Source organism: Streptomyces sp. NPDC031426 (genome assembly GCF_055581585.1).
In genome coordinates this window covers 55,115-110,871 of sequence record NZ_JBVIJE010000001.1, presented here as the reverse complement: position 1 = coordinate 110,871, position 55,757 = coordinate 55,115, and the positions used below count along the sequence as shown (strand labels likewise).

The following is a 55,757-nucleotide window of genomic DNA, read 5'->3' as shown; positions in this document are numbered from 1 at the left end:
GGCCTCATGCAGCACGACGAGATGATCGGAAAGGTGCAGGCGCTGGCCCAACTGCCGGACCGGGGTTCGGCGGAACGGGCCGCACACGCCGTCGTGAGCACGCTGTCGGAGCGGCTGCCGTCCGGGCTGGCCCGGCATGTGGCGGCACAGCTGCCGCCGGACATGGCGGCGGCGATGCGGGAGGCGGCCGACGCGTCGGCCGGGGCCGACTCCGGTGTGTCGGGCGAGCGGTTCGGGCTGACCGTCTTCGCCGGACGCGTCGCCGACCGGGCGGGCACCGACGAGGACACGGCACTGCGGGAGGCCGCCGCCGTGATGGAGGTGCTCGACGCCGCACTGGCCCCGGAGCTGACCGAGCGGATGGCGGGCGCCCTGCCCCGGGACATTCGTGACCTGCTGCCGGTGGGCCGGGCGGCCGAGGGCGCCGGCCGCACCGGCGAGGAAGGGTGAACGCGCGTCGGCAGGGCCGGGATCCGGCGCACCGGAGCGGCACAGCGGGGCCGGGCCGGTGCACGGCCGATCATGTCCTGCGGCACGGCCCGCGCGGAGTGACGGTGCCGCGGGCGGCTGGTTGAATTGGTGTGCAAGGGCCCGTCGAGGGCAGACGTGGCAATGACGCTTCCCACTCCGCAAAGGTGCTCCATGGCGTTCTTCGCTCTCTCCCGGCAGCGGCCGCTGGTTCTGCTCTCCTCGACCGAGCTCGCGGCGGAGAACGACCGGCTGGCGACCGAGAACGAGCAGTTGCAGCACGCGGTGTCCTCGCACGCGGTGATCGACCAGGCCATCGGAGCGGTGGTCGTCGTCGGGCAGATCGCCCCGGAAGAGGCCTGGCGGGCGCTGCGGGACGTCTCCCAGCGCACCAACACCAAACTGCGGACGGTCGCCGAGCACATCCTGGACTACGCCCAGGGCGGCACGCTCCCCGAACCGGAGCGGATCGAGCTGGGCAGGGCGATCGTCCGCTACCGGCGGTGCGCCGACCCGGACGAGGGCACGTCGACGGCCCGGTGAGAGCCGGCCCGCAGGAGATCAGCGAGGGCCCGCCTTCATACGGCGGTGCCGGTGGGGCCTGGTGCGGCGCGTCGTCGGGGGATGCAGGATCCACCGGTCCTCGACCTGGTCGAGACCGAAGAGCAGGAGGGTGAGGACGGGGAGCAGCAGTACGGCGATAGTGATCACTGGAGGATCCCCTCTGCCGACGACTCTCCCCGGGTGCCCCGCGCCGACCTGGCCACTCGCGGCGGTTGTGAAGGTCCTGTGAGCACCTCCGCCGAGCTCGCCCGGCTGGAGGCGGCCATTGCCGGCCGGCTCCCGTCACATCCGCCGGCCGGCTTCCGTCAGTACAGCGCAAGCGCGGAGCGGACCTCCTCCGTAACGGCCCGCACCGCCCGCCGGCTCGCCACCGCCTCGTACCGCCGCCGCGCGCTCACCCTCGGGCGGCAATCTCCAGCCGTGGCCCGTCCATGTGCTCACCGGTGCCCCGCCGGCCGAGCTGAAGAAGCGCACCGGCGAGCGTGCGGCGGCCGGTGACCCCGGCGACGAGCGGCAGTACCGGATGTATCCACCGGAGCCGAAGTCCCCCTACCGGGAGCGGCGGTCCGCGGCGGCCGCGCCGCGTCTCGGGGCGCTCGGATCCGGCCCGGGGACGCGGAGGCCCGCCGAGCGGCCGTCGCCGCGAACTGGCGCTGTTCGGAGCACCGTGCCTCCTGCTGTGCCACGTCGACCTGGACATGGGCGCGGCGCAGTGGGCCGGTCTCGGGACGCATCTGCAGACGGTGAGGAGCTGATCCTTTTCGCGGGTGTGTCGATCGGCTTCGCGGATCCGTCGGCGCCGTTCGCGCCGATCGGCGGGGCGCCGCCCGGGGAGACCGTCACGTTTCCCGGCGACGCGTAGGGCGACGCAGATCCGGCCGTCAAACGTCCCCGTCCGGGGGGAATGCGCGCGCGGACGCGTTGCGCGCGCCCCGCTCGCGAGTCGCGCTTACGGTTCTTCCAAGTGACCGACCGTCATCAGGGGTGACGGAGAGGAGCCGGTAGCGGTGGTGGGCGATGCGCGTCGGCGGGCGGCCGGGCCGGACGGCAGGCGCCGCAGGGGGCGGGTGCTGGGCAGCCGACCGGCGTACACCGTGCGGCTTCCGGCCGTCCCGCGCACCGAGCCGGTGCCGGCGGCCGAGCGGACGGTGCCGTGGCTGCGGGTCGGGGCGGCCTACGCCTGGCGGCTCATCCTCATCGGGGTCGTCGTCTACGGCGTCTTCAGCATCCTCGGCAGCTTCCAGCTCGTCGCCGTGGCCCTGTTCCTCGCGCTGGTCGTGACCTCCGTCCTGCGCCCGCTGACAGACCTGCTGAACCGGGCGCTGCCGCGGCCGCTGAGCGTCGCCGTGGCGCTGCTGGGCAGCAGCCTGCTGCTGCTGACTCTGCTCGCCCTGGTGGGCAACGCCGTGGCGGGTGAGTCGGCCAGGCTGACGGGTGAGTTCCGGGGCGGGGTGCACCGCATCGAGCAGTGGCTCCAGCGGCCGCCGTTCCGGCTGAGCCCGCGCCGGCTGTCCGAGCTGGAGAACCAGGTGACGCACTATCTGTCCGCCCACCGGTCCAGCCTGCTCAGCCGTGCCGTCAGCGGGCTGAGCCGGGTGGTGGAAGTGGTCACCGGGGGCGCGCTCGCGCTGTTCGCCTCGGTGTTCTTCATCCACTCCGGCGAACGTCTGTGGCGCTGGATGCGCGACCAGCTGCTGCCGATCGGCGCCCGCCCGGCGTGGGACCGGGCGGGCTGGGCCGCGTGGCGGGCCTTCGCCGGGTACACGCGCGGCATCATCATCGTGGCCGCGACCAACGCCGTGCTCGTCGGTGTCGCACTGCTCGTGCTGCGTGTGCCGCTCGCGCTGCCGCTGACGCTGCTGGAGTTCTTCGCCGCGTTCGTGCCGCTGGTGGGCTCACCGGTCGCGCTCGCCGTCGCGACCGTCGTCGCACTGGCCGGGCGGGGACCACTGACCGCTCTGGCCGTGCTGGCACTGATCGTCGTGATCGGCCAGCTGGAGGGACATGTGCTGCATCCGCTGGTGATGAGCTGGGCGGTACGGCTGCATCCGCTCGTCGTCGCGGTGTCGGTGATCGCCGGCAGCATCGTCGCAGGGGTGATCGGTGCCGTGGTGGCCGTGCCGCTGGTGTCGGTGGTCTGGGCGGTGCTGCGCGCCCTGCGAGCGGTGCCGCCGTGACCCCGGCCACCATCGACCACCGTGGACTCGGGGGACATCTCCGAGCACGGTTCCACCACCGACGCCGCCGTCCTCGTACCGCTCAGCGCAGGGCCGCGGTCACCAGGCCGCGGATCTCCTCCTCCGACACGCTCCCGCCGTTCACCAGCCGGTCGAAGACCAGGCCGTCCACGCAGGTCAGCAGCGTCACCGTCCGCTCCTCCGGGTCGGCCACGTCCTGCGCGGCGAGAAAGTCGCACAATACCTGCCGGGCCAGGTTCTCGCGCGGCACCAGGATCTCGCGCAGTTCGGGATGGCGCGCGCTCTCGACGGCGCACGCGTAGCGGGCCAGGGAGCGCCCGCGCCCGTCCCCGATGAGCCTCGCGGCCGTGAAGGCGGCGAGCCCCGCCACCACTTCCCCGGCGGTCCGCAACGGCGGCGTCCTCGCCCCGATCTCCTGCAGCTCGGCCTGGTCGAGCGCCACCAGGCGCCGCACCAGCGCGGTGAGCAGGGCCTGGCGGGTGCGGTAGTAGGCGGACGTGGTGCCGGGCGGCAGCTGTGCCGCCCGGTCCACCGCGCGATGGGTCAGCCCCCGCCGAATCTCGGCCAGGGCGCCGTCAGGCCCTGGAGGACGCGGCCACGCCGCGCTCGCCACGGAGCCCTCGGTCGCCTCGGCGCTGGCCCGCTACGACGCCGAGCGCCGCCCGCGCTCGCAGGCGGTGGCCCGCGCGGCCCGGCAGGCGGGCCGGATGGGCCAGCGGCTGTCCCATCCGCCGGCGGTGGCCCTGCGCAACACCGCTTTGCGGGTCGCCCCGTCCCGGGTGGCGATGCGGGCGATCCTCCGGCACGCCGACTGGCCGCCGCCCGGCCCGGGCTGACCTCGGCGCGGGGTGCGTGGTCCCTCGTCGGCCCTCGCGTTCCGCCGGCCGCACTGCGTAGGGGGTGGGCCCGTGGTCACCCGGAGAGGTATGCGATGCGGGCGGACGATGCGCGGCCGTGTCCGGGGTGGCACCCGCGGCATGCGAATGACGTGGCAGGCGCTGTGGTGCGATGCGGCGGCCGCGGTGCGCGGTGCGGCACGGGCCTGGGCCGGACCGTGCCGGGAGCGCGATCTGGCCGCCCAGGCGGTGAAGGCGGCGCTGGCCGCATGGCTGGCCTGGGCGGTGGCGGGCTGGTGGCTGCACGCTCCGATGGCGTTCGTCGCGCCGTGGGTGGCGGTGGTCCTGGTGGAGTCGACCGTGTGCCGGTCGATCGCGCACGGGCTGCAGCAGCTCGCGGCGATCGCGGCCGGCACCGTCGTGGCCACCGCGGTGGCGCTGGCGCTGCGCGACACGATGGCCGCGATGGCCGTCGTCCTGCCCCTCGCGATGCTGCTCGGCCAGTGGCGGCGCCTGGGCAGTCAGGGCATCTACGCGGCCACCGGCGCCCTCTTCGTCCTGACCGGCGGATCCGTCACCGTCGCCACCTCCGCGGCCCGGCTCGCCGAAACCCTGTTCGGGGCCGTGGTCGGCATCGCCGTCAACGCGCTGGTGCGGCCGCCGCTGTACCTGCGGGACAGCCGGGCCGTGCTGAAGGACGCCACCGAGGAGGCCCACGACATCCTGCTGGCCGTCGCCGAGGAGCTGGCGGAGGGACGCTGGGACGCCGAGGAGGCCGGCGCCCGGCACGAGCGGGCCCTGCGGCTGCACCGGCTCGTGGAACAGGCCCGCTCCTCGGTCGAGTGGGGCCGAGAGAGCCTGCGCGGCAACCTGCGCCGCCGCACCGGTCAGGGGCCGCCGCCCGGCAAGGGGTACGACGACGCCCTCCTGGTGCTGGACTACGCGGCCGTGCACACGGCGGGCGTGACCCGCACGGTGCTGGAGGCCGCCACCGAGGACCTCGCCGCACCCCGGCCGCACCACGAACTCGCGTACCGCTACGCACAGTTCCTGCGCCACACGGCACACGCGCTGCGGCTCTACAGCCACAGCCGGTTCGGCGACGAGTCCGACGAGCACGAGGACGAGCTGCACCCGGCCGTGGCGCGGTTGCGCGCGACGCTGGACGATCGGCGCCGGGACCTGGTCCGTGCCACGAGGGACGACCCGGACGAGGTCGCGACATACGGCGCCCTGCTCGCCCAGACCCACCGGCTGGCCGATCAGCTGGTCGTCTCGGGCACCTGACCTGGCCCCGGCACCAAGCTGCGGAACACCGGGCCGGGTGGGCGCGCGGGGGCGGTCACACCGTCTTGACCTGGCCGCCGTCGATGGTGAACTCGGCTCCCGTGATGTTGCCCGCCAGCGGGGAGGCGAGGAAGAGAGCCAGGTCGGCAACTTCGTGCGGTTCGGTGACCCGCCCGGTGGAGATGCCCATGCTCTGCGGCACGACGACATCGATGGCTTCCTGCGCGCTGGTGCCGGCCTCGGCCGCCGTGGCCTCGGCGAAGCCGCCCGGCGCGGTCCAGAACGGAGTGCGAACCGGCCCCGGGGCGATCGCGTTGACCCGGACGCCCCGCGGCGCGAACTCCTCGGACAGCGACTTGGTCAGGCTGGTCAGCGCGGCCTTCGCCGCCGAGTAGTCCACAACGGCGGGGAAGGGCAGGCGCGCGTTGATGGAGCTGATGTTGACGATGGCACCGCCGTCCGCGGCCAGTAGGTGGGGAAGCGCCTCGCGGCTGGTGCGGACCGCGCTGAACAGGGTCAGATCGAAGATCCGTTGCCATTCTGCGTCGTCGATGTCCAGGAAGCTCGGCCGGGGCGTCGCGGCGCCCAGGTTGTTGACCAGGATGTCGACCCTGCCGTACTGCTCCACCGCGAGCCGGACGAGTGTGTGGGGCCCGTCCGCGGTGGCCAGGTCGACCGGGACCGCGGTGGCGCCGTACTTCTCGTGCAGCCCTTCGAGTTCCGGGGTGACACTTCGGCTGCCGGCGACGACGTGTACGCCCTCACGGGCGAAGGCGTCGGCGATGGCGAGACCGATGCCCTTGCTCGCTCCCGTGACGACAGCGACCTTGTCCTTGAGCTGGAGGTCCATGGACTCACGGTAGGCGGTTCCGGCATCGCCGGCTCAGCGAGCGGGGCTGCCTGGGCGGGACCCCTCCTCGCGCACCCCGAACAGCGCCGGGCCCACGGTGAGGGTGCCGTCGGTCAACGGCCGGCAACGCACTCCCCCGCCACCACGCAGCGCGCGCTGCGCCCCGACGCCGAGGGTGGCGTCCATCCAGGCGCAGGGCCTGGCCGCGCTGTACACCGCGAGTTCCACGGGGCCCGTGCCGCAGTCGAGGAAGACGGTCGCGCCGATGCAGGCGTCGATGTCGACCCCGCGCAGCAGGACGTTGCGCCGGGTGCGCAGCAGGTCCGCCGGGTGGGGACCCGGCTGTGGAAGCCGTTCGACGGCCATGAGGGTGATCGAGGCGTTGCGGTGGGCGGGCCGGTTGAAGTACCGGTCGCCGACGAGCCCCAGCCCGGCGCGCACCTCGGCCGTCGTCACCAGTTCCGCGGAGGGCAGTTCGGGCACCCCGTCGCCCGGCCGGCCCGCGAGCCGGTGCACCGGGGAGACCAGCAGTTGAAGGATTTCGACCTGGAGCACACCGCGAGCCTACGACGGCGACGACGCGCGCCCGCGCTCAGCCGGCCCTCCGCATGGCCCCGCCCGACCCGGCGTCACCTTCCAGCACCGGGCGCGTGACGGGGTCTTGTGCCGCCGGCCGGGCTTGGTGAGGCCCTTCCTCATCGCCATGGTGCCGGGGCCGAGCACCGTCGTCATCCTGCGCCGGGCGGTGGTGAACGGCCGGAGGACCGGCATGGCCACCGTCATGGGGAACGAGTGCGGGGTCCTGCTGTGGGGCCTGGCCGCCGCCTTCGGCCTCTCGGCGCTGCTGCTCGCCTCGCGGGTCGCCTACGACGTGACGCGGCTGACCGGGGCCGTCGTGCTGGTGGTGATGGGAGCGCGCGCCCTCTGGCAGGCGCGGCGGGACCGCGCCGAGCACGAGCGGTCGGCGGAGTCGGCCGAGGTGTCGCTGCGGCGGGCGTACGGGCAGGGGCTGGTCGCCAACTTCGCCAATCCCAAGGCGGGTGTGTTCGCCGTGTCCTTCCTGCCGCAGTTCGTGCCGCCCGGCGCCCCCGTCCTGCCGGTGCTGCTCGCCTTCGCGGTGATCTGGGTGGTGGTCGACCTCGTCTGGTACGTGCCGCTGGTCTGGCTGGCCGGGCGCGTGGGCGGCGTTCTGCGGCGGCCGGCCGTCCGGCGCCGGATGGAGCAGATCTCCGGGGTCGTCCTGGTCGGGCTGGGGGTGCGGCTGGCCACGGAGTCCTGAGGCGGCACCGGGAGCCGCGTAGCCCGACATGTCAGTGTGATGTCAGCACCCGGTGGCACCGTAGTACTCGTGAACGGCACGGGAGACCGGAGCCGGACACGAGGAGAGGTGCCCGGAGTGGCTTATCGGGGACCAATGAGCGCGTCTCACGGTCGGGCCTCACGGCCCGCGCAGGTTCGAATCCTGCCCTCTCCGCCGGACCTTCCCCGTGCCGGGCACCTCCGGCACGGGGTCAGCCGGTCGCGAAGCTCTTGAGCCGGTCCGTCGAGCCGTTGAACCGGTCGTGGTCGCCGACGGTCTTGCCGGAAGAGGTGTACTGCCACATGGTGTACGACGACCAGCCCGACGGCAGCGTCCCGGCGCTCGAGGCATAGCGGGCGATCCACAGCGGGTTGTCGCCGAACCCGGAGTAGTCACCGGTGCACTCGGTCCACCAGTTGGTCGCCGTGTAGATGACGGCGTTCCGGCCGGTGCGGGACTTGTAGCGGTTCAGGAAGTTGCGGATCCAGCCGACCATCTGGCTCTTGGACTTGCCGTAGCAGTCGTCGCCGTACGGGTTCCACTCGATGTCGAGCGCGCCCGGCAGGGTCTTGCCGTCAGCGGACCAGCCGCCGCCGTGTGCCAGGAAGTAGTCGGCCTGCGTGGCGCCGCCGGACGAGTCCGGTGTGGCGAAGTGGTATGCCCCGCGGACCATGCCCACGCTGTACGGGCCGTCGTACTGCTGGGCGAAGTCGGGGTTGGTGTAGGACGACCCCTCGGTGGCCTTCGTGTACGCCCATGTGGTGCCGTCGCTCCACAGGGTCGGCCAGTCGACGGCACCCTCGTAGCTGGCGACGTCCACGCCTTCGGCCTGGCTCGCGCGGCTGCTGGTGGGCGGGGCGTCGGCGCCGAAGGCGCGTCCGTCGTGGGCGAGGACGCCCATGCCCATGTACGCGCTGCCGCGCGGGGGAATGCCCGGGGACGAGTCCGGCCGGGCCATGGGGTTGGACAGGGTGAGGAGGAGGCCGGTCAGGGCGCCCGTGACGACGAGGCGTGAGCGGCTGGGCTGCAGGGATATGGAGGTTCGCACGGAACCCATCTGACCCGGTGCCGGTCGGTATCGCACTCCGGATACCGCCCAACGAAGCCATCCTGGGCCGAGCTTGGGCCGTATGGGTGGCCCCCGGGTGGCGTACGGGCCGGTCGTGGGAGTCACCGGAGGGGCGTCCCACGACCGGCCCGCGCCCGGTCAGCCGTCGATGCGGTGCTGGGTCCAGAAGGAGGTGAGGTCGGAGCTGGTGGCTGCCTGGGCGGCGGCCTTGAACTCGGCCGTGGTCGACACGCCGTACCAGTGGGCGGTCGCGTAGTCCTTCAGCAGCTTGGCCATGGCGGAGTCACCGAGGACGCGCCGCAGGTCGTGCAGGGCGCACTTGCCATAGCCGTAGACGACGGTGGAATAGCGGGAGGAGTGCGCGTCCCAGTAGGCCATGGAGTTGGTGATCTTCTCGGCGCTGGAGGCCCAGGAGACGCTGTTCCAGCAGTTGGTGCCGGTCTTGCCGAGGGCGAGGTCGGTGGCGTAGTCGGTGAACGCCTCGTCCAGCCAGGGGCTGTTGTACTCGTCGTCGCCGACGATGCCGTACCACCACTGGTGGCCGATCTCGTGGGTGAGGGCGGTGGAGCTGACCACGTCCAGGACGAACCCCGGGTACTCCATTCCGCCGAACCAGTAGTTGTTGTCGAGCACGGCGTCCAGCTCGCCGTAGGGGTAGGCGCCGAAGCGGGCCGCATGCGCGTCCACGGCGCTCTTGGCGGTGCTGAGCATGGACTGGGCGCTGGAGGAGCTGATGCCGGACACGGAGTAGACGTTCACCGCGACGCCGGCCGCCGAGGTCCCGGAGATCTTGCTGAAGGGGCCGGCGGCCCAGGCGAAGTCACGGATCTTCGACGCCGTCGCCGTCGTCACCATACGGCCGCTGGAGCCGGGTGTGTCGGTGGAGGTGCCGGTGGCCGGGACCAGCAGGCCGCTGGGGTGGTCCAGGGTCACCTTGAAGTCGGCGGCCAGGGAGTAGAAGGACTCGCCGTTGTCCGTGTACGGGTCGAGGTGCCAGCCGGCGCCGTCCCGGACCGCGAGGACGGGCAGGGCGTTGCCGATGAAGCTGTAGGCGCCGTCGTGGCCGAACCGGTCGGCGCCGCTGGGCACGGTGATGCCGAGGTCGAAGCCGATGGTGGCGCTCTGGCCCTGGGCGAGCGGGGCCGGCAGGTCGATCCTGAGCGCGGTGCAGTCCACGGAGGGCGCGCCCGCGGTAGCGCCGGTCACGTTGGTGACGCGGATCGGCATGGCGTCACAGGTGCCGTGGTAGTTGTCCCACAGCCTCAGATAGACCTCGTTCAGGGCGGTGGCGGAGGCGTTGGCGAAGGTCACGCTCTCGTGCCCGGTCCAGACGCTGCCGCTCGTGTCGCTGCTGAGGTTCACCGTGTACGAGGGCGAGGCCGGGGTGCGCGTGGAGTCGCCCGGAGGTGGCGCGGAGCCGCCGGAGGTGTCGAGCGCAATGTCGTCGAGGACGAAGCTCGTCTGGAGGCTGGAGTCCTCGGTCCCGGTGAAGGAGAGAGTGACGGTCTGCCCGGCGTAGGCCGAGACGTCGATCGACTTCTGGACGTACCCGGTGTTCTCGTCGAGGTTCGAGTAGGTGGCCAGCGCCGTGTTGCCGATCTTGGCCGTGAGCTTGTCGTACGCGACGGAGGAGGTCGTCTCGTCCGTGTCGATGTGCAGCCAGAAGGTGAGGGTGGCCGCGTCACACCCGGAGGGGATGGTGACGCTCTGGCTGAGGGTGTCGGTATGGGTGCTGCCGACTCCGTCCAGCCAGGCGTAGGAACGGCCGCCGTGGGCGGTCTCGCCTGAGCGGCTGGTGATGACGGTGGAGGAGGACGTCGACCAGGGCGATGTCCCGCTCTCGAAGCCGCTGTTGCCGACGACCTGCGCCGGAGTGCAGGCGGCGGGTGCCGCGGCCGGCCGGGCCGCGGCGGGCGTGCCGGGGAGCACGAGGGCGGTCACCACGGCGACGGTGAGCGCACCGGCGCCGAGGACCTTGTGGGGGGTCGATCTCACACGCTACTCCTTTGCGGCGGCCGGGATTCCCGGCCTGCTCGATGGCCGCCGGCCGGCTGGGGTTCGCCGGGGCGGCCGCTGACGGGGCTTGCGCGATCGCTGCATCGAGAGGTGCGGCGCGCGCTCATGGGGTCAGGGCGCGGGATGCCGGACTTTCGAGAGAGTGCCAGATTTGACCGGACCATGCCAGATGGGGTGCGGTGCTCTGTGGGGAGGTTCGGTCAGTCGGTGCGCAGCGTCACGAAGACCGCGGTCAGTGCGGTGCCCTGCGGGTCCTGCCAGCCGCGCGCCACATGGCCGACCGCTCCCTCGGGGCACAGCGGCGGGTTCTCGGGGGTGGGGTGCAGGATCCGGTGAACGTGGAGGACCGTGTCGCGCGGCGCGGGAATGCGGGTGCCTGTCCGGTCGTCGGCCGGTTCGGGGGCGAAGCCGTCCAGCGCGAAGGGGGCGCCGGTGCAGGAGCGGATCACCTCGGGGTCGGGGGCGCCGTCGATGCTCTGGGCCTGCGCCTGGGCCCTGCCCTGGATCAGCGACAGCAACTCGGTGACCAGCACCGGGTCGTGGCAGCCGTCGTACACCCAGCGCGTGCCCAGCACACCGTGCTCCAATGTGCCCACCAGCCCGTGCTCCGCGCCTTCGAGCGGCGCGCCGCGATAGCTCAACGGGACGAGATAGGCGGTCGGTTCGGAGGTGGAGGTGTCGGTGGCCACCATGAACTCGATGCCGACCTCGCCCTCCGGGTCGTCCAGCCGGAAGCCGCCGGACTTGGTCAGCACCGGGGCATCCGGCCCACCGCGGTACCAGGGGCGCGAGGGCAGCCAGTCGGTGAGCAGCTCGAGCTTGGTGGGCTTGAGCGTGGTGTGGTGGATGACGGCCATACCGGCAGGGCTCCTCCGTGGTGCGGATGCTGACCCGCCCCAGCTTCGCACACCGTTCCCGCAGGTCACCCGCCCGCCGCTGTCAGCAGCGCCTCAACTCGGATGCGGAGACGCACCGTTCGCCACGGGCAGGCCCTCGACGGACGGTGCCGTGCGCCGGTCCAGGGGACGGGCCGGGCGCGCCGCGGGGCCGCCTCCTTCTCGCTCAACAGCGGGGCTGTGTCCGGGAGCCAACGCGTTCCGACCCCAGACTCCCGCTCGACGGGGGTGGGTTCGTCGAGACGGAGGGGTAGGCGCGGCAGTCACCGACCCGGTCCGTGCCGGCGCGGCCGAGGCCCGGAGTCGGTCGATACGACCGTGGGCGAGGGCCCAGCCGTCGACGGGGCCGGCGACGTAGACGCCCTCGCGGTAGGCGGCCGCGGTGCCCTCGGTCCAGCCGGCCTCGCGCCGACCGCCCAGTCGCAGCACGTCGGCGACCTCCGCCACCGTGGCGCCGCGCACCGCGAGCCAGGACGTCTTGTACCCGAAGCCCATGGCCTACTGCCCAACGGCGCCTGAACTCATTGCTTCCCGCTTCTGGTCCGCGAGACCTACCGGACGGTATACAGACCCAGTCGAACGCGCGAGGGCCGCTCTGCGGAGCCGGCACCGTGCGATGAACCGGCCTCAGGGGGAGGATCCATGGCGAACGGCACTGGCGCGGCGGGCGGGGCGAGAGGCCGGCGGGGAGCCGCCGTGGTGGGGGCGGCGCTGGGCGGTTGCGTCCTTGTCGCTGCCGCCACGGCACCGGCCTCCGCGCACTCCGCGGAACACGGTCGCGGCATCGACTACGTCGCCCTGGGCGACTCCTACACCTCGGGCCCCGGCATCCCGCAGCAGGTGGACGCCAACTGCGCCCGCTCCGACCACAATTACCCCTCGCTGGTGGCGGACCGGCGTCAGGTGAGCACCTTCAAGGACGTCAGCTGTGCCGGAGCGACGACCGCCGAGATGTGGCAGGCGCAGGGCACCAACGCACCCCAGCTCGACGCCGTGCGACGGGACACGGGCCTGGTGACGGTGCAGATCGGCGGCAACGACGTCGGCTTCGGCCCGATCATCAGCACCTGCGCCCACCTGGCCGCCCAGGACCCGACGGGCAACCCCTGCGAGCGCTCGTACGAGGCGTCCGGTTACGACCAGCTGGCCCTCGCGATCGTCCAGGCCGCCCCGAAGGTCGACCGGGTGCTGCGGGCCGTGCACGCGAGGGCGCCGCACGCGCGTGTGGTCGTCGTCGGCTACCCGGACCTGCTGCCCGACGACGGCAGCGGCTGCTTCCCGCAGGTGCCGTTCGCGCAGAAGGACTTCCCCTATCTCCGGGACACCGAGAAGCGGCTGAACCTGATGCTGCGCCTGGTGGCCGGGGTGAACCGCGCCGAGTACGTGGACACTTACGGCCCCACGGTCGGGCACGACATGTGCAAGGCACCCGCGGACCGCTGGATAGAGCCGCTCCAACCGGCCGCGCCCGCCGCCCCGGCACACCCCAACGCCAGGGGAGAGGAGGCCATGGCACAGGCGGTGCTGGACAGGCTGGAGGAGGGCCGCGCCCACGACTGATCCCCGGGGCAGGGCCGAACCCCGTGACCGGGCCGGCCCAGCCCCGCCGCCGAGGTTCCCTCAGCCGTCGAGCGCGCCCAGTACCACGGCCTGGGCCTCCTCCTGGACCCGGGCGAGGTGCTCGGGGCCGAGGAAGGACTCGGCGTAGACCTTGTACACGTCCTCGGTGCCCGAAGGGCGCGCAGCGAACCAGGCGTTCTCCGTGGTGACCTTCATACCGCCGATCGCGGCGCCGTTGCCGGGCGCCTCGGTGAGGACGCCCGTGACGGCCTCCCCGGCGAGCGTGTCGGCGGTGACCTGGGCCGGTGACAACTTGCCCAGCAGCGCCTTCTGTTCACGGGTCGCGGGAGCGTCGATGCGGGCGTAGGCGGGTTCCCCGAAGCGGGCGGTCAGGTCGGCGTAGTGCTCCGACGGGGTCCGGTCCGTGACAGCGGTGATCTCGGAGGCGAGGAGGGCAAGCAGGATGCCGTCCTTGTCGGTGGTCCACACCGAGCCGTCGCGGCGCAGGAAGGAGGCGCCGGCGGACTCCTCGCCGCCGAACCCGATGCCGCCGCCGGCCAGTCCGTCCACGAACCACTTGAACCCGACCGGAACCTCGACCAGTTGACGGCCGAGGTCGGCGGCGACCCGGTCGATCATCGTGGAGGAGACCAGCGTCTTGCCGATTCCCGCGCCGGCGGGCCACTGGTCGCGGTGCCGGTAGAGGTAGGAGATGGCGACCGCGAGGTAGTGGTTGGGGTTCATCAGGCCCGCGTCGGGGGTGACGATGCCGTGCCGGTCGGCGTCGGCGTCGTTGCCGGTGGCGATGCGGAACCGGTCGCGCTGCTCGATGAGGGAGGCCATGGCGTACGGCGAGGAGCAGTCCATGCGGATCTGGCCGTCCCAGTCCAGCGTCATGAACCGCCAGGTGGGATCGGTGTGCGGGTTGACCACCGTGAGGTCGATGCCGTGCTGTTCGGCGATGCGGCCCCAGTAGGCGACGGAGGCCCCGCCGAGCGGGTCGGCGCCGATGCGCACGCCGGATGCGCGGATCGCGTCCAGGTCCAGCACACTCGGCAGATCGCCGACATAGGCGCCGAGGAAGTCGTACCGCCCGGTCGTCTCCGCGGCGAGCGCCCGCGCGTACGGCACCCGGCGTACGTCCTTCAGGCCGCCGGTGATGATCTCGTTGGCCCGGTCCTGGATCCATGAGGTGGCGTCGGAGGCCGCGGGGCCGCCGCTCGGCGGGTTGTACTTGAAGCCGCCGTCGGCGGGCGGGTTGTGGGAGGGGGTGACGACCACGCCGTCGGCGAGGCCGGAGCTGCGGCCGCGGTTGTGGGTGAGGATCGCGAGCGACACGGCGGGGGTGGGCGTGTAGCCGTCGGCGCTGTCGATGAGCACGGTGACGCCATTGGCGGCGAACACCTCCAGCGCGGTGACCTTCGCGGGCTCGGACAGGGCGTGGGTGTCGGCGCCGAGGAACAGGGGACCGTCCGTTCCCTGGTCCGCGCGGTACTCGCAGATGGCCTGGCTGGTGGCGGCGATGTGGTCCTCGTTGAAGGCGGTTGCCAGGGACGAGCCCCGGTGCCCGGAGGTGCCGAACGCCACCCGCTGTACCGGGTCGGCCGGGTCCGGGTGCAGTGCGTAGTACGCCGTGACCAGCCGGGCCACGTCCACAAGGTCCTCGGGGCCGGCCGGCCGGCCGGCTCGCTCGTGCGGCATGAGTCCGTTCCTCCGAGTCGTCGGATCGATCGCTCACCGCCCATCTTTCCTCGTCAGGGCCCTGACATGCGAGTGGGCACCGCCCTATGATCCAGTGCTCCGATCTTCGTGCCGTGCTGCCGTCCGTGCAGGTCGCCTTCCACAGACAGGTCTTCAACCGTGACCGCATCCGCCGCCCAGGCTCCTTGGTTCCTCGCGCGTTGCACGCAGTTCGCCGTGGCAGCGGCGGCCGGCGGCGACCTGGTCCGGGCGCTGACGCTGCATGCTCATCTGCTGCATCCGGCGACGGCCACGGCCTCCGATTTCGGGCGGGTGTCGATGGTCTTCGTGAACGCGATGACGGCGGCGGTAGTGCTGTTCCTCGTCTGGTTCGCCCGCTGTTGGCGCTGCGCCGGGCTCCTCTCGCCCGGTGTGGTGCGCGGCTCTGTCGCGTGGGCCGTTGTCGCCTGGCTGATACCGGTGATGAATCTCTGGGCTCCGCGCGGGCTCGTGCTGGACGTACAGCGCGCGAGCGACCCCGGCGGTGCCGATGAGGGCCGCGGGAACGTCCTGGTGAACGTGTGGTGGGCGGCCTGGGTCGGGCACGCGGCGCTGTCCCTGGCCGCCATGATCCTGGGCGGCGGCACCTCGCTGCCGCTGCTGGTGGCGTCGGAAGGCCTCAACCTGCTGGCCGCCGTCCTGGCGATCGCCGTGATCCAGCGGATCACGGCGCGTCTGGCCGCCGGGCTGGGGTCCATGACTCCGGTACCCGCGCCCGCCGGCCTGTCGCACGCCTCCTAGACGGGCGCGTCACCCGATGTGGTAACTGTCCCCGTACACCTTCCAGTCGAGCGGGGTGTTCAGGTCGAGGTTGCCCTTGCGCAGGAAGACCCGCTGCTCGGTGTCGACACGGCTGGTGTCGCTGTGCGCCTCCTCCTGCTTCATGGCCCACACCCGGGCGTCGAGGAAGGCGTTGAGGTACGTCGTCTCGTTGCCGCCCTGCGCCGGCGGCTTGGCGCTGCGCAGGGCGCGCCTCCGGATGTTGCGGAAGCTGGTCGGGTCGTCGCCGTCGCCGTGCATGACGATGGCGTCGTAGTAGCAGAACTGGCCGAGGGTGCGCAGGCCGTCGGCCTTGCCCTGGGCGACCGCGGGGTTGAAGTAGACGCGGTCGCGCTCGTCGTTCTGGCACTGCTGGAACACGGTGTCCTGGGCGGCCTTGCGCCAGTCCCTGGGGTAGTTGGGGTCGAGGCCGTCATGGGAGTCGGAGCCGTTGACCTGGCGCAGGGCGGGCAGGTACTTGGCGAGGACGTTGCCGGGCTTGCGGTCGGCGTACAACTGGACCAGGTCGAGCATGTCGCCGGTGCCGGAACAGAAGCCGATGATGCCGGCGGTGTAGCCGCGGCCGTCGCCGATGTCCTCGATGTACTTGTACTGGGCCTTCCAGTCGAGCGAGGAGTTCTCCGCGCTCGACACCAGTTCCATGGCGATCTCCTTCTTCGCCGGGTCGTCGAGGCCCGATGCCGCCGCCGGGGCGGCGGTCGCGCGCTGGGACACGAGCAGGGCTCCGGAGGCCACGCCGGCGCCGAGCAGGGCGACGACGGTCCGGCGGGATATGCGGGCGGGGGGTGCGGTCTCGCGGTCTGCGTTCACCACTGGGCTCCAAGCGGGAGTGGGGGGTGGGTAGTTGGTCCGTGCTGATCCGCGTCCAACATTGGTAGGAAAGTTTCCTATCAAACGCGCGGCAGCTCGGTAAGCAGGCTCGCGAGAAGTTCGTACGATCGAACGAGGGCTGGATCGGACAGATGCGCCTCAGGTGCGCCGGGCCCCGTCCCGCTGCTGCACGAAGCTGTACAACTCGCGTGACACGGTGATCAGTTCACGCCGCTCCTCGCGCGAACCGACCATCGGCCGCGACCCCTTGAGCGGCACCTGTGCGGTCTCGGGCAGGAACTTCACCGTCAGCAGTCCGATGACCCCGGCCAGCATCAGGCAGTAGGCCGGCATCAGGTCGTCGCCGGTGGCCGTCGCGGACCTGGCGGGGCAGTCGCGCCACGGCTTGCGGCGTCCGCGACCGGGACCGGCCCCCCTGCCGCCCGTCCGACCTCGCACCGCTCACGAACGCCTCCTCGCCCCACCGCACCGGTCACCGCCTGCCCCCTTGGCCCGATTCAGAAACGGAGCCGCTCAGTCCCATCCGGTACGGCGGTTGGACTTGTGCGGCGCGCGGACGCAGGGTGGACGGGCCCGTCCGCACACGGAGGGGCGACCCCTAACGGCACCACCCGGAGAAGACCCGATGACCCACGCCGCGGACCCCGCACGCTACGCCGGCGCCATGCGCTACCGGCGCACCGGACGCTCGGGGCTGGACCTGCCCGTCCTGTCCCTGGGCTACTGGCACAACTTCGGCGACGACCGTCCCTTCGAGACCCAGCGCGAGATCGCCCTGCGCGCCTTCGACCTCGGGATCACCCACCACGACCTGGCCAACAACTACGGTCCGCCGTACGGAGCGGCCGAGCAGAACCTCGGCCGGCTGCTGAAGCGGGACCTCGCGCCGTACCGGGACGAGCTGGTGATCTCCACCAAGGCGGGCTGGGACATGTGGCCCGGCCCCTACGGGCAGGGCGGCGGCTCCCGGAAGTACGTGCTCGCCTCGCTGGACCAGTCGCTGCGCCGGATGGGCATGGACTACGTGGACATCTTCTACTCCCACCGGCTGGACGCCACCACGCCGCTGGAGGAGACGATGGGGGCGCTCGACACGGCCGTACGCCAGGGCAAGGCGCTGTACGTCGGCATCTCCTCCTACGACACGGAGCGCACCCGGCAGGCGGCGGCGATCCTGCGCGAGCTGGGCACCCCGCTGCTGATCCACCAGCCGTCGTACAGCATGCTCAACCGCTGGATCGAGACCGACGGTCTGCTGGACGCGGCGGAGGAGGAGGGCTTCGGCGTCATCGGCTTCACGGCGCTCGCCCAGGGCCTGCTGACCGGCCGCTACCTGGAGGGTGTGCCGCAGGACTCGCGGGCGGCGCGCGGCACGTCCTTCGACGCCTCCTGGCTGACGGACGACATGCGGCAGCGGCTGCGCGCACTGAACGACATCGCGGCACGGCGTGGTCAGACGCTGGCACAGATGGCGCTGGCCTGGGCCCTGCGCGACGAGCGGGTCACGTCGCTCGTCATCGGCGCCTCCCGCACCGAGCAGCTGGAGCAGAACGTCGCCGCGCTGGAGAACCTGCGGTTCGACCCGGAGGAGCTGGCCGAGATCGACAAGTACGCGACCGACGGCGGCGTGGACCTGTGGCGTGAGGCGCGGCTGGGCCAGCTGGGCTGACACCGGGCGGGTGGTCCCTGGGAATGAGGCAGGCTGTCTGTGACGTTCGTCACAGACAGTCGGAATAAAACCGACATAATGGACGTCATATGGACAGCGTTGTCAACGCGGACGACAGCGCCGTCAGATTCACTCGCGATGTCCAAGGAGCCGCTCCTCTCATGGCACACGGAGCCCACCGCAGCCCCCTTCTGCCTCCCCGCCCCGACCTGAACCTCGCCGACGACTGCGAGGTGTGCCTGGGCTGGGGCACGGTGGTCACCCGCGACGGGGACCACGAACTGTGCCACATGTGCCAAGGCCTCCCGGCCGACGACGAGGGCATCCTGCGCTCCGACTCGTAGTCCCCGCACCGGCCCGCCTCCACGAGGGAACCGGCACGCTGATCGCGGCGACGTACCGTGGAGGCATGGCCGCCCCTCCCCTGCCTGGTCCGCTGGCGCATCTCGCGCCGCTGCTCGGCCACTACGGTTACTGGGCCGTGGGGGCCGTCGTCCTGGTGGAGGACTTCGGAGTGCCCGCGCCGGGCGAGACGATCCTGCTGGCCGCCGGGGTGTACGCGGGCGCGGGACGGCTGAACATCGTGGCCGTGGCGGTCATCGCGTTCGCCGCGGCCGTCGTCGGGGACAACATCGGCTACGGCATCGGCCGGTGGGGCGGGCGGCCCTTCGTGCACCGGTGGGGAAGATACGTCTTCCTGCCGCCGCAGCGGTTCCAGGCGGCTGAGGAGTTCTTCCGCCGGCACGGCGGCAAGATCGTGACCGTGGCCCGGTTCATCGAGGGCCTGCGCCAGGCCAACGGCATCATCGCCGGCACCTCGGGCATGCACTGGCGCCGCTTCCTCACCTTCAACGCGCTGGGCGCCGCCCTCTGGGTCGGTCTGTGGACGACCCTGGCCTACCTGGTGGGCAGCCACATCACGACGGTGTACGACGAGGTCTCGCGGTACGAGGTCTACGTCCTCGTCGCCGTCGGCGTGCTGATCGCCGCCCTCGTCGTACGGCACTGCGTACGGCGGCGCCGCGAGGTCTGATCCGCCCCGCTCCAGGCAGGAGGGGACTGTCACGTGGCCCGCCCCCGTACCGACGGCCGCACACTGGAGAGAGGACCGCGGCCCGAGGTCGATGGTCAGGGGCTCCCCCGGTTCGGAGAAGTGCTGGGGGAGCTTCGCCGTGTCCGGCCCTCCGGTCGCCCACCTGCTCCGCCGTCTAGGGCGAGGTGCGCGTGGGCCGGGCCTTCTCCGTGTGGTCCGCAGCCCCCGCCTGCCGGGTGTCGTCGACGGCACGCGCGTGGCCGCCGCGCAGGGCGGAGGCGAGCGCGGAGACCAGGGCCATGCCCGCGGCCACGCCGAAGACGATGGTCAGGCCGTGGTGGAAGGGCCCGGAGACCAGCTCCGGGAAGAAGGTGTGGCCGGTCAGGGTGGCCCGCTGGGCGGCGGTCAGATGGTCCAGCGTGCCGCCGGCGCCGAGCAGATGGCCGATGGGATTGTCGCCGAGGAACGTGGCGAACAGGGTGCTGACGGGCGGCAGTGAGGCCACGTCGTGCGCGGCCGAGGCGGGCACGCCGTGCGCCTGGAGTCCGCTGCTCAGCGTCTTCGGCAGGGTGCCCGCGAGACCGGAGACCATCAGCGAGAAGAAGACGCCGATGGACAGGGCCGTACCCGAATTCTGGAAGGTGGAGCGCATCCCGGAGGCCACACCCCGATGGCGGGCGGGCACGCTGCCCATGATGGAGGAGGTGTTGGGCGACGAGAACATGCCCTGGCCGAGGCCGTTGAGCAGCAGCAGCGTCGCGAAGACGCCGTAGTCGAAGGTCACGGGGAGGGCCAGCAGGCCGAGAAAGGACCCGGCGACGACGACCAGTCCGGCGGTGGAGAAGAGGCGGGCGCCGAAGCGGTCGGACAGATAGCCGGAGAGCGGCCCGGCGACCAGGAAGCCCAGGGTGAGCGGCAGCATGAAGATGCCGGCCCACAGCGGGGTGTCCGCGAAGTCGTAGCCGCGCAGCGGCAGCCAGATGCCCTGCAGCCAGATGATCAGCATGAACTGCAGTCCGCCGCGGGCGATCGCGGTGAGCAGGGCGGCCAGGTTGCCGGCCGCGAAAGCCCGCACCCGGAACAGCGACAGCCGGCACATGGGCTCCGCGACCCGCGTCTCGACCAGGCAGAACACCAGCAGCAGGAACACGCCGCCGATCAGGCCCGTGAGCACCCAGGGGTTGGTCCAGCCGGTGGGGTGGCCGCCGTAGGGCTGGATGCCGTAAGTGATGCCCGCGAGGAGGATGCCCGCGCCCGAGGCGAAGGTGAGGTTGCCGAGCCAGTCGATCCGGCCGCGCCCGCCGGCCGAGGTCTCGCGCAGGCTCAGGTACGACCAGACGGTGCCGGTGACACTGACCGGGACGCTCACCCAGAACACCGCACGCCAGTCGACCGCGGCCAGCAGGCCGCCGGCGAGCAGGCCGAGGAACTGCCCGGCGAGCGCGGTGATCTGGTTGATGCCGAGGGCCATGCCGCGCTGCCGGTCCGGGAAGGCGTCGGTGAGGATGGCCGCCGAGTTGGCGGTGAGCATGGAGCCGCCGAAGGCCTGCACGATCCGCCACAGGATCAGCCACAGCGCGCCCGCGCCCGCCCGGAACGGATCGAGGGACAGGGCGACGGAGGCGCAGGCGAAGACCAGGAAGCCCAAGTTGTAGATGCGGACCCGGCCGAACATGTCGCCGAGCCGGCCGAGCACGACCACCAGCACGGCCGAGACCAGCAGATAGCCGAGGATCATCCACAGCAGATAGCCGATGTTGCCGACCGCGAGCGGGTCCAGGCCGATCCCCCGGAAGATCGCCGGCAGCGAGATGATCACGATGGAGGCGTCCATCGTGGCGATCAGGACACCGAGGGTCGTGTTGGAGAGCGCGACCCACTTGTAGCCGGGGCCGGGGGGCCTGTCCCTGAGGCGGGCCGATCGGGCGAGGAGGCGGCCGCGTATGCCACCGGCGGACGCGGGGCCGGTCACAGCCGCTCCGCCAGCCGGTCGAGCAGGGGCAGCACGTCGTACAGGGCCTGCCGTTCCCGCGGGGTGAACTCGTCCAGGGCGTGGGCGAGACGGCTCACGGACTCGGAGCGGCGCTGCTCCAGCATGGTCCGTCCCTCCTCGGTGATGGAGACGATGGCCCGGCGGCCGTCGGCCGTGTCGGGGGTACGGCTGACCAGTCCGCGTTGTTCGAGCCCGGCGAGGGTGCCGGCCATCGCCTGCGGCCGGACGCGTTCCAGTTCGGCGAGCGAGCCGGGCGAGTCCGGACCGGTACGGGCCAGGCGGGCCAGTACCGACACGCCGGACAACGTCACGTCGCCGACCGCGTGTGCCTGCCGCAGCCGGCGGACGATCCGGCCCATGGCCAGCCGCAGTGCGGCGGCGAGTGCAACGGTGTCCACGATTACTAACGATAGATTTATCAGTCTGGACTGTTCAACCAAGGGTAAGCAATCAGGCCCGCGCCGGGGAATATATCCACAATTTCCTGTTTGGGTGGCTGTACAAGGGCAAACCGACTGTGGACAGACCCCGCACAACGTTGGGATGTGACACCCGATGGCAGGCAGCCAGAAGGCAAAGGGCAAGAAGGAGCAGGCCAAGGGGAGGGCGAAGGAGGCCATAGGCCGCGCCGTCGGCAATGAGCGGATGGAGGCCGAGGGCCGTATGGAAGGCGCGCTCGGCGACGCCCGGCAGGCCAAGGAGAAGGGCAAGGACACCTTGAAGCACTGAGCCGCCTTCAAGCACCGAGCCGCGCCGGATCGACGGCTCGTCCGATTCCGAACGGGTCCGGGAGATCCAGCGGACCTCCCGGACCCGTTCCGCCATGCGCGCACCCGGCCCGCGGCCCTGCGACCAGGGCTTCAAGGGCAACCGGAGGATTCGCGGCGTACGTCCCCTTGACCGACGGTTCAGCGGGTATCCGCGCAGGGACGGGAGGATCCCGTCCGTACCGGAAGGGCCACTGGCACCGCACGAAAAGGGCAACGACGCATGGACATCCCGCTCGGGACGCACACCAGGACGCAGGCCCGCCCCGCGCCCCTGCGCCACAGCCGTACCTGGGACGACGCCGTGGCCGGCATCGGGGACGCCAGGGACGCCGTCGCCGCGCTGCTCGCGGGTGTGCGCCCCGCGCCCCCGCGGCGCTCGGTGCAGGACGCCCGGCTCGTCGCCAGCGAACTCGTCACCAACGTGGCCAAACACGCGCCCGGTCCGTGCACCCTGAGCCTGGAAGTGCTGCCCGAGGCCGGCGCCCTGCGCATCACGGTGTCGGACACCTCCACCGACCCGCCCCGGCGGCACCCTCCCGATCCCAGCCGAGTCGGCGGGCACGGGCTGCACCTCGTCGCGGTGCTCTCCCGCGCCCTCGAAGTGACCTGGCTGCCCCACGGCAAACGGATCACCGCCACCGTGCCGCTCACCGCCGAGGAGCCGTGAGCCGGCCGAGCAGGGCGGTGTGGTGTCCCCGTTCACCCGTACGGCCGGACGCATCCGGTGGGGCCAAGTACCCCGCGTCCACGAGGAGCGGCGGGTCCTACGCACGCGGCAGCGCGGGCGCCGTTTCGGGCGCGCGGAGCCGGGGCACCCGTGCCAGGCTCGAAGCAGAACACCGAGAGTGAGCGACCCGGCACGGACCGAAAGACGAGCCCGCCCGCCGTCAGCAGCACCCCGTATGACAGGACGTGTGAGGAGGTACGGCGATGAGGGACGGCGACGAGGCCCGCGGACATCTGTGGTACGGCCCCCAGCCGGACGTGGCCGGGGACTCCGGATACCCGGACGCCCCGCCGAGGATGGGCTTCTTCACCGACACCTCGGTGTGCATCGGCTGCAAGGCCTGCGAGGTGGCGTGCAAGGAGTGGAACGCCATCCCGGAGGACGGTCTGGTCCTGACCGGCATGTCGTACGACAACACACAGAGCCTCGGCGCGGACACCTGGCGGCACGTGGCCTTCATCGAGCAGCGGGGGCCGTTCGGCCGGCCGGAACCCGGGGTCGCGCACGAGGACGTCGACGTGTTCGCCGCCGCGGCCCGCCTCGGCACCGATGCCTCCTCCCCCGGCCCGGGAACCACCACTCCCCCGCCCGGGCAGGCCCCCGAGGGCGCGCCCGCCGGCCAGATCGCCCCCCTGTCCCCGGACGGCCGCACCGAGCTGCGCTGGCTGATGTCCTCCGACGTGTGCAAGCACTGCACGCACGCTGCTTGTCTGGACGTGTGCCCCACCGGCGCGCTGTTCCGCACCGAGTTCGGCACGGTCGTCGTCCAGGAGGACATCTGCAACGGCTGCGGCTACTGCGTGCCCGCCTGTCCCTACGGCGTCATCGACCAGCGTAAGGACGACGGCCGGGTGTGGAAGTGCACGCTGTGCTACGACCGGCTCGGCGTCGGCATGGAGCCCGCCTGCGCCAAGTCCTGTCCCACGGACTCCATCCAGTTCGGCCCGCTGGACGAGCTGCGGGAGCGGGCGCAGGCCCGGGTGGCACGGTTGCACGCGGCCGGCGTGACCGACGCACGGCTGTACGGCGAGAGTCCGGACGACGGGGTCGGCGGCGACGGCGCGTTCTTCCTGCTGCTGGACGAGCCGGAGGTCTACGGCCTCCCGCCGGATCCGGTGGTCACCACCCGCGATCTGCCCGACATGTGGCGGCACGCGGCACTGGCCGCCGGCACGCTGCTGGCCCTCGCCCTGGGCAGCTTCGCGAGGAGGCCGCGATGAGCGAGTCGGACGTCACCCGGCACGGCGTTCAGGGCGCACGGCCCGGCAGGGCGGCGCCCACGGGCCGAGGCGGACGGCGCCGCCGGCATCGTCGCGGGCGGGGCGAGCAGCCGATGGTTCCGGACGCCTCCTTCTCGTCGTACTACGGCAAACCGGTGGTGAAAAGGCCGACATGGAAACCCCTGGACATCGCCGGATACCTGTATCTCGGCGGTCTGGCCGGGGCGTCCTCGCTGCTCGCGGCCGGCGGCCAGGTCACCGGGCGGCCGGGGCTCGCGGCTCCCGCGAAGCTCGGGGCCGCCGGGGCCATCTCCCTGTCGCTGGCCGCGCTCGTCCATGACCTGGGCAGGCCGGCCCGGTTCCTGAACATGCTGCGCGTCCTGAAGCCCACTTCCCCCATGAGCGTGGGCTCCTGGCTGCTCGCGGGGTACGCGCCGCTGACGCTGACCGCCGCGGCGACTGAGGTGGCGGGCCGGTACCGGCTGCTGGGCACGGCCGCGACAGCGGCCGCCGCCGTCCTCGGCCCGGCCGTGGCCACGTACACGGCGGTACTGCTCTCGGACACGGCGGTGCCGTCCTGGCACGAGGGCTACCGCGAGCTGCCGTTCGTCTTCGCGGGCTCCGCCGCTGCCGCGGCCTCCGGCCTGGCCCTGGTCGCGGCCCCGACCGCCCAGACGGGGCCGGCCCGTCGGCTGGCCGTGCTCGGTGCCGCCCTGGAACTGGGCGCGTTCCAGACGATGAAGCGGCGCATGGGCCTGACCGCGGAGCCCTTCGAACAGGGCAGGCCACACCTGCTGCTGCGTGCGGCACGGTCGCTCACGGCGGGCGGCGCCGCCCTCGCCCTGTGCTGCGGGCGGGACCGGCGCCTGGCCCTGGTGGCGGGAGCGGCGCTGCTCACCGGCTCGGCGGCCCTGCGCTTCGGTGTGTTCCACGCCGGGGTCGCCTCCGCGGAGGATCCGAAGTACACCGTCGTACCGCAGCGGGAGCGGCTGGAGCGGCGCGACCGCTGACCGCGTGACCAACGGACGGGCGGTATGGACCGTGCCAGAGGTGCCGGTGTCGTGTGCGTCCTCGGCGTTGGCGGCCTGCCGACGGCACGGCGCGGTGTGTGCTCCGTGCCGCGTGGGGAACTTGGTCCGCCGCGGGCGGCGCCGGTGATCCGGGGCCGGGGGCGGCGAGAGGAGCCCATGTGACAGCGTCGGGGTCAGCGGCGGAGGGCCGGCACCCGGGCGCCCAGGAGGCCGGATACGAGCCGGATCCGCAACGGTGGCGGGCCCTGTGGGTCACCTTGGTGGCCGGCTTCATGAGCCTGCTGGACGTGACGATCGTGGCGGTCGCCCTGCCCACGATCCAGCGCGAGCTGCACGCCTCCCCCGCGCAGGTGCAGTGGGTGGTGTCCGGATACGCCCTCGCCTTCGCCCTGGCCCTCGTCACCGCCGGCCGCCTCGGCGACGCGCTGGACCGGCGCCGCATCTTCCTGCTGGCCCTGAGCGGTTTCGTGATCTTCAGCGCGGCCTGTGGAGCGTCGCCCGGCATCACGGCGCTGGTGGTGGCCCGGCTCGCCCAGGGGCTGGCGGCGGGCTTCATGGCCCCGCAGAACTCCGCGCTCATCCAGCAGATGTTCCGAGGCGCCGAACGCGGCCGCGCCTTCGGCTTCTTCGGCGCCACCGTCGGCATATCGTCCGCGACCGGCCCCATCACCGGCGGCGCCATCCTCGCGCTGGCCTCCGGCGCCCAGGGCTGGCGGTGGATCTTCTATGTCAACGTCCCCATCGGCATCCTGGCCGTCCTCCTCGCCCGCCGCCTGCTGCCCCGGACCCGGCGGTCCGGACGGGGACGCGTGGACCTGCCCGGCGTCCTGCTGCTCGGCCTCGGCGTCCTCGCGGTGATGTTCCCGCTGGTCCAGGCGGAGTCCGGCGGCATCGGTCGCGTGTGGTGGCTGTTCCTCGTCGGCGCGGCGATCCTCGCCGTCTTCGCCTGGTGGCAGCGCCGCCTCGTCGCGCGGGGCGCCGAGCCACTGCTCGACCCGCGCCTGTTCACCACCGTGCGCGGATACGCCGTCGGTGCCGGAGTCGGCACGCTGTACTTCATCGGGTTCAGCGGTGTGTGGCTGGTCTTCGCGCTCTTCTACCAGCACGGTCTGGGCTTCTCCCCGCTCCGGTCCGGGCTCGCCGTGACTCCCTTCGCCCTGGGCTCGGCGGGCGCGGCCGTGGTCGCCGGCCGGCTGGTGGACCGCTACGGCCGCCTGCTCACCGTGTGCGGCCTGACGGGTGTGATCGTCGGCCTCGGGGGCACCGCGCTGCTGCTCCGTCTCGCGCCCCTCGGCATCGCGCCCTGGCTCGCCGCCCCGGTGCTGTTCCTCGGCGGCGTCGGCAGCGGCTGCGTGGTCTCCCCCAACATCACCATGACGCTGCGGAACGTGCCCGTGCGCATGGCGGGTGCGGCGGGCGGCGCCCTGCAGACGGGGCAGCGGCTCGGTGCCGCGGTCGGTACCGCCGCCCTGCCCGGCTTCTTCTACCTGGTGCTGGGCAGGAGCCACGACTACCGCGCCGCGCTCGTCACCGCGCTGGGCGTCGCCCTCGTCGGCATGGCGGCGTCACTCTCCCTCGCGACATCCGACTGGCGACGCGACCGGCGCACCCGCCCCTCGCACCGGAAATGCCCGGACGAGGTCGCCAACAGCCCCATGCACGCCCGCCAGACCTGACCCAGCCCGGGCCCGACGACAGCGGCAACCCGAACCGGCCCGGCCCCAGGCCCGACACCGGCGGCAGCCGGACCGCACCTCCCCGCATCGGCGGCCACCGGGAGAAGCAGCCAACACCCATGGTCAGGCCCACAAGAGCGGCACCGCTCACCTGGCCCGAGCCAGGCCGCCCACAGCCCATCGACGCCCGCCACACCTGCCTGCCCAAGCCCCCAGGCCCGACAACGGCGGCAACCCGAACCGCACCTCCCCCATCGACGTCCGCCCGGCGGAATCAACTCCGGACGCGGCGCGGGCAGGGCGATTCCCTGCTGCTCCTGTTCTTCCCGATTCACCCAGGACCAGCCCGGGAGCCGCCGGGTCCGTTTGGCCCCGCCCGGCCGGGGTACTCCCCGCCGACGCAAGAAATGCCGTGACCGCGCGGATGCGGGAAGATCGAGGGACCGAGCGGGAGGAGTGGCTGTGGGCGTGCGCACCTGGATCGACTCCTGGCCGGTCTACCGGCAGTTGACGGGCACCGATCCGCTGGGCCGGGGTGCCGCGGCGAAGAGCGGGCACAGCGAGCGGCTGGAGCCCCGGGTGGCCACGGCCGACCGGGTGGTGAAATCCGTCTGCCCGTACTGCGCGGTGGGCTGCGGCCAGAACGTGTACGTCCAGGACGGGAAGGTCACCCAGATCGAGGGCGACCCGGACTCCCCGATCTCGCGCGGCCGGCTGTGCCCCAAGGGCGCGGCGAGCCTGCAGCTGACCACCGGGGACGCCCGCGAGCACCAGGTCCTCTACCGGCGTCCGCACGGCACCGAGTGGGAGTGCCTGGACCTCGACACGGCGATGGACATGATCGCCGACCGGGTGATCGAGGCGCGCCGGGCGGGCTGGCAGTGGGAGGTCGACGAGGCCCGCACCCGGCGCACCCTCGGCATCGCGAGCCTCGGCGGGGCCACGCTCGACAACGAAGAGAACTACCTGATCAAGAAGTTGTTCACGGCGCTCGGCGCGATCCAGATCGAGAACCAGGCGCGCGTTTGACACTCCTCCACCGTTCCCAGTCTGGGAACCTCGTTCGGACGCGGCGGCGCGACCACCTTCCAGCAGGATCTGCAGAACTCGGACTGCATCGTCATCGAGGGCTCGAACATGGCCGAGTGCCATCCGGTCGGGTTCCAGTGGGTGATGGAGGCCAAGGCGCGGGGCGCGAAGGTGATCCATGTCGATCCGCGGTTCACCCGCACCAGCGCGCTGGCCGACCTGCACGTACCGCTGCGCGCGGGCACGGACATCGCCTTCCTCGGCGGGATCATCAACTACGTGCTGGAGCACGAGAAGTACTTCCGCGACTACGTCGTGGCCTACAGCAACGCCCCGGTGATCGTCCGGGAGGACTTCGGGGACACCGAGGACCTGGCGGGTGTCTTCTCCGGCCTGGACGCCGTGAACCGTTCCTATGACAACGGAAGTTGGCAGTACGAGGGCACCGAGATCCAGGCGGCCTCCGGGGAGCGCGACCACGAGTACGAGAAGCGCACCGGCGGCGGCAGTTCGGTGACCGCGGCGGCACGGGGCGAGGCGCACGGGGCCGGCGGCGCGGTGATCCCCGAGGGTGAGCCGGAGCGCGACGAGACACTGGCTCATCCGCACTGTGTCTTCCAGGTACTCAAGCGGCACTACGCCCGCTACACACCGGAGATGGTCGAGGAGATCTGCGGAGTGCCGCGGGAGCTGTTCCGGCAGGTGTGCGAGCTGGTCACGGAGAACTCCGGCCGCGACCGGACGACGGCCTTCGCCTACGCGGTCGGCTGGACCCAGCACACGGTCGGCGTGCAGTACATCCGGGCGGCCTGTGTGCTGCAGACCCTGCTCGGCAACATCGGCCGGCCGGGCGGCGGCATTCTCGCGCTGCGCGGACACGCCTCCATCCAGGGCTCCACGGACATCCCGACCCTGTTCAACCTGCTGCCGGGCTACATCCCGATGCCGCACGCGCACCAGAACCAGGACCTGGACGCCTTCGTGCAGGCCGACGCGGCCCACAAGGGCTACTGGGGCAACATGCGCTCGTACCTCGTGAGCCTGCTCAAGGCCTACTGGGGTGACGCGGCGCGGGCCGACAACGACTTCTGCTTCGACTACCTGCCACGGCTGACCGGCAGCCACTCGACGTACGAGACGACGATGGCCCAGCTGGAGGGCACCTGCAAGGGCTACTTCCTGTACGGCGAGAACCCGGCCGTGGGCAACGCCAACTCCAAACTGATGCGGCTCGGCATGGCGAACCTGGACTGGCTGGTCGTCCGGGACTTCTCGCTGATCGAGTCGGCGACCTGGTGGCTGGACGGGCCCGAGATCGAGACCGGTGAGCTGCGCACCGAGGACATCCGCACCGAGGTGTTCTTCCTGCCGGCCGCCGCGCACACCGAGAAGGACGGCAGCTTCACCAACACCCAGCGGCTGCTGCAGTGGCACCACCAGGCGGTCGAACCGCCCGGCGAGTCGCGCAGCGACCTGTGGTTCACCTACCACCTGGGGCGGATCATCCGGGAGAAGCTCGCCGGGTCCGCCGACGAGATGGACCGGCCCGTGCTCGACCTGGCCTGGGACTATCCGACGCATGGCCGGCTCGCCGAACCGGACGCGGAGGCCGTCCTCGCCGAGATCAACGGCCACGACGCCGAGGGCAGTCCGCTGTCCTCCTACGAGGAGCTGAAACCGGACGGCTCGACGTCCTGCGGCTGCTGGATCTACTGCGGTGTCCGCGCCGACGGCGTCAACCAGGCCGCCCGCCGCAAGCCCGGCCGGGAGCAGGACTGGGTGGCCGCAGAGTGGGCCTGGGCCTGGCCCGCCAACCGGCGGATCCTCTACAACCGCGCCTCCGCCGACCCGCGGGGCAGGCCCTGGAGCGAGCGCAAGGCGCTGGTGTGGTGGGACCCGGACAAGGGCGAGTGGTCCGGGCACGACGTGCCCGACTTCAAGAAGGACAAGTCGCCCGATCACGTGCCGCCCGAGGACGCGACCGGTCCGGCAGCGCTGTCCGGCACGGACCCGTTCATCATGCAGGCCGACGGCAAGGCCTGGCTGTACGTGCCGTCCGGACTCACCGACGGCCCACTGCCGGCCCACTACGAGCCGCAGGACTCGCCCTTCCCGAACCTGCTCTACGACCAACAGCGCAACCCTGTGCGGCAGTTGATGCCCACGCTCCCCGACAACCGCTATCAGCCGAGCGGCGACGAGCCCGGCTCACAGGTGTTCCCGTACGTGGCCACCACCTACCGGCTCACCGAGCACCACACGGCGGGCGGCATGTCCCGCTGGCAGCCGTATCTGGCCGAGCTGCAACCGGAGTTCTTCTGTGAGGTCTCCCCGGAGCTCGCGGCCGAACGCGGCTTGGAACACACCGGCTGGGCCACGATCGTCAGCGCTCGCGCGGTGATCGAGGCACGGGTGCTGGTGACGGACCGGATGGCGCCGCTGACGGTGCACGGCCGCAGACTGCACCAGGTGGGGCTGCCGTACCACTGGGGTCCCAACGGCTACAGCACCGGGGACGCGGCCAATGAGCTGCTGCATCTGTCCCTGGACCCGAACACGCACATCCAGGAGTCGAAGGCGTTCGCCGTGGACATCCGGCCGGGCCGCCGGCCCCGGGGTCCGGCGTCGGTGGCGCTGGTGCGGGCCTACCGGGCCCGGGCGGGCATCGACGAGCACACGGGAACGGAGCCGTAGCCGCCCTACCGGAGGACGATCGAGTGGGATCCGCGCGGCACCAGCTCCCCCACCACCGGCGCCCCGGGCACCTCGCCTGCGACCAGCAGCCCGCCGGAGGTCTGGGCGTCGGCCAGGAGCAGCCGGGTGTCGGCGTCGGCGTCCCCGAAGTCGGTGTGCGGGGCGACCCATTCGAGGTTGCGCCGGGTGCCGCCGCTGACGTATCCGTCCCGGACGGCCTCCCGGGCCGCGTCCAGGTACGGGACGGCGGCGGTGTCGACCACGGCGGTCACGCCGGAGGCCCGTGCCAGCTTGTGCAGATGGCCGAGGAAGCCGAACCCGGTCACGTCGGTGGCACACCGGGCCCCGGCGGCGAGGGCGGCCTCGGCGGCGTCCCGGTTGAGCGCCGTCATGGTGGCGACGGCCTGCTCGAACCGCTCCCCGGTGACCTTGTGCCGGTTGTTCAGCACGCCCAGGCCGAGCGGCTTGGTCAGCGACAGCGGCAGTCCGGGCCGGCCGGCGTCGTTGCGCAGCAGCCGCTCGGGGTCGGCGAGACCGGTGACCGCCATGCCGTACTTGGGTTCCGGGTCGTCGACGCTGTGCCCGCCGCCGACATGGCAGCCGGCCTCGGTGGCGATGTCCAGGCCGCCGCGCAGCACCTCGCGGGCCAGGTCGAAGGGGAGCCGGTCGCGCGGCCAGGCCAGCAGGTTCACGGCGAGCACCGGCCGGCCGCCCATCGCGTACACGTCGGACAGCGCGTTGGCGGCGGCGATGCGCCCCCAGTCGTAGGGGTCGTCCACGACCGGGGTGAAGAAGTCGGCCGTGCAGACGACGGCGGTGCCCCGGTGGGTGACCACGGCGGCGTCGTCGCCGGTGGAGAGTCCGACGAGCAGCAGCGTGTCGCCCCCGGCGAGCTGAGGCACGGTCAGCCCGGCGACCACCTCCTCCAGCTCTCCGGGCGGGATCTTGCAGGCACAGCCGCCGCCGTGCGCGTACTGGGTGAGCCGGACGGGCGCCGGATGGATCGGCGGGGATGTCGATGTCATGGCGGCGGTCTCCTGGGGCAGTAGCCTGACGAGCGGTGGAGGCGTGTGGGTGCCTGGTGGCCCTCCCGGTCTTCAAAACCGAGGGGCCCGAGGATCTCGGGCCGGCGGGTTCGATTCCCGTCCGCCTCCGTTCACCGCGTCCGTACGGCAGCGCCGGCGCTGGTCGTCGACGCGCTCGGTGTGGCCCCGGGCGTCCAGGAACTCCAGCAGAGGTACGGCGACCCGCCGGGTGGTGTCCAGCGCGTGCCGGGCCTCGCTGAGCGTGAACGGCTGGGGCAGGGTGCGCAGTACGGCGGCGGCCTCGGCGTCGGCGCCGGGCAGCAGCACGACACCGTCGGCGATCCGCAGCAGCGCACCGGCCGTGACGGCGGCTGCCAGTGCCCTGCGGTCCAGGCCGAGTTCGGTGAGCCGTCCGGCCTCGGGGGCACGGAAGGGCGTACGGGCGAGGTCCTCGCGTACGGCGTCCACGGCGGCGCGGACGGGCGGGGGCAGGCCGGGGTGGTGGTCGCCGGAGGAGTACAGCCGTCCTTGCCCGCTGCGGAGACGGGGCGTGGCGTCGGCCAGGGCGTCGACGAGGCCCCGGTCGGGCAGGCCCAGCAGCCGGCGGGCCGCCTCGGCGGGCAGGCCCGGCTCCAGTGGGTGTTCCCTCGCGTACCGGTCGACCTCGCCGGCCAGCCGGTCCTTGAGGGCGGTCCAGTACGTGTCGTCCGCCAGCCAGTCGCCCGTGACGGGTTCGGCGGGGGCCGGGAAGCCCATCGCCAGCAGGTCGGCGCGTCGGATCAGCCCGCGGCGGCGCAGTTCGGCGGCGCCGTCGGGGCGGCCGGTCAGGGCGGCGAGTTCGGCGGCGCGGGCCCGGCCGGCGCCGCGCCGGGTCAGCCGGGGCGGTCGTACGTCGAGGACGGTGGCCCCGCAGGGCATGCGGCTGCCGCCCGGTTCGCGCAGCACCGCGCGGTCGCCGACCCGCAGGGGCAGGCCCCGGGCGAGGGTGAGCCGGGCGGTGTCCTCGCCGAGGGGACGGACGGTGACGGGCACGGCGGCGGTGCCGATGTGCAGGGTGACCGAGCGGGGCAGTTCATGGGCCGGCTCGCCGGTGAGCCGTACGTCGAGCACCGCGCTGCCCAGCCAGCGGTCGGGGGTCAGCAGCACCTGTCCCCGGCGCAGCCCGTCGGCGCCCCGGCCGTGCACATTGACCGCCACTCGGGCCACCCCGCTGACCGCCGTCCGCTGTTGGTGCAGGGTCTGCAGCCCGCGCACCCGGAGCACGGCCGAGCCGTCCCCGGTGACCAGCCGGTCGCCGACGCGCAGAGTGCCCGCACCGAGCGTGCCGGTCACCACCGTGCCGTGTCCGCGCACGGTGAAGGCCCGGTCGAGCCACAGCCGTACGTCGGCATCGGGGTCGGGATCGGTCAACTCACCTGCCAGCCGGGCCAGTTCACCGTGCAGCTCGTCCAGTCCCGCACCGGTGACCGCGCTCACGGCGACCGCGGGGACCTTGCCCAGTGAAGTCTGGGCCAGCCGGTCGACGGCGTCGGTGCGTACGGCCTCGGGGTCGGCGAGGTCGCTGCGGGTCACGGCGAGGACCGCGTGCCGGACGCCGAGGGCGTCGAGGACGGCGAGGTGCTCCTCGGACTGGGGCTGCCAGCCCTGGTCGGCGGCGACCACGAACAGCACGGCGGGCACCGGTCCGACCCCGGCCAGCATGGTCGGCACGAAGCGTTCGTGCCCGGGCACGTCGACGAAGGCGAGGTGGTCCGCGTCCGGGCCGAGCCGCGTCCATACGAAGCCCAGGTCCAGGGTGAGCCCGCGGCGCCGCTCCTCCTCGTGGCGGTCGGGCTCCATGCCGGTGAGGGCCCGTACCAGGGCGGACTTGCCGTGGTCGACATGGCCCGCGGTGGCGAGCACCCGCATCACGTCCCCCTCTCCCCTCCCGGCCGGGCGGACCGCACGGCATCGGCCAGCCGTGCGTCGTCCCGCTCGGGCACCGCGCGCAGATCCAGCAGGCAGCGGCCCGCCTCCAGCCGTCCGACGACGGGGGCCGGGGCGGTGCGCAGCGCGGCGGCGTACGGCTCGGGCAGGGAGAGCGCAGCGCTGGGCAGGGTGACGCCGGGAGCGCCTCCGCCGCCGACGGTGACGGTGGAGGCGACGGCCCGTACGTCGATGCCGTCGGCGGCGAGAGTGCCGGCGAGCCGGTCGGCACGGACTCGCAGGCCGGCCGGGTCGGCGGTGAGGGCGAGGGCGGTCGGGGTGGGCGGGCCGGTGAGGGTGGCCTCCAGGGCGGCCAGGGTCAGCTTGTCGACACGCAGGGCCCGGGCCAGCGGGTGCCGGGCGAGGGCGCGGACCAGGTCCTGCTCGCCCAGCAGCAGCCCGCACTGGGGGCCGCCGAGGAGTTTGTCGCCGCTCGCGGTGACGAGGGCGGCGCCCGCGCGGAGTTCGGTGTCGGCGTCGGGTTCCTCGGGCAGCGCCGGATGCGGGGCGAGCAGTCCGGAGCCGATGTCGACGACGACCGGGGCGCCGAGACCGGTGAGGTCCGCGGTCCCGGCGGACCTGGTGAAGCCGGTGATGCGGAAGTTGGACGGATGCACCTTGAGCACGAACCCGGTGTCCGGGCCGAGCGCGGCGGCATAGTCGGCCGCGGTCGTGCGGTTGGTGGTGCCGACCTCGCGGAGCCGGGCGCCGGTCGAGACGAGCAGGTCGGGCAGCCGGAAGCCGTCGCCGATCTCCACCATCTCGCCCCGGCTGACGACGATCTCCTTGCCGGCCGCGAGGGCGGTGGCGGCGAGCACCAGGGCGGCGGCGCCGTTGTTGACGACGTGCGCGGCCCCGGCGGACGGCACGCGCGCGTGCAGGGCGGCGAGGGCGGAGCGGCCGCGGCGGGCGCGTACCCCGGTCACCAGGTCCAGTTCGACGTCCGTGGGCCCGGCGGCCTCCTGGACGGCCCGCCGGGCGGCGCTGGACAGCGGGGCCCGGCCGAGGTTGGTGTGCAGCAGCACCCCGGTGGCGTTGATCACGGGGCGCAGTCCGCTCGCGGTACCGGGCAGCAGGGCCACGGCCGCCTCCGGCACCTGCTCGGGCAGGATGCCGCCCGCCCGGGCCCGCTCCTGCGCGGCGCGCACGGCGGCCTTCACCACACCGGCACCGAGCCGGTCCACCGCGGCCGACAGCCGGGGGTCGCCCAGCAGGTGGTCGGTGCGCGGGATACGCCGGCGGGAGTCGGTGCTCTCGGGTGACCGTGCGGCGTGGTCCGGTTGGCGTTCGGCGCGACCCGATGATCGTAGGGCGCGATCCGCCGGCCGTTCGACGTGGTCCGGTGGCCGTACGGCGCGATCGGGTTGGCGTTCGGCCCGATCCGGTGGCCGTTCGGCGCGATCCGCCGGCCGCTCGAGACGGTCCGATGGCCGGTCGACGTGAACCGGCGGCCGTTCGACGTGAGCCGCCGGCCGCTCGAGACGGTCCGATGGCCGGTCGACGTGAACCGGCGGCCGTCCGGCGCGATCCGCCGGCCGCTCGACACGGTCCGATGGCCGGTCGGCGTCATCCGGTGGCCGTTCCGCGTGAACCGCCGGCCGCTCGACACGGTCCGATGGTCGTGCGGTCGTGCCGTCGCGCGCTTCCGGGCGGGTGGCGTCGGGCCCGGCCGCTCCGGTGTGCCGGTCCGCCGCGTTCACCGTCCGCCGCTCCATCCGCGCCTGTCCCTCCGGTCCGGCCCGGGCCCGTCCGGCCCCACCCATCGTCCCCCAGTGCCCCGGACCGGCCGTTCGACACGCCGGAGGGTGTTGGCGGCGGCCACCGCCCGGGTACTCGGCGCGGCATGAAGGACAGGGACCGCACGCACGACAACGGCCGTTCGCACGGCGAGGACCGCGGCCGACAGGGCGAGAGCGCGACGGCCGCCGAGCGGGCCGCGCGCCGGCAGCGCGAGGCCGAGCGCGAGCGTGCCTCCGCCCAGCCGTTCGAGTACCCGTACCCGGAGCGCCGGGCCGGGATCAGGGCCAGGCGCCAGGTGAGCGAGGCCGAGGCCGCCGCGGACAGGCCGCCGGGTATCCCAGGCGGCTATGGCACGACCGGCGGCGGTCAGCCCGGTGCCGCCGGGGCCGCGCACCCGCCGACCCCCACTCCCCGGGACATCAGGTCACGTAAGTGCTCGGCGGAGCCGGGCAGCGACGACGAAGGGCCAGTGAACCGGTCCGACCGGTGACACGCACCACCGTTACGGTGGTGCGGTCGGCCAGGGCCGGCCGTCCGCGCCGTCGGCACCCCCGGCACCCCCGGCGCCCTCGGTGTCCCGCTGTGCCCGGGGCGGTGGGGCCTCGCCGGCGGTGAGGTGTTCCAGGACCTCGACCAGTTCCTGGCAGGCCTTCTCCACCGAGCGGCGGGTGTTGCGCTGCTCGGTGATCAGCGCGGACAGCAGGAGCGCGGTCAGGGCCATCGCGCCGTTGAACGTCTGGAGCTTCGCCATGATCTCGATCCGGCTCAGCCCGGCGAAGGCCCCGGCACGGTCGGTCGCCGCGACCGTGGCCACCACGGACATCAGCAGCGCACACAGCATGCTGCCCACGAGCTGGAAGCGCAGGGCGGCCCAGATGAGGAGCGGGTAGACGAGGTAGAGCGCGCTGATCGAGCTGTAGACGGCCAGGGGCACGAGCAGGAATGTCACGACGGCCAGCGCGGTCGCCTCCTTCCAGCGGCCGAGGGACGGCGGCCGGCGCGCGCCGTGGAGCGACAGCAGCAGCGGGGTGACGAGCAGCACGCCCATGGCGTCGCCCACCCACCAGGCCAGCCAGACGGGCCAGAAGCTCTCCATGTTCAGCTTGTCCATGAGGACGAGGAGGCCGACGCCGACGGTCGAGCTGATCAGCATGGCGGGCAGCGCGCCCAGGAACACCAGGGCGACGCCGTCCTTCAGCCGGCCGAGATCGGTGTGGAAGCGGGCCCGGCGCAGCAGGAGCGCCGCGCACACCGGCGCACAGGTCTGTCCGGCGAGCGTGCCGAGCACCTCGATACGCGGCGTGGTCAGGGACAGCACGGCGAACAGGGCGCCGATCGTGATGCCGGGCCAGCAGCGCAGGCCGAGGATCAGCAGGGCGGCGACGGCGACGCCGGTCGGAGGCCAGATGGGGGTGACGACGGCGCCCTCGACGGAGAGTTCGCGCAGGAGTCCGAGCCGTGCCGCGGCGTAGTAGCAGGCCGCGACGGCCAGTACCTGGACGGCGTAGTCGCCCGGCCGGCGCAGATCGTCGATACCCACCACAGCAGCCATCTCACACCGGCGGCCCCGGCTCGGCGAGGCGAGAGCCGGTTCGGTCCGGCCCTATGGCTGAATCACGGGAGCGGTGCCGACCGGCCCGCTCCGTCCTCCGGCACCCGTATCCACCGTGGTGGGGCCACACCCGTCACGGATGGTTTCCGGGGCCCTCCAGGCCCACGACGAGGACGGCCGCGTCGTCCTCGTGGCCGACGCTCTCGGCGCCCTTGATCACGGCGGCGGCCAGGGCGTGGGCCTCCAGGCCGGCGACGGCGGCGATGCCGGCGAGGCGGACCACCTGGTCGAGGCCGTCCTCCATGTTCAGCGAGGGGCCCTCCACCACGCCGTCGGTGAGCAGCACGAACACGCCGCCCGTGGTGAGCCGGTGCCTGCTCACCGGGAACTCCATGCCCTTGTCGATGCCGAGCGGCGGCCCGCCCTCGTCGTCGACGACGCCGGACTTGCCGTCCGCCGTGGCCCACACGAACGGGATGTGGCCGGCCCGTGCGCTCTCCAGCACTCCGCTGGCCAGGTCGAGGCGCATGAAGGTGCAGGTGGCGAACAGTTCACCGCCCAGCGCCAGCAGCAGGTCGTTGGTGCGGGCGAGGAGTTCGCCCGGCTCGCTGGTCATGGAGGCGAGGGCGCGGAGCCCGGCCCGCACCTGGCCCATGAACGCGGCGGCCTCGATGTTGTGCCCCTGGACGTCACCGATGGCCAGTCCGATCCGCCCGTCGGGCAGGGCGAACGCGTCGTACCAGTCGCCGCCCACGTTCAGGCCGAGGTTGGCCGGTGTGTAGCGGACGGCGAGGTGCAGGCCCGGTGCGGTGGGCAGGTCGCGGGGCAGCATGCCGCGCTGCAGGGCGATGGCCAGCTCCACCTGGGTGCGCTGGAGCTCCGCGCGCTCCCGTGCCTGGGCGGTGAGCGAGCCGAGTCTGGCCAGCAGCTCATCGCCTTCGTCCGTGGAGCGCTTGCGGGGCATCGATCACTTCCGGCGGGGCGGTGGCCGTCCCTGGCCCTCCGCCTGACTTTCGGCAAATGCCTAGATTTTACCTATATCGGATGATCTCGCTCTGCGAGCGGCCGCGGTACGGCTCGCCGTCAGCGCACCTCGGAGTCGATCCCGGTGATCACGGCAGGCCCGAGTGGCGCGCTCCGCTCGTCCAGCCCCGCGTCCCGGAGGGCGGAGCCGGCGAGCCGGCGGGCCTCCTGTTCGGCGTGCGGGCCGGTGTCCGCCTCGACTGTCAGACGGAGGGTGAAGGTGTTGTCCTCGTTGACTCGGAGCACGTCCAGGCCCTCGGCGCTGCCCATCCGGGTGCCGTGCGGATCCGCGGGGCTGAGCGCCCTGGCCAGGCGGGTCCGGGTGTCCGTCCCGATGTCCGCGGTGAAGGTGCCGGGGACGCTGATCACGTAGGTCGTCATGACGGTCCTTTCCTCGGGCGTCCCCCCGCCTACCCCGATTCACGGCCTTCGCACAACACTGCCCCTCCCCGGTACGGCCTACGTACCCGGGTCGGGGCCGGAGCCGCGCCGGTCCGAAGGGGCAGAGAGCCGGCGCCGCCCGACGCCGGTTTCCTGCCCGTCGGGCTGCTGTCCGGGCCACCACGGGCCGCGATCGCGCGGTCGGTGCCGGGCAGCCCGGGGGATCCGGGCAGCCCGGGGGAGCCGGACGGCCCGGGGGTGCCGTACGCGCCGAACCGCAGGTGCCGCGCCGGCACCGGCCGCTCGTGACGCTGTGCCTCACCTCGCTCGTGAACGGCGCCACTTTCCGTACCCTTACCCACCTCTCACCACTGGTCACGCCACGTGACCGGGCTCGGTGCCGGATGGGTGCCGCGCTGCTCACCGGCCGGCGGGAGCGGCAGCCCGCGTGAGGAGCAGGTGGTGGCTCACAGCGGGGAGTGGGCCACCACCGTCACGAAGGCGCCGAACAGCAGGGACGCGACGGTGAGGCCGGCGTAGACGACCACGGCGTGGGCCGGCCGGACCCGCCAGGTCCGGGTCAGCGCCCGGGCCATGGGGATGAGCAGCGGGAAGGCGGGCAGCAGGAACCTCGGCTTGGAGGAGAAGGAGCCGGAGCCGCCGACCACGAGCAGGACCAGGATCCCGGCGAAGACCACCAGGGCGAGAGGGGCGCGTTCCAGGCACAGCAGCGCGAACAGCAGCACGCCGGCCGCGACGATCACCAGGGCCGCCGGATAGACGGCATCGCCCCCGTGCAGCAGCAGGGCCTTCGTGAAGCGTGCCGAGCCGACACCGAAGTCGAACCGGGAGTCCCAGGCGCTCTGCACCTTGAAGTAGCCGCCGAGCAGGTCTCCCGTCTGGCTGCCCACCCACAGCACATAGCCGAGCCAGCCCAGCGGGGCCAGCACCGCACCGGCCCACACGCTCGCCGGGGCCCGGCCGCGCTGCCGCACGACCTCGTACGCGGCCGCGATGCAGACGGCCCCCGCCACCGCGAAACCGCTCGGCCGGGACAGACCCGCCAGCGCGGCCAGTGCACCGGCCCACAGCCAGCGGCCCTTGAGTACGCAGTACAGGGACCAGACGGCGAGGGCCGCGAACAGCGACTCGGTGTAGGCGATGGTCAGTTCGACGGAGTGCGGCATCACGGCCCACAGGGCGACCAGCGCGGTGGCGACCCCGCGCCCGTAGAGGTGGTGGCCGATGGCATACACGCCGTACGCCGCCACGCCGGCGGCGATCCAGGAGATGAGCAGCGCGGCCTGGCCGGGGGTGAACGGCAGGACCGTGGTCAGCGCCCGGATCAGCTCCGGGTACAGCGGGAAGAACGCCCAGTCGCTCTGGACTGCGCCCTGCGGGGTGATCCAGATCTTGTGGCCGTAACCCTGGGCGGCGATGTGCAGATACCAGCGGGAGTCCCAGGAGTGGGCGAGGCTCTTGACGAGCGGATGCCCCCGGACGGCGTTGGTGATGATCACCACGATGATCCCCGCGAGCCGGACGGCCGCGAACAGGGCGAGGGCCCGGAGCGCCCCCTCGGGAATTCCACGCCGGGTGATCCAGGGCAGGGTCGGAGGGCGCAGGGGCCGGGACGGGGACGGGGCGGCCGACTCGGGACGCGGTACTGAGGAGGTGCTCACTCTCTTGACCTTGGGCACGCCAGGTAAGACGAGCAATCCACGACTCGGGTTTCTTACGGACTTCCACCCTGATTCAGGAATCGGTCAAGGAATAGGTGCAAATCCCTTACTTCACCACCCCCGGAAGGAGCACTTGAGGGGTGTGGTTACCATATGAGCGCTCCCTAGCTCGAAAGATGGATCCGTGACTGTCAACGACGACTCGTTCACCAACTGGAAGATCCGCGAGGAGATCGCGGAGTCGATGATCCCGCTCATCGGGAAGCTGCACCGCGAGCGGGACGTGACCGTCCTGCTGCACAGCCGCTCCTTGGTGAACAAGTCGGTGGTCAGCATCCTCAAGACGCACCGCTTCGCCCGGCAGATCGACGGCGCGGAGCTGTCGGTCACCGAGACGATGCCGTTCCTGGAGGCCCTGACCGCCCTCGACCTCGGGCCCTCCCAGATCGACCTCGGCATGCTCGCCACGATGTACAAGGCCGACGAGCGTGGTGTGAGCGTCGAGCAGTTCACCGCCGAGGCCGTCGCCGGTGCCACCGGTGCCAACAAGATCGAGCGCCGTGAGCCGCGCGACGTCGTCCTGTACGGCTTCGGCCGCATCGGCCGGCTCGTCGCCCGCCTGCTGATCGAGAAGTCCGGCTCCGGCAACGGTCTGCGGCTGCGCGCCATCGTGGTGCGCGGCGGCGGCGCCCAGGACATCGTCAAGCGCGCCTCGCTGCTGCGCCGCGACTCCATCCACGGCCAGTTCCAGGGCACGATCACCGTCGACGAGGCCACCAGCACGATCGTGGCCAACGGCAACGAGATCAAGGTGATCTACGCCGACGACCCGTCGCACGTGGACTACACCGAGTACGGCATCCGGGACGCCATCCTCATCGACAACACCGGCAAGTGGCGCGACCGCGAGGGCCTGTCCAAGCACCTGCGCCCCGGCATCGAGAAGGTCGTGCTGACCGCGCCGGGCAAGGGCGACGTCCCGAACATCGTGCACGGCGTCAACCACGACACCATCAAGCCCGACGAGCAGATCCTGTCCTGCGCCTCCTGCACCACCAACGCGATCGTCCCGCCGCTGAAGGCGATGGACGACGAGTACGGCGTGCTGCGCGGTCACGTGGAGACCGTCCACTCGTTCACCAACGACCAGAACCTGCTGGACAACTACCACAAGTCCGAGCGCCGTGGCCGCTCCGCGCCGCTCAACATGGTGATCACCGAGACCGGTGCCGCCTCCGCCGTGGCCAAGGCGCTGCCGGACCTCAAGGCGAAGATCAGCGGCAGCTCGATCCGGGTCCCGGTGCCGGACGTTTCTATCGCGATCCTCAACTTGCAGCTGGCCCGCGAGACCACCCGCGAGGAGGTCCACGACTACCTGCGCGAGGTGTCGCTGACCTCGCCGCTCAAGCGCCAGATCGACTTCATCACGGCGCCCGACGCGGTCTCCAGCGACTTCATCGGCTCGCGCCACGCCTCGATCGTGGACGCCGGCGCCCTCAAGGTCGACGGCGACAACGCGATCCTCTACCTCTGGTACGACAACGAGTTCGGCTACTCCTGCCAGGTGGTCCGGGTCGTCCAGCACGTCTCGGGCGTGGAGTACCCGACGTACCCGGCTACGGCGGTCTGATCCGCTTCGTCGACAGTTGTACGGCCGCCGACCGGGGTTTCCGGTCGGCGGCCGCCCTGCTGGGGCGCGTGCGGTCAGGCCTTCGCCGGCCTGGCACAGGCGCCCGCGGCGCACGCGGTGAGCCACTGGTCGAAGTCGGCGTCGTAGCGGGTGCCGATGCCGTCGTGGTAGACGGCGTATCCGCCGGCGTAGTCACCGACGCGGAAGCGGGCGAGCATGCGCTGGAGGTCGTCCGGGTGGTTCTCGGCCATGTAGCGCACGGCGAGGTAGCCCCACGGGTAGGTGCGGATCACGTCGCTGTTGTCGTAGGTGCTCTGGAACAGGGTGCTCAGCTTGTACGTGTGCTTGGCGGCTTCCTGGATCGCCTGGTCGTCGGCGAGGCCGCGGTAGCTGTAGGACACGTACTCGGCCAGGCCCTCGATCCACCAGATGTCCGGCACCGAGATCTGCTGGTCGAAGGCGCCCTTCATGTCGTCGCGGCCGTCGAGGAAGTGCGTGTACTCGTGGTTGAGGTTCCAGATGCGGGCCGTGAAACCGTCGTCGTAGTTCTTCTGGTACATGATCGAGGTGACGTGGTTGGCCGGGTCGGACGGGTCGCCGTCCAGGGTCATGCCGCCGTTGTCGGTGCTGATGCCGTAGATCGGGCCGGCGTAGGTCTGGTAGTCGGTGCGGCCGGCGAAGACCACGAGCTGGATGGTGGACACGTACTGGCCGGGTATCGCTCCGTCGGCCTTCACCACGCCGCGGAAGTAGGCGCTCTGGTTGAGCACACTCGCGCAGGCGGCGTCGAGGTCGGCGGCGGTCAGCGACTGGGCGAGGATGCTGACGTTCGCGTCGCACTGGCGGCTGACCGGCAGGACGGCTCTGGTCAGCTTGCCGGGCAGGTCGCAGACGTCGTAGTAGGCGCAGTTGGCGCTGTCGTAGGCGTTCGCCTGCGTGGCCACGGCGACCCAGAGCCCGGCCGTGGGGCCGGTCATCGCGGTCTCGTCCAGCAGGTCCTTGGTCAACGGGCGGACCGTGTCCCGCAGTTCGGGGTGCTCGACATAACGGGCCAGGTTCATCCCGGCGTTGGAGTCCAGGAACGCCCGATCGGTACCGAGCAGGTCGGTGTTGGCGAGCGCGAAGTCGTCCAGAGTGCCGATGATGCCCGGGTCGGCCTCGACCGCCTTGACGTAGTCAGGGTTCCAGTTGCCGCGCCACAGCGGGGTGTAGACGTCGTTGACGGCCCTGACCATGCTGTCGACGGCGTCGTACGAGCTGTCGTAGTCGTTCAGCAGCCGCCGGTACACGGAGAGATAGCGGCCCTGCTGGTCGGCGCTGTCGGTGAGGATGACGGTCTCGCCGAGGATGTCGCCGTTGACCGCCGTGACATCACGCGAGTGCGACCGGGCGAAGAAGGCGTCCAGGCCGGCCGTGACGGCCGTGGTGAGGCGGGTGGTGTACGCGCCCACGTCCGCGGCATGGTTGAACTGCACGTAGTAACCGGCCCGCAGGAAGAGGACCAGCTGCTCCAGGCTGCCGGAGTCGTCGCCGCGGTACAGCTTGGCCGTGCGGGTGTACGCGGCCGCCACGCTGAGCATCTGGGCCTGGCGGAAGACGTCGTGGGCGTCCTTGCCGGTCACCGAGAACAGGGTGTTGACGCAGTCCGTGGACGAGGCCTTCACGAAGGACACGAGGGCGGAGCCGGTACGGCTGCCGAAGTCGGCCGGAGTGCAGGAGGCCGCCGCCTTGGCCGCCCTGCGGTCCGGGTGGGCCGAGAGGGGCTGCAGAGGCGGGAGTTCGGCCGGGCTGAGCCGCCGGGCCCGGCTCTCGGGACGCTCGGTGACGGGTGTGGTCGCACCTGTCGGCGACGGCGTTGACGCGTGCTTTCGGGGCGCGGTGACGGCAGCGGTGTGCTGCCGCGGGGCCGCCAGCGCGGGCGTGGACAGCAGTCCGGCCACGGTGACACAGACGACCGCGGCGCCGGTCGTGCGTGTGGCCGCACGACGGTGGCCGCGGCCGGGCATGCGTCTGGGCAGCGCGAAGCGATAGCGCATCTGGATTCCTCCACGAAGGGATGCGCCTCTGTGGGGTGTTGAGGCGTGTGAGGCACTGTCTCAGCGGGCCGCCCGCCCCAACAATGCCGTGTGACATAGCACATGACACTGCGCGCGCATAACATCGCGGTCCGTCTTTGACCTGCCGCTAGGCTCCGGTGACGCTCCAGGTGCGCGAGGCCCAGGCCCGCAGATGGGGTGCCTGGGCGACGAGGTCGCGGTAGGCGGCGGTCGCGGACTGGGACAGTGCCTCCACGGCCTCCTCGGTGACGGTGTCGGGCCGCCAGGCCAGCACATAACGGCACCACAGCGGGGAACCGGCCAACGGCTTGACCACGACGTGTGGGATCGGCCGCAGCGTCGGCTGTACGAGGGACACCCCGAGGCCGTCGGCGATCATGCTCTGCAGCTGGGTCTGGTCGCCGAGGAACTCATGCACGGTGACCGGGGTGAAACCGGCCGCCGCACAGGCGTCGTAGAACACCCCGGGCCAGCCGGCGCCGTCGTCCGGGGTCACGAACCACGCGTCCTCGGCCAGATCGGCGAGCTGGACCTGGGCGCACTGCCGCAGCCGGTGCCGGGAGGGCAGGGCGACGAACGTCGGCTCGGTGACGATCCCGCGGTGCCGGACCGCGCCGGAGTGGCGCAGTTCCATACCCGGATAGTCGGCGGCGATGGCCGCGTCCACCGCGCCCTCCTCCAGCAGCTCGACGATCCGCGAGGAGGCGTAGACGCTCGTGACGGCGAGGGACAGCTCCGGCAGCCGGGTACGGACGCGGGAGATCGTGCCGGACAGCATGGGTGAGTTGGTCGCCGCCACGCGCAGGGTACGGCGGGCCCGTGCGGCTGCCGGGCGGTGGCCGATGGCGTCGGCGCGGGTCAGCACGTCACGGGCCTGGGCGACGACCTCGGCGCCGTAGCGGGTGGGCCGCACTCCGCTCGTGCCGCGCTCGAAGAGCGGCTCGCCGAGGTGCCGCTCGATGCGCCGCAGCTGGGTGCTCACGGCGGGCTGCGAGTAGCCGAGCTGTGCCGCGGCGCGACCCACACTTCCCGCGTCGGCGATCGCGCACAGCACCCGCAGGTGCCGCAGCTCCAGCTCCATCGCCCCACTCCCCGTTTCGGTCCCCGGCCGGTCCCGTGCGCACAGCCATCGCCGGCCGTGGTCGCGACCGGCGGACCGAAGCGTCGCACTGCGCCGCGCCAGGCACAAGTCGCAGGTCCGCCGACCTGTGCCCACCGGGTTGCAGAGCCGGACCGGTCCCCGCGCGGCGCCTGAGCAACTCCGAGAAGGCCTACGCCCGTCCGGGCCGGGCGACCGCGCGGTGGGCTTCCGCACGGCTGGGCTCGCAGCGGTCGGGACGCGAAGGAGCCACTGAGCGGGGTGGTCGATGCGGGCGGGACGGCGTCGACCCCGAGTCGGAGCCTCGCGGCCGCGCCGACGACCTCTGTTCTCCTCGTCCAGCGCAAAGTGCGCCACCGTACGGGCGGCTCGGCGCGGCGACGGCCGGGGCCGGGGGGATGGCTCCGTGCCGGCCTTCCCCCGGATCCGACCCGTGCGGACCACCTCAGTGCCGCCCCCCTCCCGCGGGCCTCGACCGACCCCGTTCGCCTCGCTGCCGGCCCTCCCCGGCCCCCGGCCCCCAGACCGCCTCACTGCCGGCCCAGTACCTCCGCCACCCGGATGAAACCGTCCGTGCCGTGGCCGAGGCCGATGGTGCGGCGGGTCATGCCTTCCACCGCGCGCATCACGCCCGCGTCGATGCCGTGCGTCTCCGAGACGGCGACGACATGGGCCATGGTCGAGGCAGCCGAGGTGAGGGGGTTGATCGCCCCGGAATAGGAGCCGTCGTCGGCGTCCCGCGCGAACTCGGCGAAGAGCGGCGGCAGGATCGCGCCGATGCCCTGCGCGAAGGGTGCGAGCTCCCCGGCGGTGACGCCCTCGGCCCGGGCGATCGCCACGGCGTGGGCAAAGCCGGCCATCGCCGTCCAGAAGAGGTCGAGCAGCGCGATGTCGAAGGTGGCGGCGCGTCCGATCTCCTCGCCGAGATGGGTGTGCGTGCCGCCCAGTGCCTCCAGCACGGGCCGCTGCTCCTCGTACAGGGCCCGCGGTCCGCTGTGCAGGAAGACCGCCTCGGGTGTGCCGATGCTGGGCGCGGGGGTCATGATCGCGCCGTCCAGGTAGCGGATGCCGTGCGCGGCCGCCCAGCGCGCCGTCTCGCGGGCCCGGCCCGGGGTGTCGGCGGTCAGGTTCACGACGGTACGGTCCTTGAGCGACCGGGTGACCGGCTCGGGCCGCAAAAGGGCGTCGACCGCGTCGTAGTTGACCACGCAGATCACGGTCAGGTCCCCGGCCGCCACGGCCTCCTCGGCCGATCCGGCGCCGGCCGCCCCCTGCGCGATCAGCTCCCGGTCCTTGCCCGGTGTGCGGTTCCACACCGTGGTCCGCAGCCCCGCTCTCAGGAAGCTCCCGGCGAGCGAGCGGCCCATCGGGCCGAGACCGAGCACGGTGACGGAAGGAAGATTCGTGGACGTGGACATGTTTCAACTCCTGTATGTGCAAAGGAACGTGGCCTTACGGCCTGACGGGGAACAGAAGAGGACGCCGATGACTCGCAGCCGCGCTCAGGACCCCAACGTCTGTGGCGTGACCGCCGCGATCGCCGTGATCGACGGCAAGTGGAAGACGTCCCTGCTGTGGCTGCTGGAGTCCGGCCCGCACCGGCCCGCCGAACTACGGCGCCGGCTGCCGGGGTTGAGCGAGAAGGTGCTGACTCAGGCGCTGCGTGAGATGGAGGAGGACGGCCTGGTGCATCGGGAGGTGTACGACGTCCTGCCGCCGAAGACCGTGTACACGCTGACCGGCTTCGGCCGCGACCTGTCCGACGCCCTCGGCCCCGTGTCCGACTGGGGACACCGCCGGCTGGAACGACTCGGCGAACGCGGAACGGCGTCCTGACACACCACCGCCACCTCCTCTCGTACTGGCACCCTGTCCTCCGGCCTCGCGAAACAGCCTCTCCCGGCCGGGCACCGGCTGCCAAGTACGCACAAAAAGGTGGGTATGCGCGGACGCCGGCCGCCCGCGTCCCGACCGGGTGTGAGAGCGCAACTCCTCGACTGCGACGACCTGTTGCTCGGACTCGCAGCAGTCGGGCGCGGCTTGGCGGCCGCCCTGCTCACCTGACGGCAGATCCGGCCGCGCCGGTCAGTACGCCCGCGCCACCACCGCCACGTTCCCCGGCTGGTCCTCGCTCTCCGGCACCGAACCGTTCAGCCACGGTGCCCCCGACTCCCAGGAGTCCTGGACCCGGATCCTGGACGCCCTCGATAACCTGCTGCGCAACTGGCCCACCCCCTGACCCCTGGACACGCAGGCCGACACCATGCACACCACCCCGCTCACCCCCGACCTCGTGCGCGGCGCCCTCGATCTGGAACGCACCGCCCGGGGACTGCTGCCGCACCGGCTGCCGGCCCGCGCCCGGGCCCAGTGCGCCGACCCCCAGCTGGCCATGGCGGAGTCCCAGCCCTCCGGTGTACGGCTGGTCTTCCGCACCCGCGCGACCACCGTCGAGCTGGACACCCTGCCGACCAAGCGGGTCTACGTCGGCGCACCGCCGCGCCCGGACGGCGTGTACGACCTGCTCGTCGACGGACGTCCGGCCGGCAGCGGCCGGGTCGCCGGCGGCCACACGCTCACCATCGACATGACCACCGGTACGGCCGAGCACCGGCCGGGCCGGGTCGGCACCGTCCGCTTCTCCGGGCTGCCCGGCACCCTCAAGGTCGTGGAGATCTGGCTGCCGCACAACGAGACGACCGAACTCGTCGCCCTGCGCACCGACGCGCCCGTGGAAGCCGTACCGCACCAGGGCCGCAAGGTGTGGCTGCACCACGGCAGTTCCATCAGCCACGGCTCGGACGCCGCGAGCCCGACGACCACCTGGCCGGCGCTCGCCGCGTCCCTCGGCGGGGCGGAGCTGATCAATCTGGGGCTGGGCGGCAGTGCCCTGCTCGACCCGTTCACCGCTCGGGCGCTGCGCGACACCCCGGCCGACCTGATCAGCGTCAAACTCGGCATCAACGTGGTCAACACCGATCTGATGCGGCTGCGCGCGTTCGGTCCCGCCGTCCACGGTTTCCTCGACACCGTCCGCGACGGGCACCCCGACACACCGCTGCTCGTCGTCTCGCCGATCCTGTGCCCCATCCATGAGGACACGCCGGGCCCCAGCCTCCCGGACTACTCCGCGCTGAGCGAGGGCCGGCTGCGGTTCCGGGCCGCCGGGGACCCGGCGGAGAAGGCGGGCGGAAAGCTCACCCTGGAAGTCATCCGGGGGGAGCTGGCCCGGATCGTGCGCGAGCGCTCGGCCGAGGACCCGCGGCTGCACCACCTCGACGGCCGTGAGCTGTACGGCGAGGCGGACTTCGGCGAACTGCCGCTGCCCGACGGCCTCCACCCGGACGCCGCCGCGCACCGCCGGATGGGCGAGCGGTTCGCGGCGCTGGCGTTCGGGCCGGGCGGCCCCTTCGCGGACGGCGTCTCCTGACCCGTACGGGCCGCCTCACACCAGGTGGGCGAAGACCACGAGGTTGTCGGTGTAGTCCTTGGCCTTGTGGTCGTACGCCCCCGCGCAGGTGATCAGCCGCACCTCGGCGCGCCGGGCGTCGGCGTAGACCCGCTTGCTGGGGAAGTCGTCCTTGGCGAACGTCTCCTCGTCGTCCACGACGAATTCGGCGTCGCGTCCGTCGGCGCGCTCCACGGTGAAGTGGTCGCCGCGCTTCAGCTGTTCCAGGCGGGCGAAGACGGCCGCGGAGGTCTTCGTGTCGACGTGCCCGGCGATGATCGCGGTGCCCTTCTCACCGGGCGAGGCGCCCTTGGCGTACCAGCCGACGAGGTTGGTGTCGGCTGCCGGTGGCGGATTGAGCTGCCCCGAGGCGCCGAGGGTCAGGGTGGTGAAGGGGGCGTTGACGGAGATCTTCGGGATGAGCAGACGGGTCGGTGCGGACCTGGGCAGCTCCGGGCCGGCGGGCGGCGGATCGGCCTGACTCGGGTCGGCCTGACGCGGGTCGCCCTGACGCGGGTCGCCCTGCTGCGGGTCGGCCTGCTGCGGGTCGGCCTGTTGCGGGTCGCCCAGCTGCGGGTCGGCCGGCGCGGCGGCGCTCGCGCCCGCGCCATGGGACGCCTGCGGTGAGCCGTCCGACGTGTGGTGGCCGCCGAACACGCTGACGGCGAGGAGGACGATCGCCACGCCCATCAGCGTCAGCCGCCGCCCGCCATGGCCGGAACTCCGCCCGTCCGCCTGCGGTCCCGCGGGGGTCGGGGAGGAGGGATCTGCTGCCATCGGACACCACCTCACTCGGGCACGGCAGCACGGGGATCTGGACAAGGGCGCCGGAACGTTTCCCGGCGCGGAGGGAGGGACGTACAGGGGGGCCTGCGCTGGGGGACGGTGTGCACACAGACGTGGGGGAAGCCCTGCGGGTGCGGGCCGCCGACGCGGTGGGCTCGCCGGCGGCGGCCGCAGCCTTTGCGGGGAGTCGTTCCGTCAGGACGCCTGCTGGCCGCCCTTCTTGCGGCGCAGCAGGTACATACCGCCTGCGCCGGCGGCCAGTACGGCCAGGCCGCCCGCGGTGACGCCGGGAGTGGCGAGCGCGCCGCCGCCGGTGTGCATGCCACCGCGCGGCCCGCCGCCGTCACGACCGCCGTAGCCGCCGTCACCACCGCCGCCCCAGCCGCCGCCGTCCCCGCCGCCGTCACGACCGCCGCCGTCCCCGCCGCCGTCACGACCGCCGCCGCCGTAGCCGCCGCCGTAGCCGCCGCCGTCGCCACCCGAACCCCAGTCGTCGCCGTGCACCGCGGCGAGCGCACCGCCACCGGTGTGGACACCGCCATGCGGCTCGTGGTGTCCGCGGCCGTCGTCGTGGCCGCTCCGACCGTGGTCGTCACCGCGACCGTGGTCGTCATCGCTCCCATGTTCGTCGCCGCGGCCGTGGTCCTCGCCCCGACCATGGTCGTCATCGTCGCCGCGGTCGTCGCCGCGGTCGTCACCCCGCACAGCGGCCAGCGCCCCGCCACCTGTGTGGATCCCGCCGCGCGGCTCGTCGTGTCCGCGTCCCTTGTCGTCCTTGTCGCCGTGATCATTTTCGCGGCCGTGGTCGTCGTCGGAACCGCGGCCGTGGTCGTCGTCGGAACCGCGGCCGTGGTCGTCGTCGGAACCGCGGCCGTGGTCGTCGTCGGAACCGCGGTCGTGGTCCCGGCTGTAGGAGGAGTCGTCGCGGCCTCCGTCGTCACCCGCGGGAACGGCGAAGGCGGCACTGGGCGCGCCGAAGGTGAGTGCGGCGGTGGCTGCCGCCGTGGCCAGAAGCATGCGGGCAGAACGCATATCGATGTCCTTCCGTCGTGGCCGGGCAGCGGATCCCTCATCAGCTGGATGGACCCGGCCTCGACATGAACCACCGTCAGCGAACGTGCAGCCACCCACCATCCGAGCGACCCAGCCGGGTCACCGCGCCACCCGTCTGTCCCAGTGCTCCCGCGTCCGCGACCCTCCGTCCGGGCGAATCACCCGGCGTGTCGCGCGGCACTCACCGACGCACGCAGCACGGCCCGGCCCCAGGCAGCGAAGGGTCGTTCCGTCGACCGTGCCGTACGACCGGAAGAACCGGGGAGCCGCCCCCGAGGGCAACATCAGCCACACGGCCGAGAGATCGGTCGCCGGATCACCCGTACGGCCGTGTGGGCACGAGCCGGCCGCCGGGAAGGTCGGCCGGAGCACCACATCGCGACGGACTTGGCCTCTGCCCGGCTGAGATCCGGCCGGACCCAACGCGGGAGGCCCCGCCCCTCTTGTTATGACCGAAGTCATAACGGAGTCTGGTGCTGGCAGCACAACAGGTCGACGCGGTGGGAGGAAGCGGTGGCGGACGCGATGGCGCGGGCCCTGTGGGAGCGGTACGAACCGGTGCACGGTCTCGTGTACTTCGCACCGGAGGCGCACCGCGCGGCGGACGCGCTCGGGATGCGCGGATTCTGGATGGGGTACTTCGCGCTGCGGGCGGCGCCGCTCGGTGCGGTCCCGCCGTCCGTCGTGACGAGCTGTTTCTATGTGTTCCATCCCGCCCGGGTGGCCCGGGCCCTGCCGGACGCCTGGACGTACGCGACTCCCGCCGATGTGCTGGCCGCCCGCCAGGACGCCCTGGACGCGGCGATGACCGGTCTGTTCGGAGCGGACACCGTCGGCTCCGCCGAGTTCACCGAGGCTGCCGACCTGGCCTGGGAGGCCGCCGCGGCGGCGGACACCACGGGGCGGGTGCTGGCCGCGGCCAACCAGGCCCTGGACCGCCCGGAGCGCCCCACCGCGCGGCTGTGGCAGGGCCTGACCACCCTGCGGGAGCACCGGGGTGACGCGCATGTCGCGGTGCTGGTGAGTCAGGGACTCGGGCCGGTCGAGGCCATGGTGCTCAAGGCGGCCGCCGGCGAATCCGACGGGGCCTTTCTGCGGGAGACGCGCAAGTGGGAGCAGGCGGACTGGGATGCGGCCGGGGCGCGCCTGCGGGAGCAGGGCCTGCTCGAAGCCGACGGGTCGCTCACTCCGGCCGGCGCGGCCGTACGCGCGGAGGTGGAAGCGCTGACGGACGCGGCGGCCGAAGGCCCCTGGACCGCCCTCGGCACCGACCGCACCACACGCCTGGCGGACCTGCTGGATCCGCTGGCCCACATCGTCGAGACCTCGGGCCTGCTGCCACCGACCAACCCGGTGGGCCTGACCCGGGGCACCCACCCGGCCGCCCACTGACCAAGCCCCGGGCCGCCCGCCGGGAACGCCCAGGAAGCGCACACCCGCCCGCCCTCCGATCAAACCTGTCTGCGATGCCCCAGGGCGGAACCCCATCAAGTCGTCGACCGCGCCCTGGCCGGTCCGGGGTTGTGCCGTTGGGGAGGGTGGGTGGTGGTCCAGCGCAGCCCGCCGGATACCAGGTCCGGGGCCGGCCTCGCAGACCGCCGCCCGCCCTCCGGCCGGTCGAGGCCGCCGGAAACCAGTCCCAGGGCCGACCCCCACAGACCGCCACCCGCCCTCCGGTGGATCTCCCGACGCCCCCGCCCGGCCGCGTCGGGTCGGGTCGGGGGCGTCGTACGGACGGCCGGCGGCGTGATTTACCAGGTCACCGGTAGTCGCTCGGGGATTCGCTTCATGAAGCCCGTGCGCCAGACCAGTTGGGCGGGTGGTACGGCGAGCGCGAGGTCCGGCAGGCGGTGCAGGAGGACCTCCAGGGCGATCCGGGCGTGGGCGCGGCCGAGTGCGGTCGCGGGACAGTAGTGGGCGCCGCCGCCGAAGGAGAGGTGGTCGGCGATGTTGTCGCGGTGGACGTCGAAGCGGTGCGGGTCGGGGAACTTCTCCGGATCGAGGTTGGCGCCCTCCACCAGCACCAGGACGAGTTCGCCCTCGCGTATGACGACATCGCCCAGCCGGACGTCCTCCAGGGCGAGGCGGGGCAGGGCGTCCCCGATGGAGAGGTTGACCCGCAGCAACTCCTCCACGCCGGGGCCGATCAGGTCCGGGCGGTCCCTGAGGAGGTCGCGGGCGATGGGGTGGGTGAGCAGGTGGACCAGGGCCATCGCGAGGAAGCCGGACGTGGAGATCACACCCGCGCCGAACATGGTGACGCCCACGGTGGCCAGCATCTCGTCGGTGAGGTGGGCGTAGTCGGGGTCGTCGCGCAGGGCCGCCAGTTCGCCCATCAGACCGTGGGTCGCCGGGTCGTCGAGCAGGGCCGTCATCCGGGCGATGTCCCGGTCCCAGTTGATCTTGGCGCCGGTGACCGGGCACGCCGAATTCATGAAGGCGATGTCGAGGCTGCGCACAAAGCCCGGGGCCTCGCTCTGCGGGATGCCGAGGACGCGGCAGTGCATGCCCGCCGAGTACGGCTCGCAGAACCCTCCGCGCAGGTCGGCCGTCGGGCCGTCGGCCAGCAGCCGGTCCACCAGCCGGTGGGCCTCCCCGCGCAGCCACTCCATCAGGCCCGGCGACTTCGGGTTGAGCGCCTTCAGCACGGCCCGGCGCAGCCCGGCGCCGGTGATGTTGCCCATGTTGTTCACGACCTCGGGCGGGATCGTGAGCGCGTACTGCCTGGGCACCCCGGGGGCGGAGGTGTCCTTGAGGGAGAACCGGTCGTCCTTCAGGATCTGGGCGCACAGGTCGTACGACGACACCAGCCAGGCCTCGTCGCCGGCGATGGTCCGCACGCGCCGTACGGGGGTGGTGGCGCGCAGGTGCTCCACCTCGGCGGGAACCTGGGTGCCGTCCCAGGAGAACGGGAAGTCGAGCAGGGGCGGGTGGTCGGCGCGGGCGCCGGGGGCGGTGGTCATGCGGCGGTTCCTTCGAGGGCGGGGGTGACGATGGCGTGGCCCTGGTTGCGGGAGGCGCGCAGACCGGCGCCACGGGAGTACAACAGCTCGGCCATCGGCAGCAGTTGGTGGTAGCAGTTGAGCGAGGAGGGCACCTTGAGGATCGCGGGGGTGTCCAGGAACAGCGGCGCCTCGGCACAGACGTACTCCAGACACACGGCCCGCTGCCGCTGGGTGGGCGTCTCGCCACGCGCACTGAGGAAACGATTCACCAGGGCGTCGCAGACGGCCCGGAAGGCCCCGTCGGAGGCAAGGCGCGCCTGGAGCTCCCGATGGATGTCCTGGTAGGCGGGGTTGGTGCGGAACTCGGACATCGGATGCCAGTCCATCCGCAGACCCTCCGGATCGGCCGCCGACACCGCGTCACGGACCTTGGCGCGCACCCCGCGCAGGTTCTTCACGGCCTTGCGCCGGGCCTCGTCCGGTGGATAGCCGGACGCCTCGTACATCTCGGCGACGAACAGGTCGGTGTAGACGAAGTCGACCCTGTCGAAGTGGTCCAGTCCCCAGCGGGCGAGGTCGCGCAGGCGGCGGGCGGAGAAATAGCTGTTGCCCGGCGACACGCCGATCACGGCGTGTGCGCCCTCGTCCAGGATGACCTCGCAGTGAGAGGTGTACGGCTGGACTTCGAAGACGTCGGCCATCAGCACGGATGCTGTGGTCAAGGGGAAAGCCTCCGCCGCGCGCTAGTCCCGGCGGAGCCCAGTGCCCCTGGTGTGGCGACGCGGCGCCCTCACGCTAGCGGTACGGCATCAGCACGGGTAGTTACCGCCCCGGTTTGACCGAAAACAGTCGTAGCAATGGTCGAAGTCACCTGCGGCAGGCCCCTGTTGCGGGCCCTACGCTGAGGCTGTGGGCAACCGAGACGAGGATCGTGAGGATCCGGGACAGGTGGCGTCCCGGCTCACCGGACGCCCGGTCACCGACGCACGGGCGGCCTCCGGGCCGCCGGCCGAGGTGACGCTGGACGGCGGCACGACGGTGATGGTCAAGCGCGGTGAGGCGCCCGGGGCCGTACGCGCGGAGGTGGCGGGGCTGCGCTGGCTGGCCGAGGCGCACGCCGTCCGGGTGCCGGCCGTGCTCGGTCACGACCGACGCTGGATGGTGACGGAGTGGGTGCCGACCGGACGGCCCGACCCCGAGGCGGCGCATCATTTCGGCCAGGCCCTGGCCGCCCTGCACGCCGCGGGTGCTTCGGATTTCGGAGCTGCGCCGCCCGGCGGCCCCGAGGACGCGTTCATCGGCCTCGCCCCCATGCGCAACGCGCCGGGCGACGACTGGCCCGGCTGGTACGCCGAGCACCGTGTGCTGCCGTATGTGCGCGGCGCGGTCGACCGCGGCACGCTCCGCCCGGGCGAGGCGGCCGTGTTCGAGCGGGTCTGCGCGCGCCTGCCGGATCTGGCCGGGCCGGCCGAGCCGCCCGCGCGCCTGCACGGCGATCTGTGGAACGGGAACGTGCTGTGGGGCGCCGACGGCGAGGTCCGGCTCATCGACCCGGCCGCGCACGGCGGCCACCGGGAGACGGACCTCGCGATGCTCCAGCTCTTCGGCTGCCCCCATCTGGACCGGGTGCTCGCGGGGTACGAGGAGATGGCACCGCTCGCACCCGGCCGGCGCGACCGAGTGGGCGTGCACCAGCTGTTCCCACTGCTGGTCCACGCCGTGCTGTTCGGACGCGGATATGCGGAACGTGCTTTGACGGTGGCACAGCACGCCCTGTCGCTCGCGGAGTGACCGCCGCCTTTCCCTGGCGGAAGCGCAACGTCCTGGGCTTCACCGGCGTCATCGGCCATGCAGGCATGCCGTTCTGCGGTGCCCGTCGGCACCCCCTCCGACCCATGGTTACTCAGCGTGAGGAAACCAATCACCCGTTCGATTCGTATAAGGACGTGAAAGCCGAATCAGGGAGAGACCATGCAACCGTTCACGCTCAACTACGCGCGCCCCGCTGTGCAGTTGGACGTCACCACTCCGTATGCGTATGACTCCGGACTGCAGTTGAACGTCCTCCCGGACGGGCGGATCGCCGCCACCGACCACGCGACCCTGAGGGCACTGGGGACCACGACCTCGACGGCCGGTTCCAAGACGCACTTCGACGACTGAACGCGGGCCCTGGAAGATGACCGTGCTCATCCTGACCAGTGAAGAGGACGTGACGGCGGACATGGTGGTCCTCCGGCTGGGCGAGGCCGGTGTGCCCGTCGTCCGGCTCGACCCCGCCGATCTGACCAACGGGGTGGCGCTGTCGGGCGAGTACGTGCGGGGCGCCTGCCGTGGACATCTGTCCGTCGGCGGGCGCCTGGTGAGCATGGGCGGCCTGCGCTCCGTCTGGGTGCGCAGGCCCGGCGACGCCGCCGCCCGGGCCGCCCAGCCGTCCGCCTGGCTGACGGAGGAGTCGTCGCAGGCGCTGTACGGCATGCTGCGCACGACCGACGCGCGCTGGATGAACCATCCGGACGCGGCCCGCCGCGCCCGCCACAAGCCCTGGCAGCTGCATCTCGCCCAGGACAGCGGCCTCGCGGTGCCGGCCACGCTGATCACCACTTTCCCGCAGGCGGCCCGGGAGTTCGCGGAGCGCTTCCCGGATCTGGTGGTCAAGCCGGTGTCCGGCGCGCATCCACAGGAGCCGCCGCGTGCGGTGCCGACCAGCCGGGTCGCACCGGACACCGACTTCTCGGCGGTGGCCTTCGGTCCGACGCTGCTGCAGCGCCGGGTCCCCAAACGGGCCGACATCCGGCTCACCGTCGTCGGCGACACGCTGCTGGCCGCGCGCAAACCCGCCGACCCGGACGCCCACCCGGACGACGTGGACGTCCGTTTCGCCCAGTCGGTCTCTCCCTGGCTGCCCGCGGACGTGCCCCCGCGGGTCGCCGAGGGCGTACGGCGGTACATGAGGGGCGCGGAACTGGCTTACGGCGCATTCGACTTCGCCGAGGACGCCGACGGGATCTGGTGGTTCCTGGAGTGCAACCAGTCGGGTCAGTTCGGTTTCGTCGAGATGGACACAGGTCAGCCCATCGCCGCCACGATCGCCAACTGGCTTGCTGCGGACGGGGATCCGGGCGCCAGGTGTG

The 55,757-nt window shown here is 72.5% G+C and carries 51 protein-coding genes, 1 tRNA gene and 5 pseudogenes (1 of these 57 cut by a window edge); 29 read left to right on the top strand and 28 right to left on the bottom strand.

All coding sequences use genetic code 11. The features are described from left to right. The first annotated feature begins 6 nt into the window (after positions 1–6). Together ACZ5NH_RS00575 and ACZ5NH_RS00570 are read left to right on the top strand one after the other, a co-directional pair. Positions 7–450, top strand: a complete 444-nt coding sequence (locus ACZ5NH_RS00575) for a DUF2267 domain-containing protein (protein WP_388629553.1) — start codon at positions 7–9, stop codon at positions 448–450. Positions 451–642: 192 nt separating this feature from the next. After that, the gene (locus tag ACZ5NH_RS00570) at positions 643–1,011 is read left to right on the top strand and encodes an ANTAR domain-containing protein (RefSeq protein WP_468772105.1); all 369 of its coding nucleotides are present in this window, start codon (positions 643–645) and stop codon (positions 1,009–1,011) included. Positions 1,012–1,029: 18 nt separating this feature from the next. Here the strand turns inward: ACZ5NH_RS00570 and ACZ5NH_RS00565 are convergent, their stop codons facing one another. Further along, the gene (locus ACZ5NH_RS00565; protein WP_451557964.1) at positions 1,030–1,179 is read right to left on the bottom strand and encodes a hypothetical protein; all 150 of its coding nucleotides are present in this window, start codon (positions 1,177–1,179) and stop codon (positions 1,030–1,032) included. 860 nt (positions 1,180–2,039) lie between these two features. On the opposite strand from ACZ5NH_RS00565, the gene ACZ5NH_RS00560 reads away from it, so the two are divergent. Then, positions 2,040–3,209 carry an AI-2E family transporter gene (locus ACZ5NH_RS00560; RefSeq protein WP_468772103.1) on the top strand — a complete coding sequence of 390 codons (1,170 nt, stop codon included), beginning with the start codon at positions 2,040–2,042 and terminating at the stop codon, positions 3,207–3,209. 82 nt (positions 3,210–3,291) lie between these two features. Here the strand turns inward: ACZ5NH_RS00560 and ACZ5NH_RS00555 are convergent, their stop codons facing one another. Next, the gene (locus ACZ5NH_RS00555; protein ID WP_468772654.1) at positions 3,292–3,798 is read right to left on the bottom strand and encodes a TetR/AcrR family transcriptional regulator; all 507 of its coding nucleotides are present in this window, start codon (positions 3,796–3,798) and stop codon (positions 3,292–3,294) included. Here ACZ5NH_RS00555 and ACZ5NH_RS00550 point away from each other — a divergent pair. After that, positions 3,784–4,066, top strand: a pseudogene (locus ACZ5NH_RS00550) (FAD-dependent oxidoreductase); the annotation flags it as partial. The gene ACZ5NH_RS00555 and the pseudogene ACZ5NH_RS00550 sit on opposite strands and share 15 nt — an antisense overlap. 141 nt (positions 4,067–4,207) lie before the next feature. Beyond that, positions 4,208–5,353 carry an FUSC family protein gene (locus ACZ5NH_RS00545; RefSeq protein WP_468772101.1) on the top strand — a complete coding sequence of 382 codons (1,146 nt, stop codon included), beginning with the start codon at positions 4,208–4,210 and terminating at the stop codon, positions 5,351–5,353. A 55-nt stretch (positions 5,354–5,408) separates the two neighbouring features. Here the strand turns inward: ACZ5NH_RS00545 and ACZ5NH_RS00540 are convergent, their stop codons facing one another. Continuing rightward, positions 5,409–6,203: an SDR family NAD(P)-dependent oxidoreductase gene (locus ACZ5NH_RS00540; RefSeq protein WP_468772100.1), complete on the bottom strand. Its 795-nt coding sequence runs from the start codon at positions 6,201–6,203 to the stop codon at positions 5,409–5,411. 33 nt (positions 6,204–6,236) lie between these two features. After that, positions 6,237–6,758 carry a molybdenum cofactor biosysynthesis protein gene (locus tag ACZ5NH_RS00535; protein WP_468772098.1) on the bottom strand — a complete coding sequence of 174 codons (522 nt, stop codon included), beginning with the start codon at positions 6,756–6,758 and terminating at the stop codon, positions 6,237–6,239. Between the two features lie 148 nt (positions 6,759–6,906). On the opposite strand from ACZ5NH_RS00535, the gene ACZ5NH_RS00530 reads away from it, so the two are divergent. Beyond that, a complete protein-coding gene (locus ACZ5NH_RS00530; RefSeq protein WP_468772096.1) occupies positions 6,907–7,482 on the top strand; it encodes a LysE family translocator in 576 nt (191 codons plus the stop codon). 102 nt (positions 7,483–7,584) lie between these two features. Beyond that, a pseudogene (locus ACZ5NH_RS00525) lies at positions 7,585–7,677 on the top strand. 37 nt (positions 7,678–7,714) lie between these two features. On the opposite strand, the gene ACZ5NH_RS00520 reads toward ACZ5NH_RS00525, so the two are convergent. The 4 genes from ACZ5NH_RS00520 to ACZ5NH_RS00505 form a co-directional block, all read right to left on the bottom strand. Then, positions 7,715–8,560: a lysozyme gene (locus tag ACZ5NH_RS00520; RefSeq protein WP_468772094.1), complete on the bottom strand. Its 846-nt coding sequence runs from the start codon at positions 8,558–8,560 to the stop codon at positions 7,715–7,717. Between the two features lie 150 nt (positions 8,561–8,710). After that, positions 8,711–10,567, bottom strand: a complete 1,857-nt coding sequence (locus ACZ5NH_RS00515; protein WP_468772092.1) for a M1 family metallopeptidase — start codon at positions 10,565–10,567, stop codon at positions 8,711–8,713. Between the two features lie 221 nt (positions 10,568–10,788). Continuing rightward, positions 10,789–11,445, bottom strand: coding sequence for a maltokinase N-terminal cap-like domain-containing protein (locus tag ACZ5NH_RS00510; RefSeq protein WP_451554053.1), 657 nt, complete (start codon positions 11,443–11,445; stop codon positions 10,789–10,791). 93 nt (positions 11,446–11,538) lie between these two features. Beyond that, a complete protein-coding gene (locus ACZ5NH_RS00505; protein WP_468772091.1) occupies positions 11,539–11,979 on the bottom strand; it encodes a hypothetical protein in 441 nt (146 codons plus the stop codon). A gap of 147 nt (positions 11,980–12,126) precedes the next feature. Here ACZ5NH_RS00505 and ACZ5NH_RS00500 point away from each other — a divergent pair, with 147 nt between their 5' ends. After that, complete coding sequence (locus tag ACZ5NH_RS00500; RefSeq protein ID WP_468772089.1) at positions 12,127–13,044, top strand: SGNH/GDSL hydrolase family protein; 918 nt, start codon at positions 12,127–12,129, stop codon at positions 13,042–13,044. Between the two features lie 60 nt (positions 13,045–13,104). On the opposite strand, the gene pgm is transcribed toward ACZ5NH_RS00500, so the two are convergent. Then, positions 13,105–14,745, bottom strand: a complete 1,641-nt coding sequence (gene pgm / locus ACZ5NH_RS00495; RefSeq protein WP_468772087.1) for a phosphoglucomutase (alpha-D-glucose-1,6-bisphosphate-dependent) — start codon at positions 14,743–14,745, stop codon at positions 13,105–13,107. A gap of 159 nt (positions 14,746–14,904) precedes the next feature. Here pgm and ACZ5NH_RS00490 point away from each other — a divergent pair, with 159 nt between their 5' ends. Further along, positions 14,905–15,525: a DUF4328 domain-containing protein gene (locus tag ACZ5NH_RS00490; RefSeq protein WP_468772085.1), complete on the top strand. Its 621-nt coding sequence runs from the start codon at positions 14,905–14,907 to the stop codon at positions 15,523–15,525. A gap of 9 nt (positions 15,526–15,534) precedes the next feature. On the opposite strand, the gene ACZ5NH_RS00485 is transcribed toward ACZ5NH_RS00490, so the two are convergent. Continuing rightward, a complete protein-coding gene (locus ACZ5NH_RS00485; RefSeq protein ID WP_468772084.1) occupies positions 15,535–16,377 on the bottom strand; it encodes a chitosanase in 843 nt (280 codons plus the stop codon). Positions 16,378–16,533: 156 nt separating this feature from the next. Beyond that, a pseudogene (locus tag ACZ5NH_RS00480) lies at positions 16,534–16,743 on the bottom strand (MFS transporter); the annotation flags it as partial. Between the two features lie 277 nt (positions 16,744–17,020). Here ACZ5NH_RS00480 and mgrA point away from each other — a divergent pair. From mgrA to ACZ5NH_RS00465, 3 genes are all read left to right on the top strand, one after another. Next, positions 17,021–18,064 carry an L-glyceraldehyde 3-phosphate reductase gene (gene mgrA / locus ACZ5NH_RS00475; RefSeq protein WP_468772082.1) on the top strand — a complete coding sequence of 348 codons (1,044 nt, stop codon included), beginning with the start codon at positions 17,021–17,023 and terminating at the stop codon, positions 18,062–18,064. A 161-nt stretch (positions 18,065–18,225) separates the two neighbouring features. Next, the gene (locus ACZ5NH_RS00470) at positions 18,226–18,408 is read left to right on the top strand and encodes a hypothetical protein (RefSeq protein ID WP_468772081.1); all 183 of its coding nucleotides are present in this window, start codon (positions 18,226–18,228) and stop codon (positions 18,406–18,408) included. A gap of 65 nt (positions 18,409–18,473) precedes the next feature. Continuing rightward, entirely contained in the window at positions 18,474–19,097 is a 624-nt protein-coding gene (locus ACZ5NH_RS00465) for a DedA family protein (protein WP_468772079.1), read from the top strand. Between the two features lie 175 nt (positions 19,098–19,272). Here ACZ5NH_RS00465 and ACZ5NH_RS00460 read toward each other — a convergent pair whose 3' ends face one another. Then, positions 19,273–21,069, bottom strand: coding sequence for an MFS transporter (locus tag ACZ5NH_RS00460; protein WP_468772077.1), 1,797 nt, complete (start codon positions 21,067–21,069; stop codon positions 19,273–19,275). Continuing rightward, positions 21,066–21,488 (bottom strand): MarR family winged helix-turn-helix transcriptional regulator, encoded by a 423-nt coding sequence (locus tag ACZ5NH_RS00455; RefSeq protein ID WP_468772076.1) that lies wholly within the window; start codon positions 21,486–21,488, stop codon positions 21,066–21,068. Before ACZ5NH_RS00455 ends, ACZ5NH_RS00460 begins: the two co-directional genes overlap by 4 nt. 157 nt (positions 21,489–21,645) lie before the next feature. On the opposite strand from ACZ5NH_RS00455, the gene ACZ5NH_RS00450 reads away from it, so the two are divergent. From ACZ5NH_RS00450 to fdh, 6 genes are all read left to right on the top strand, one after another. Continuing rightward, complete coding sequence (locus ACZ5NH_RS00450; RefSeq protein WP_468772074.1) at positions 21,646–21,819, top strand: CsbD family protein; 174 nt, start codon at positions 21,646–21,648, stop codon at positions 21,817–21,819. 261 nt (positions 21,820–22,080) lie between these two features. Further along, positions 22,081–22,527: an ATP-binding protein gene (locus ACZ5NH_RS00445; protein WP_468772072.1), complete on the top strand. Its 447-nt coding sequence runs from the start codon at positions 22,081–22,083 to the stop codon at positions 22,525–22,527. Positions 22,528–22,790: 263 nt separating this feature from the next. Further along, positions 22,791–23,807 (top strand): 4Fe-4S dicluster domain-containing protein, encoded by a 1,017-nt coding sequence (locus ACZ5NH_RS00440; protein ID WP_468772070.1) that lies wholly within the window; start codon positions 22,791–22,793, stop codon positions 23,805–23,807. Then, positions 23,804–24,817 (top strand): NrfD/PsrC family molybdoenzyme membrane anchor subunit, encoded by a 1,014-nt coding sequence (gene nrfD, locus ACZ5NH_RS00435; protein WP_468772068.1) that lies wholly within the window; start codon positions 23,804–23,806, stop codon positions 24,815–24,817. Before ACZ5NH_RS00440 ends, nrfD begins: the two co-directional genes overlap by 4 nt. 179 nt (positions 24,818–24,996) lie before the next feature. Further along, a complete protein-coding gene (locus ACZ5NH_RS00430; protein ID WP_468772067.1) occupies positions 24,997–26,514 on the top strand; it encodes an MFS transporter in 1,518 nt (505 codons plus the stop codon). A 462-nt stretch (positions 26,515–26,976) separates the two neighbouring features. Beyond that, the gene (fdh, locus tag ACZ5NH_RS00425; RefSeq protein WP_468772066.1) at positions 26,977–30,237 is read left to right on the top strand and encodes a formate dehydrogenase; all 3,261 of its coding nucleotides are present in this window, start codon (positions 26,977–26,979) and stop codon (positions 30,235–30,237) included. A 5-nt stretch (positions 30,238–30,242) separates the two neighbouring features. Here fdh and selD read toward each other — a convergent pair whose 3' ends face one another. Then, positions 30,243–31,262 carry a selenide, water dikinase SelD gene (selD, locus tag ACZ5NH_RS00420; RefSeq protein ID WP_468772064.1) on the bottom strand — a complete coding sequence of 340 codons (1,020 nt, stop codon included), beginning with the start codon at positions 31,260–31,262 and terminating at the stop codon, positions 30,243–30,245. Between the two features lie 37 nt (positions 31,263–31,299). Between selD and ACZ5NH_RS00415 the strand changes: the two genes are divergently transcribed. After that, positions 31,300–31,392 (top strand) — tRNA-Sec (locus tag ACZ5NH_RS00415). A gap of 83 nt (positions 31,393–31,475) precedes the next feature. Here the strand turns inward: ACZ5NH_RS00415 and ACZ5NH_RS00410 are convergent. From ACZ5NH_RS00410 to ACZ5NH_RS00400, 3 genes and pseudogenes are all read right to left on the bottom strand, one after another. Then, a pseudogene (locus ACZ5NH_RS00410) lies at positions 31,476–33,170 on the bottom strand (GTP-binding protein); the annotation flags it as partial. Next, positions 33,170–34,459: an L-seryl-tRNA(Sec) selenium transferase gene (gene selA / locus ACZ5NH_RS00405; RefSeq protein ID WP_468772652.1), complete on the bottom strand. Its 1,290-nt coding sequence runs from the start codon at positions 34,457–34,459 to the stop codon at positions 33,170–33,172. The gene selA and the pseudogene ACZ5NH_RS00410, both read right to left, overlap by 1 nt. After that, positions 34,384–34,797, bottom strand: a complete 414-nt coding sequence (locus tag ACZ5NH_RS00400; RefSeq protein ID WP_468772679.1) for a hypothetical protein — start codon at positions 34,795–34,797, stop codon at positions 34,384–34,386. The genes selA and ACZ5NH_RS00400 overlap by 76 nt, the downstream gene beginning before the upstream one ends. 273 nt (positions 34,798–35,070) lie before the next feature. On the opposite strand from ACZ5NH_RS00400, the gene ACZ5NH_RS00395 reads away from it, so the two are divergent. Further along, the gene (locus ACZ5NH_RS00395) at positions 35,071–35,457 is read left to right on the top strand and encodes a hypothetical protein (RefSeq protein ID WP_468772063.1); all 387 of its coding nucleotides are present in this window, start codon (positions 35,071–35,073) and stop codon (positions 35,455–35,457) included. Between the two features lie 12 nt (positions 35,458–35,469). Here ACZ5NH_RS00395 and ACZ5NH_RS00390 read toward each other — a convergent pair whose 3' ends face one another. The 4 genes from ACZ5NH_RS00390 to ACZ5NH_RS00375 all read right to left on the bottom strand — a co-directional run bounded on the left by ACZ5NH_RS00390 (position 35,470) and on the right by ACZ5NH_RS00375 (position 39,605). After that, entirely contained in the window at positions 35,470–36,519 is a 1,050-nt protein-coding gene (locus ACZ5NH_RS00390; RefSeq protein ID WP_468772061.1) for an MASE1 domain-containing protein, read from the bottom strand. 133 nt (positions 36,520–36,652) lie between these two features. Then, complete coding sequence (locus tag ACZ5NH_RS00385) at positions 36,653–37,483, bottom strand: PP2C family protein-serine/threonine phosphatase (RefSeq protein ID WP_468772059.1); 831 nt, start codon at positions 37,481–37,483, stop codon at positions 36,653–36,655. Positions 37,484–37,602: 119 nt separating this feature from the next. Beyond that, complete coding sequence (locus ACZ5NH_RS00380) at positions 37,603–37,923, bottom strand: hypothetical protein (protein ID WP_388629464.1); 321 nt, start codon at positions 37,921–37,923, stop codon at positions 37,603–37,605. 467 nt (positions 37,924–38,390) lie between these two features. Beyond that, positions 38,391–39,605: a glycosyltransferase family 39 protein gene (locus ACZ5NH_RS00375; RefSeq protein ID WP_468772057.1), complete on the bottom strand. Its 1,215-nt coding sequence runs from the start codon at positions 39,603–39,605 to the stop codon at positions 38,391–38,393. A 184-nt stretch (positions 39,606–39,789) separates the two neighbouring features. Between ACZ5NH_RS00375 and ACZ5NH_RS00370 the strand changes: the two genes are divergently transcribed. Next, the gene (locus ACZ5NH_RS00370; RefSeq protein ID WP_468772055.1) at positions 39,790–41,235 is read left to right on the top strand and encodes a glyceraldehyde-3-phosphate dehydrogenase; all 1,446 of its coding nucleotides are present in this window, start codon (positions 39,790–39,792) and stop codon (positions 41,233–41,235) included. A gap of 74 nt (positions 41,236–41,309) precedes the next feature. Here the strand turns inward: ACZ5NH_RS00370 and ACZ5NH_RS00365 are convergent, their stop codons facing one another. The 3 genes from ACZ5NH_RS00365 to ACZ5NH_RS00355 all read right to left on the bottom strand — a co-directional run bounded on the left by ACZ5NH_RS00365 (position 41,310) and on the right by ACZ5NH_RS00355 (position 45,809). Next, positions 41,310–43,271, bottom strand: coding sequence for a collagenase (locus ACZ5NH_RS00365; RefSeq protein WP_468772053.1), 1,962 nt, complete (start codon positions 43,269–43,271; stop codon positions 41,310–41,312). A gap of 148 nt (positions 43,272–43,419) precedes the next feature. After that, positions 43,420–44,373: a LysR family transcriptional regulator gene (locus ACZ5NH_RS00360; protein ID WP_388629451.1), complete on the bottom strand. Its 954-nt coding sequence runs from the start codon at positions 44,371–44,373 to the stop codon at positions 43,420–43,422. Between the two features lie 548 nt (positions 44,374–44,921). Then, complete coding sequence (locus tag ACZ5NH_RS00355) at positions 44,922–45,809, bottom strand: NAD(P)-dependent oxidoreductase (RefSeq protein WP_468772051.1); 888 nt, start codon at positions 45,807–45,809, stop codon at positions 44,922–44,924. A 67-nt stretch (positions 45,810–45,876) separates the two neighbouring features. Here ACZ5NH_RS00355 and ACZ5NH_RS00350 point away from each other — a divergent pair, with 67 nt between their 5' ends. The 3 genes and pseudogenes from ACZ5NH_RS00350 (at position 45,877) to ACZ5NH_RS00340 (ending at position 47,821) form a co-directional block, all read left to right on the top strand. Next, positions 45,877–46,227 carry a winged helix-turn-helix transcriptional regulator gene (locus ACZ5NH_RS00350; RefSeq protein ID WP_451004642.1) on the top strand — a complete coding sequence of 117 codons (351 nt, stop codon included), beginning with the start codon at positions 45,877–45,879 and terminating at the stop codon, positions 46,225–46,227. 259 nt (positions 46,228–46,486) lie between these two features. Beyond that, positions 46,487–46,630 (top strand): annotated as a pseudogene (locus tag ACZ5NH_RS00345) (TetR family transcriptional regulator); the annotation flags it as partial. A gap of 24 nt (positions 46,631–46,654) precedes the next feature. Continuing rightward, positions 46,655–47,821 (top strand): GDSL-type esterase/lipase family protein, encoded by a 1,167-nt coding sequence (locus ACZ5NH_RS00340; protein WP_468772048.1) that lies wholly within the window; start codon positions 46,655–46,657, stop codon positions 47,819–47,821. Between the two features lie 15 nt (positions 47,822–47,836). Here the strand turns inward: ACZ5NH_RS00340 and ACZ5NH_RS00335 are convergent, their stop codons facing one another. Together ACZ5NH_RS00335 and ACZ5NH_RS00330 are read right to left on the bottom strand one after the other, a co-directional pair. Then, on the bottom strand, positions 47,837–48,616 hold the full coding sequence (locus tag ACZ5NH_RS00335) for a class F sortase (protein WP_468772047.1): 780 nt from the start codon (positions 48,614–48,616) through the stop codon (positions 47,837–47,839). 204 nt (positions 48,617–48,820) lie between these two features. Next, entirely contained in the window at positions 48,821–49,129 is a 309-nt protein-coding gene (locus ACZ5NH_RS00330) for a hypothetical protein (protein WP_468772045.1), read from the bottom strand. Here ACZ5NH_RS00330 and ACZ5NH_RS00325 point away from each other — a divergent pair. Further along, complete coding sequence (locus ACZ5NH_RS00325; RefSeq protein ID WP_468772043.1) at positions 49,124–49,726, top strand: hypothetical protein; 603 nt, start codon at positions 49,124–49,126, stop codon at positions 49,724–49,726. The two genes, ACZ5NH_RS00330 and ACZ5NH_RS00325, sit on opposite strands and share 6 nt — an antisense overlap. Positions 49,727–50,191: 465 nt before the next feature. Then, positions 50,192–51,070, top strand: a complete 879-nt coding sequence (locus tag ACZ5NH_RS00320; RefSeq protein ID WP_468772042.1) for an SCO6745 family protein — start codon at positions 50,192–50,194, stop codon at positions 51,068–51,070. Between the two features lie 359 nt (positions 51,071–51,429). Here ACZ5NH_RS00320 and ACZ5NH_RS00315 read toward each other — a convergent pair whose 3' ends face one another. Together ACZ5NH_RS00315 and ACZ5NH_RS00310 are read right to left on the bottom strand one after the other, a co-directional pair. Then, positions 51,430–52,641, bottom strand: coding sequence for a cytochrome P450 (locus ACZ5NH_RS00315; RefSeq protein ID WP_468772040.1), 1,212 nt, complete (start codon positions 52,639–52,641; stop codon positions 51,430–51,432). Then, positions 52,638–53,345, bottom strand: a complete 708-nt coding sequence (locus ACZ5NH_RS00310; protein ID WP_468772038.1) for a cyclodityrosine synthase — start codon at positions 53,343–53,345, stop codon at positions 52,638–52,640. Before ACZ5NH_RS00310 ends, ACZ5NH_RS00315 begins: the two co-directional genes overlap by 4 nt. 226 nt (positions 53,346–53,571) lie before the next feature. Here ACZ5NH_RS00310 and ACZ5NH_RS00305 point away from each other — a divergent pair, with 226 nt between their 5' ends. From ACZ5NH_RS00305 to tgmB, 3 genes are all read left to right on the top strand, one after another. Beyond that, positions 53,572–54,414, top strand: coding sequence for a fructosamine kinase family protein (locus ACZ5NH_RS00305; RefSeq protein ID WP_468772650.1), 843 nt, complete (start codon positions 53,572–53,574; stop codon positions 54,412–54,414). Positions 54,415–54,594: 180 nt separating this feature from the next. Further along, the gene (gene tgmA / locus ACZ5NH_RS00300; RefSeq protein WP_020938095.1) at positions 54,595–54,786 is read left to right on the top strand and encodes a putative ATP-grasp-modified RiPP; all 192 of its coding nucleotides are present in this window, start codon (positions 54,595–54,597) and stop codon (positions 54,784–54,786) included. 16 nt (positions 54,787–54,802) lie between these two features. Next, positions 54,803–55,757 carry the 5' portion of an ATP-grasp ribosomal peptide maturase gene (tgmB, locus tag ACZ5NH_RS00295; protein WP_468772036.1) on the top strand. It continues 29 nt past the right edge of the window, so only the first 955 of its 984 coding nucleotides appear in the window; it begins with the start codon at positions 54,803–54,805; its stop codon lies off the right edge, out of view.

Excerpts from the sequence above, each read along its gene's own strand:
- ACZ5NH_RS00575 (WP_388629553.1), top strand. The coding sequence starts at position 7 with ATGCAGCACGACGAGATGATCGGAAAGGTGCAGGCGCTGGCCCAACTG.
- ACZ5NH_RS00570 (WP_468772105.1), top strand. The coding sequence starts at position 643 with ATGGCGTTCTTCGCTCTCTCCCGGCAGCGGCCGCTGGTTCTGCTCTCC.
- ACZ5NH_RS00545 (WP_468772101.1), top strand. The coding sequence starts at position 4,208 with ATGCGAATGACGTGGCAGGCGCTGTGGTGCGATGCGGCGGCCGCGGTG.
- ACZ5NH_RS00540 (WP_468772100.1), bottom strand. The coding sequence starts at position 6,203 with ATGGACCTCCAGCTCAAGGACAAGGTCGCTGTCGTCACGGGAGCGAGC.
- ACZ5NH_RS00530 (WP_468772096.1), top strand. The coding sequence starts at position 6,907 with ATGGTGCCGGGGCCGAGCACCGTCGTCATCCTGCGCCGGGCGGTGGTG.
- ACZ5NH_RS00520 (WP_468772094.1), bottom strand. The coding sequence starts at position 8,560 with ATGGGTTCCGTGCGAACCTCCATATCCCTGCAGCCCAGCCGCTCACGC.
- ACZ5NH_RS00510 (WP_451554053.1), bottom strand. The coding sequence starts at position 11,445 with ATGGCCGTCATCCACCACACCACGCTCAAGCCCACCAAGCTCGAGCTG.
- ACZ5NH_RS00505 (WP_468772091.1), bottom strand. The coding sequence starts at position 11,979 with ATGGGCTTCGGGTACAAGACGTCCTGGCTCGCGGTGCGCGGCGCCACG.
- ACZ5NH_RS00500 (WP_468772089.1), top strand. The coding sequence starts at position 12,127 with ATGGCGAACGGCACTGGCGCGGCGGGCGGGGCGAGAGGCCGGCGGGGA.
- pgm (WP_468772087.1), bottom strand. The coding sequence starts at position 14,745 with ATGCCGCACGAGCGAGCCGGCCGGCCGGCCGGCCCCGAGGACCTTGTG.
- mgrA (WP_468772082.1), top strand. The coding sequence starts at position 17,021 with ATGACCCACGCCGCGGACCCCGCACGCTACGCCGGCGCCATGCGCTAC.
- ACZ5NH_RS00470 (WP_468772081.1), top strand. The coding sequence starts at position 18,226 with ATGGCACACGGAGCCCACCGCAGCCCCCTTCTGCCTCCCCGCCCCGAC.
- ACZ5NH_RS00465 (WP_468772079.1), top strand. The coding sequence starts at position 18,474 with ATGGCCGCCCCTCCCCTGCCTGGTCCGCTGGCGCATCTCGCGCCGCTG.
- ACZ5NH_RS00450 (WP_468772074.1), top strand. The coding sequence starts at position 21,646 with ATGGCAGGCAGCCAGAAGGCAAAGGGCAAGAAGGAGCAGGCCAAGGGG.
- ACZ5NH_RS00445 (WP_468772072.1), top strand. The coding sequence starts at position 22,081 with ATGGACATCCCGCTCGGGACGCACACCAGGACGCAGGCCCGCCCCGCG.
- ACZ5NH_RS00440 (WP_468772070.1), top strand. The coding sequence starts at position 22,791 with ATGAGGGACGGCGACGAGGCCCGCGGACATCTGTGGTACGGCCCCCAG.
- nrfD (WP_468772068.1), top strand. The coding sequence starts at position 23,804 with ATGAGCGAGTCGGACGTCACCCGGCACGGCGTTCAGGGCGCACGGCCC.
- selD (WP_468772064.1), bottom strand. The coding sequence starts at position 31,262 with ATGACATCGACATCCCCGCCGATCCATCCGGCGCCCGTCCGGCTCACC.
- ACZ5NH_RS00400 (WP_468772679.1), bottom strand. The coding sequence starts at position 34,797 with ATGACGCCGACCGGCCATCGGACCGTGTCGAGCGGCCGGCGGATCGCG.
- ACZ5NH_RS00395 (WP_468772063.1), top strand. The coding sequence starts at position 35,071 with ATGAAGGACAGGGACCGCACGCACGACAACGGCCGTTCGCACGGCGAG.
- ACZ5NH_RS00390 (WP_468772061.1), bottom strand. The coding sequence starts at position 36,519 with ATGGCTGCTGTGGTGGGTATCGACGATCTGCGCCGGCCGGGCGACTAC.
- ACZ5NH_RS00385 (WP_468772059.1), bottom strand. The coding sequence starts at position 37,483 with ATGCCCCGCAAGCGCTCCACGGACGAAGGCGATGAGCTGCTGGCCAGA.
- ACZ5NH_RS00380 (WP_388629464.1), bottom strand. The coding sequence starts at position 37,923 with ATGACGACCTACGTGATCAGCGTCCCCGGCACCTTCACCGCGGACATC.
- ACZ5NH_RS00365 (WP_468772053.1), bottom strand. The coding sequence starts at position 43,271 with ATGCGCTATCGCTTCGCGCTGCCCAGACGCATGCCCGGCCGCGGCCAC.
- ACZ5NH_RS00360 (WP_388629451.1), bottom strand. The coding sequence starts at position 44,373 with ATGGAGCTGGAGCTGCGGCACCTGCGGGTGCTGTGCGCGATCGCCGAC.
- ACZ5NH_RS00355 (WP_468772051.1), bottom strand. The coding sequence starts at position 45,809 with ATGTCCACGTCCACGAATCTTCCTTCCGTCACCGTGCTCGGTCTCGGC.
- ACZ5NH_RS00350 (WP_451004642.1), top strand. The coding sequence starts at position 45,877 with ATGACTCGCAGCCGCGCTCAGGACCCCAACGTCTGTGGCGTGACCGCC.
- ACZ5NH_RS00340 (WP_468772048.1), top strand. The coding sequence starts at position 46,655 with ATGCACACCACCCCGCTCACCCCCGACCTCGTGCGCGGCGCCCTCGAT.
- ACZ5NH_RS00335 (WP_468772047.1), bottom strand. The coding sequence starts at position 48,616 with ATGGCAGCAGATCCCTCCTCCCCGACCCCCGCGGGACCGCAGGCGGAC.
- ACZ5NH_RS00315 (WP_468772040.1), bottom strand. The coding sequence starts at position 52,641 with ATGACCACCGCCCCCGGCGCCCGCGCCGACCACCCGCCCCTGCTCGAC.
- tgmA (WP_020938095.1), top strand. The coding sequence starts at position 54,595 with ATGCAACCGTTCACGCTCAACTACGCGCGCCCCGCTGTGCAGTTGGAC.